Below are 56,197 nucleotides of genomic sequence, written 5' to 3'. Positions count from 1 at the left end.
CCAGCGCGTCCGCGAGTCCGCCGCCCGGACGTACGCCCGCTCCTTCCCGATCGTCCCGGTCCGGGCCAACGGCATGACCGTCGAGGGCGCCGACGGGCGGCGCTACCTCGACTGCCTCTCCGGCGCCGGCACGCTCGCCCTCGGTCACAACCACCCCGTGGTACTGGAGGCGATCCGCCGCACCCTCGACAGCGGCGCCCCGCTGCACCTGCTCGACCTCGCCACCGCCGAGAAGGACGACTTCACCAGCGCGCTGTTCGAGAGCCTGCCCACCGAGTTCACCGCCCGCGCCCGGGTCCACTTCTGCGGACCGGCCGGGACGGACGCCGTCGAGGCCGCGCTCAAACTGATGCAGACCGCCACCGGCCGCCCCGGCGCCCTCGCCTTCACCGGCGCCTACCACGGCATGACCGCCGGAGCCCTCGCGCTCACCGGCAACGTCGCCGTCAAGGAGCCGCTGCCGAGCGGCGGCGAAGTGGTCCGGCTGCCCTACCCGTACGGCTACCGCTGCCCGTTCGGGGTCGGCGGGGAGACGGGCACCGAGCTCGCCGCGACCTATGTGGAACGGTTGCTGGACGACCCCTCGGGCGGGGTCGTGCCGCCCGCCGCGATGATCCTGGAGGCCGTCCAGGGCGAGGGCGGGGTCGTCCCCGCGCCCGACGGCTGGCTGCGCGAGATGCGCCGGATCACCGCCGAACGCGGCATCCCGCTGATCGTCGACGAGGTGCAGACCGGCGTCGGGCGCACCGGCGCGATGTGGGCGGTCGAGCACAGCGGCATCGTCCCGGACGCCATGGTGCTCTCCAAGGCCATCGGGGGCAGCCTGCCGCTCGCCGTCGTCGTCTACCGCGAGGACTACGACGGCTGGCGGCCCGGCGCCCACACCGGCACCTTCCGCGGCAACACCCTCGCCATGGCCGCCGGGGCCGCCACCCTCCGGTACGTCGCCGCGCACGGGCTGGCCGAGCGGGCCGCCGTGGTCGGCGCGCGGATGGTCTCCCGGTTGCGGGAGCTCTCCGCCGAACTGCCGGTGATCGGCGATGTGCGCGGGCGCGGGCTGATGCTCGGGGTCGAGCTGGTCGACCCGGCGGCCGAGACCGACGCCTGCGGGGCGCATCCGGCGGATCCGGCGCTCGCCGCGCGGGTGCGGGAGGCGTGCCTGGCGCGGGGCCTGATCGTGGAACTCGGCGGACGGCACGACGCGGTGCTGCGGCTGCTGCCTCCGCTCACCATCACCGACGAGCAGGTGGCCGCGGTGCTCGACCGGCTGGCGGAGGCGATCGCGGCCGCCGCGTCCCCCCGAGGTGGCGCGTGACCGCCGAGCCCGGCGCGGTACCCGAACTCCCGGGCGAGGACGTCCCGTTGGACGCGCTCGCGGGCGGGGCCGGCGGGCCCGGCGCGCTCGGGCCGCTGCTGGCCACCGTCCTCGACGCGCTCGACACCGGCACCGCGCTGCGCTCCGGCCCGCTGCCCGCGGGCAGCCCCGCCGAGATCGCCGCCCTGGTCGCCGACGGTCTGGCCGGGGCCGGCGGGCGCGGCGCGCTGGCTCGGCTCACCGAACTGCTCGCCTACGGCGCCGCCGACCCGGCCGACCCCGCCTGCGCCGCCCACCTGCACTGCCCGCCGCTCGCCGTGGCCACCGCCGCCGACCTCGCCGTCAGTGCGCTCAACCCCTCGCAGGACTCCTGGGACCAGGCCCCCGCCGCGACGGCCCTTGAAACCGCGCTGCTCGCCGAACTCGCCGCGCTGGTCGGCTACGACCCGGCGCGCTCGGCGGGCGTCCTCACCTCGGGCGGCACCGAGTCCAACCTGATGGGGCTCATGCTGGCGCGCGACCAGAAGCTCGACGGCATCGTCGAGTTGGACGGCGTCCCGGCCGGCGTACGGCCCTGCATCCTCGCCTCCGAGGCCGCGCACTTCTCCGTCCAGCGCTCCGCCGCCCTGCTCGGGCTCGGTGAACGGGCCGTGGTCAGCGTCCCGGTCGACCGCCAACTCCGGATGCGGCCCCAGGGGTTGGAACGCGCCCTGGCCGAGGTCAGCCGGGCCGGACGGACCCCGATCGCCGTCGTCGCCACCGCGGGCACCACCGACACCGGCGCGATCGACCCGCTGGCCGCCGCCGCCGACCTGGCCGGCCGCTACGGCGCCTGGCTGCACGTCGACGCCGCGTACGGCGGCGGCGCGCTGCTCTCCGACCGGCTCGCCCCGCTGCTCGACGGCATCGCCCGCGCCGACTCGCTCTCCCTCGACTGGCACAAGCTCGGCTGGCAGCCGGCCGCCGCCGGGATCTTCCTGGTCCGTCGGGCGGAGACCTACGTGTCGCTCGCCCGGCGCGCCGAGTACCTCAACCCGATGGACGACGAGCAGGCCGGCTACCCCAGCCTGCTCGGCCGCTCGCTGCGCACCACCCGCCGGGCCGACGCCTTCAAACTGGCCGTCACCCTGCGCGCCCTCGGCCGCGAGGGGCTCGGCCGGCTGGTGGACGCCTGCCACGAACTGGCGCTCGCCGCCGCCTCGGCGGTCCGCGCCGAGCCCTCGCTCGAACTCCACGCCGAGCCGGTGCTCACCGTGCTGCTGTTCCGCTACCGGCCGCCGGGGATGACGGACGAGGCGGCCGTCGACGAGCTGAACGGGCAGCTGCGCCGGATGCTGCTGCGCACCGGGCGGGCGGTGATCGGGCGCACCGAGCTGCCGGGCGAGGGGCCGGGGCGGCTGCGGCTGAAGCTCACCCTGCTCAACCCGCACACGACGGCGGGGGAGGTGGGGGCGCTGCTGCGGGAGGTGGTCGGCGCGGGGCGCAAGGTCGCGGGGGAGCGGGCGGGGTAGGGGCTCGTCCAGGTGGGGTCAGTCGCTCAGCAGGATGCCGCGGGTGAGTTCCCAGGTGTGGGGGTCGGCGGCGACCAGGAGGCCGTCCTCGCAGCCGGGGGCCTCGGGGCGGTAGGGGCTGCCGTCCAGGCGGGCGGCGACGCCGCCGGCCTCGGTGAGCAGCAGGGAGCCGGGGGCGTGGTCCCAGGGGAGGGTGCGCCAGTAGAAGATGAAGTCGAACCGGCCCTCGGCGATGTCCGGGTACTCGACCCCGGCGGCGCTCCGGCCGGGGGAGATCTCGCCGAAGGCCGAGCAGTTGGCTTCCAGGTGGCGGCGCTGCTCCGAAGCGAGGAAGCGGCTCTTCAGGACACCGGTCAGCTCGGAGGCGTCGGCCGGTGCCGGTGTGCGGGTCAGGCGTTCGCCGTCGCGCCAGGCGCCGGCGCCGAGTTCGGCACGGTAGGCGGTGGCGGTGGCGGGTTGCCAGATCCAAGAGGCGACGGCCCGGCCGGAGCGGACGAGGGAGCACATCACGGCGTAGTCGGGGCGGCCGGCGACGAAGTTGGAGGTGCCGTCCACCGGGTCCACCAGCCAGACGGCGGGCTCGTCGTGGATGGCCTGGGCGAGCGAGGGGTCGGCGGCGACCGCCTCCTCGCCGACGACCGGGACGGGGAGCAGCTCGGTCAGGCGGCGGGCGATGATCGCCTCGGCCTCGCGGTCGGCGATCGTGACGACCTCGCCGGGCGCCTTCTCCATCACCTCGCCGGCGGCCAGTGCCCGGAAGCGCGGCTCCACCGCCTCGGCCGACGCCTCGGCGAGTATCTCCGCCACCTTGTCCATCAGCACGTTCGCGCTCCCTTCGCTGCCTACCACTGTCGCACGAGTGCGCGGAGGGGATTGCGGCGGACGGGGGTGAAGAACGGCTGACAGCTAACAGAGTTCAGATGACAGATTTCAACATCTGTCATCTGAACTCTGTCAGCTGTCAGCCGTCAGTTGTCGCTCTCGGCGGTCGGCGGCGGCCCGCGAGCCGTCACGCACCCAGGTAGTGGAACCCCGGGCGCGGGTGCATCAGGAACTCGTGGTGCGAGATGTTCCACGCGTACGCGCCCGCCATCGCGAACAGCACCCGGTCTGCCGCCCGCAGGCCGTCCGCGCCGCTCGCCGCCCGGGCGAGGACGTCCTTCGGAGTGCAGAGCTGCCCGGCCAGGGTCGCCCGCCCGGTGGTGACGGCGGGGCGCGGCCAGGGGTGCGGCCAACCGTCCACCGGGAGCACCTCGAAGGGCTGGGAGTGTCCGCGGGTGGCGGGGGTGCGCAGGTGGTGGGTGCCGCCGCGGACCACCGCGAAGTCCTCGCCGTGGCTCCGCTTCACGTCCAGCACCTCGGTCGCGTACCAGCCGCAGTAGGCGGTCAGCGCCCGGCCCGGCTCGATCCGCAGGGTCAGCCCGGGGTGGGTGTCGAGCAGCTTGGCCAGGCCCTCGCCGAAGGCCGTCCAGTCGAAGCGCTGGGTCGGGTCGTCGTAGTCCACCGCCATTCCGCCGCCGATGTTGACCTCGGCCAGCGGGAAGCCGTGCCGCTCGGCGAGTTCGGCCGACCAGATGACGATCTGCTCGGCGACCGACAGCTGCTCCGCCGCCGCCAGCCCGCTGGCCAGATGGGCGTGAACCCCGCGCAGACGCAGCCGACGTCCAAGCGGTCCGCCACCGGTGAGCAGCCGGACGCACTCCTCCGCCCGGTCCGGGTCGAGCCCGAACGGCGTCGGGCGTCCGCCCATCGCGAGCGGCACCGCGTCCAGGGCGTCGGTGACCACCGGCAGGTTGACCCGGAGCAGCACGTCCACGACCGTCTCCGGCCGGTCGGCGAGCACGGCGGCGAGCCGGTGCAGCTCCTGCTCGCTCTCGACGTGCCAGCGGTGCACCCCGGCGTCGACGGCGGCGGCGATCTCGGCCGGGGTCTTGCCGGGCCCGCCGAAAGCCAGCGGCGCGTCCGGCACGGCGGCCCGCACGTGCGCCAACTCCCCGCCACTGGAGACCTCGTAGCCGTCGACGGCGTCGCGCAGCGCGGTCAGCAGCGGCACCTCCGGATTGGCCTTGGCCGCGTAGTACATCTCGACCCGCTCGGGCAGCGCGGCCCGGACGGCGGCGGCGTGCGCGCGCAGCGCGGCCAGGTCGTAGACGTAGGCGGGCAGTCGGTCGGCCGAGAGGGAGACGACGTGGCCGTGGACGGTGCTGCTCATCGGAGGGTGCTCCCGGCGGGAAGGTGGGCGGTCATGCGGGCGGCCTCGGCGAGCACCGAGCCGGCCAGCGGGGAGGGCAGCCGGACGTACCCGGCCTCGCGGTCGGCCTTGCGCTCCCAGCGGGTCAGCAGGTTGGCCTTGGCGGGCAGCGGGACGCCGGCCAGCAGGGCCCGCAGCCTGGGCGGGCGGCCGTGCGCGGTGGCGTACTCCTCCAGGGTGTCCCGGACGGCCTGCCAGAGCGCGCCCTCCAGCTCGGGGTGCCGGTCGGCGAGGGCGGCGAGCAGTTCGGCGACGTGGTTGACCAGCAGGCAGTAGACCACCCGGTCCCAGCCGCGCTCGGCGTCGTACGTCATCGGGCCGGCCACCTCGGGCGGCAGGGCGGCCAGGATGTCGGCGTTGTGCTCGGGCACCAGCTTCGTCCCCTCCAGGTCGCGGAAGAGCACCTGGGCCGGGCGGCCGTCGGTGTCGACGCCGATCAGCACGTTCTGCAGGTGCGGCTCCAGCACCACGCCGTGGTCGAAGTAGGCGGCCAGCACCGGGGGGAGGAGCAGTCGCAGGTAGGCGCGCCACCAGTCGAGGGCGGCCGCGCCGTCCGAACCGTCGCCCAGCAGCCAGGAGATGTGCGCCGAGCTGGTCGGGTGCTCGTCCGCGACGGCGGCGGCGAGCATCGGGGTGACGCCGGGCCGCAGCAGGCCGCCGAAGCCCTCGCGCAGGATCAGGCCGAAGCCCTCGTACAGCGCCCGGTCGGGGCGGCTGTCGGCGCCCGGCAGGGCGAGGGTGCGGAAGGCGGGCTCGCGCAGCATCGCCGCGTCGGGGAAGCGCCGGGCGAGGTCGGTGAGCGCGGGGGCCAGCAGCCGCGTGAGCGCGACGGCGCCGGTGAGCTCGTAAGCGGCGTTCTTGCGCAGGCAGTTGGTGATGCGGACATTGAGGCTGAACTTGAGGAAGGCGTCCGCGCCGTGCAGGGTGCGCACCGAGGCGGTGGCGGCGAAGCGCTCGCCGCGCGGGCCGAGGTCCAGGACGTCACCGCGAGCCATGGCCGCGCGCAACAGCGGGTGGTCGCCGATGAGTTGGTACTGCCAGGGGTGGGCGGGCAGCAGCCGGTAGCCGTCCGGGACGTCACCGAGGCCGTCCAGCCGGGCGATCGCGTCCTCGTCCAGGGACTCCTCGGCGAGCAGCTCGGCGCGGACGGCGAGGTGGCGCAGCGGGAACGCCGCGCGGGACTCGGGCGCGTACCGGCTCCAGTCGCCCCGGGCGGCGGAGCGGGACTTGGGGGCCGGGTGGAACCGGTGGCCGAACAGCAGGGCCTGCTCGGACTCCAGGTAGCGATCGTCCCCGGCGGCCGGGCGCCCGTCCAGGCCCTGGCTCACGCCGTGGTGACTGGACGCCACCTGGTCGAGGAACTCCTCGTTCACCGTGCCGGTGCGCAGCTCGAGCTCGTCCTGGGCGTACTCGGCCAGCTCGCGCCAGCCCAACTCGCGCCAGCCGTCCGTGGATTCCTCGAAGACCGGCCCGGTGAAGCGGTGCGCGCCGAGCAGCGAGGTGCGGCGCAGGGCGACTCGCAGCAGGGTGCCGCGGCGGGGCAGGCGCAGCAGCAGGTGTCCCTCGTCGACGGCGGTCTGGTGCTCGGGCGCGGAGACCTCGCGCAGCAGGCAGTTGAGCAGGGTGTGGACCACCGCCTCGTCGGCGGTGGGGAGCGTGGTGGGGAGCGTGGTGGGGAGCACGATGGGAAGCGCGGTGGGCGGAGTGGCCGGTCGGGTGGTGGGGAGGCCGGTCGTGGCGGCGGCCGACTGCGGGTGGGCCGTACGGGCGGTCATCGGGGGCTCCTACGGGTCAGGAGGGCGAGCAGGGCGGCGGCCAGTGCGGCGGCGGTGCCGGTGACGACGGGGGCGGCCGGTCCGCCGCTGCCGTTGGCCAGCGCGGCGGCGAGTCCGGCGGCGACGGCACCGCACTTGGAGACGGTCTCGCGGGTGCCGAACATCCGGCCCGGTGCACGGCCCCGGGCGGCTTCGGCGGCGAGGACGGCGAGGCAGACCAGGCCGAAGGTCATGCCGAGCCCGAGCACCGCCCGGGTCAGGGCGAAGGTGAGCAGCGAGTGGGCCGGGGCGTGTCCGGCCAGCCCGAGGGCGACCAGGGCGAAGCCCACCGCCAGCCCGGTACGGGGCCGCGCCTCGACGGCGGCGTGCACCCGCCCGGCGGCGACCAGGTAGACCAGGTGCGGCAGTGCGAACAGGAAGCCCGCGACCGTGCCGTTGACGCCCGGCAGCCGCTGTTGCACCAGGGTGATCAGGTAGGGGAAGGAGATGATGGTGGCGAAGACGAAGGCGAACTCGAAGGTGTAGAGCAGCTTGAGGGAGCCCGGCGGGGTGGTCTGGGCCGCGTCCCCGCCCGCCCGGACGGCCCGGGGGTGGGCCGGCTCGGGCAGGAAGCCGAGCAGGACGGCGGCGGTCATCGGCAGCAGTGCCATCAGCAGGTACTGCCGGTGCGGGTCGATCCACGGCGACAGCGCGCCGACCAGGATCGGCGCCGCGACCAGGGCCGCCCGGGCGCTTCCCTGCATCAGGGTCAGCGCCTTGGACAGCTGCGAACCGTCCAGGGCCGAGGCGAGGTAGCCGTTGGTGGCGGAGAAGGTGCCGCCGAGGAAGCCCTGGAGCACCAGCGCGATGGTGAACGCGGTCAGGCTGTCGGCTGCCCCCGCGAGCAGGAAGGAGACGGTGAGGCCGAGTTGGGCGCGCAGCAGCAGCCGCTTCTGGCCGAAGCGGTCGGCCAGCCGGCCCCACAACGGCGCGCCGAGGGCGGTGAAGACGGTCGGCACGATGTAGAGCAGGCCCGCCCACCGGCCGTCCTGGTCGCCGAGGCCCGGGAGGATCTCGGCGAGGAAGGGCGGCAGGCCGAGGGCGGCGAAGGAGGCGACGAAGTAGCAGGCCGCGACGGCGTGAACCTGGCGCCGGTCCAGTCCGACCGCCCCGGCCGGCCGCGCCAGCGGTTCGACGGTCATCGTGAACCGTCCCTCGGCAGCAGGTAGTTGGGTCCGTCCGTGTAGTGCTTGTTGATGTCGGCGGCGCCGCTGCGCTCCTTGCTGAGCAGGGTGCCGGCGCTCACCATGGCCTTGACGGGCAGCCGCTCGGCGTCCAGCAGCTCGGTGCGCAGCGGGTGCCCGGCCGGGCCGAGGCGGTCGACCGCCTCGCCGAGGAGGTCGCGCAGGAGCCGCAGGCTCAGCTCCAGCGGTACCCGGTCGTGCGCGGCGAGGCCGAACGCGAGCGAGGCGGCGCACAGGTGGCCGGTGATCGTGGTGAACAGGTCGGTGAGCGCGCGGTCCTGCTCGCCGAGGATCCTCGGGTCGCGGAACTCGGCGGCCAGCGGGGCGAGTTCGCCGATCCTGGCGGTGTTGATCCGGGGCCCGTCGTTGTCCTTGTAGAGCAGTCGCAGGCCGGTGTCGTCCAGGACGAGCGAAGTGTTCTGCTGGTGCGACTCCAGGGCGATGCCATGGCCGAACAGGGCGGTCTGCCAGTCGACCAGCAGCCGCAGCAGTTCCTCGTACAGGGCGGGGACGGAGCCGCCGTGGAAGCGGTCGGCCAGGTGGTCGATGACCAGCCGTCCGTCGGGGGCCTCGGCGAGCAGGGCGGCCAGCGGCACGGTGACGGCGTCGTCGAGGCCGCCCGGGTAGCGGCGCAGCAGTACGGCCAGCAGTTCGTCGTCGGCGTGCGCGTAGCACTGCTCGTCGACGTGCAGCACCCGCCCGGCGAAGCGCGGCTCGTGGGCGATCACGGCCTCCACCAGGCGCTGTCCGACCGCCCCGTTGACCAGGGTGACCGGCTTGATGGTGCGCCGGTTGCGCAGGCCCAGGGTCGCCGTGGCCAGCGGGAGTTTGAGGTGGCAGGTCGGGTCCTGGGCGACGGCGACGGTACGCATGGACAGCGTCGGCAGCACGGTGAGGTACGGCTCCGGGGCGAGCACCGCGCCAGGCGCAATCCGCTCGAAGTCCTCGCCCGCGGTCAGCGGGTGGACCGGGACGGTGAGGAACGTGCCCGGGACGCCCAGCTGTTCGGCGCTCGGCCACCAGGCGGGCAGCGGCCCGTCACCGCGTACGGTCAGCCGCTCGGCCGGGACGGCGAGCCAGCGCAGTTCGAAGCTCGGGTGGAACTCCGGTGCGTAGGCGCGAAGTTGCGGCTCGGTCAGACCGGAGCGGCCACGGGCGGTCGGGTAGACCGGGTGGTCGAGGAAGGCGGCGAGGGCCTCGAAACCGAGCGAGGCGCGCGGGCCCGTCCAGTCGGCCGTGTCCTTGCCGTAGTGCTCGGCGAGCGCGGCGTGCACCTCGGGGCGGACCCGGTCGTGCAGCCGCATGGTGGCCAGGGTCTGGCGGCACTCCTCGGCGAAGGCCAGGTGGCCGGGCCGGTCCAGCGGATCGGCGCGGTCGGCCAGGTGGGCGAGGATGGCGGGCAGCTCGGTGAGTCGGACGCCGTCCGCCTCCAACTCCGGCAGCCGGGCCGCGTGGTCGCCCTGGAAGCCCTCGGGGGCGACCGGCAGGGCGAGCGTCGCGTTGCGCAGCCAGGGGCCGTCGGCCCGTTGCTCCAGGACGCCGTCCGCGCGCAGGCCGAGCACGTCCTCGCGCAGCAGGGCGGACAGCACGCGCAGGGTCAGCTGGTCGGCGGAGGTCCCGCCGAGGGGCGTGTTGGTGTCGGCGGGTGTGCGGCCGGCGGGCGCTGTGCGGGTGGGCGTCCTGTCGGTTGGAGTCATGAGGCGATCTCCCAGCGGCTGGCGGCGATGAACTCCGCCACGGCGGTGTCCACCGCGTCCTGGTCCGGGCCGACCGCCCAGACGATGCCCAGGTAGTCGCGGTTGGTGCGGTAGAGCTCGTGCCGGGCACCGAGCTCGCGCACCGGGCGGTAGGAGAGCGTGACCCCGTCGGCCCGCCGCTCGAACAGTGGCTCCGGGGCGACGGTCAGGGTGCCGGCCCGGTCCGCGCAGACGCGTTCGTGGCGGGCCCGCCGGCCGGTGCGCGCGCCGAGGTCGGCGGGCAGGTCCTCGCCGAGGTGGGCGCGCAGCACCAGCTCGAAGTACGGGAGGTCGAGGATCTCGGCGAGCATCAGGTCGCACTGGTCGCCGATGGCGCGGTAGTTGACCTCGATGAGGCGGGCGCGGCCGTCCGGCTGGAGGACGAACTCGGTGTGGCAGGCGCCGAGTCCGACGCCGAGCGCGTCGAGCTGGGCGAGCACCTGGTCGACCACGGCTCGGGGGTGCGCCGGGGTGAAGGTCAGCACTTCCTCGATGAAGTCCGGCGGCGGGGAGAGCCGGGTGCGGAAGCCGCCGAGGACGTGGCGGGTGCGGCCGTCGCCGAGGGTCTCCAGGGTGCGCAGCTCGCCGGCCAGGAACTCCTCGACCACCAGCGTGGCGCCCGGGCGGCGCTGCTGGATCTCCTTGACCCGCAGGGCGAGTTCGTCGGCGTCGGCGACCAGCGTGACGTCCTCGCTGGCGACGCCCTCGCGGGGCTTGAGGATGCAGGGGAACGGCGGGGTGAGCTCGGCCGGGTCCTGGCCGGGCGCGAGCTCGGCGGACCAGACCCGGTCCAGGCCGGTCTCGGCGAGGTGGCGGCGCAGCTCGCCCTTGTTCTTGGCCCGCAGCGCGGACTTCCAGTCCTTGGCGGGCAGGCCGAAGTAGTCGGCGACCAGGGCAGTCTGGGTCTGCAGGTGGTCGCTGTTGCTGAACACCACGTCGGGCGCGTGGTGTTGGGATATCGCCCCGATCACCTCGCGGAAGTCCTGGACGTCGCACTCCAGCAACTCGTACGGGAACCCGGCGTCGGCGTAGGCGCGTTGGTGGTCCTCGACGTGGTCGGTGAGGACGGTGACGTCGAGGCCGAGCCGGGCGGCGGCGGGCAGGAAGCCGTGGGTGACCGAGTCGGTGGGGTTGAGGGCGAGCAGGTAGAGCCGCATGGGGTTGTCCTTGGGGGCGTGGTGACGGGCGGAGGACGGAGGACGGCGAACGGAGGACGGCGAACAGATAACGGATGACAGATGTTGAAATCTGTTATCTGTTTGCCGTCATCTGTCATCTGTCATCAGTGATCTGTCGGCCGTTACTTGGGCGCGTCCACGCCCGCCGCCTTGGCGATGTCCACGAGCATCGCGTCCGCGGCCTGGACGCCGATGCCGGACATCCAGGTCTCGTCCGGGACGTTGAAGACCTTGCCGTTCTTGACGGCGTTCAGGCCCTGCCAGACCGGGGTCTGCTGGACCTCGCTCTCCTTGGTCTTGGTCGGGTCGTCCGCGGTGGTGACGAACACCAGGTCGGCGTCGGCCTGGCTGATCTGCTCGGCGCTGACCTCGATGATGTTCTTGTCCACGTCCTGCGAGGCCGGGCGGGCCAGGCCCACGTCCTTGAGCACCACACCGCTGTACGAGGCCTTGGCGTACAGGCGGGTCGGGCCGGCCACGAAGCGGACCACCGAGGCGGTCGGCATCGTTCCGTTGTACTTCGCCTTGATCGCCTCGCCCAGCTTGTGCGCCCGCTCCTCGTAGTCGGCCAGCGCCTTCTTCGCCTCGTCCTCCTTGCCGAGCGCCTGGGCGTACAGCGCCAGGTTTTCCTTCCACGGGAACCCGGTGGTCTCGGCCAGCACGGTCGGCGCGATCGCGTTCAGCTGGTCGTACACCTTGGCGTGGCGGACCTTGGAGGACAGGATCAGGTCGGGCTTGAGGGAGGCGATCAGTTCGAGGTTCGGCTCGTTCATCGGGCCGACGTCCTTGGTGTCCTTGATCTTGTCCTTGAGGTAGTTCGGGAACCCGCCCTCGGTCTTCATGTGCGGGGACACCGCGCCGACCGGCGTGATGCCGAGCAGCGTGACGTCGTCCAGTTCGCCACTGTCCAGCACCACGACGCGCTTGGGCTGCGACTTGATCTCGGCGGTCCCGGCGGCGTGCTTGACGCTGCGCGGGAACCCGGCGGAGGTGCCGGCCGAGGCGGAGGTCGCGGAGTCACCGGACTTGGTGGCGTCCCCGTTGCTGCCGCAGGCGGCGAGGAACGTGGCGGACAGCGTGACGGCGAGGACGGCGGCGGGGAGTCGGCGGTTCATCGGGGTTCCTTGGATCGGGGTCGAACAGGGGGACGGGGCTGGGGGTTCGGGGGGTGGGAAGTTCGGGGGTGGGAAGTTCGGGGGTGGGAAGTTCAGGCGGAGGCGGCGACGGCCCGCCTCCGGGCCCGTGGCACGACCAGCGGAGTGCCGGTCTCCGGGTCGGGCACGACCAGGCACGGCACCCCGAACACCGCCTCCACCAGCTCGGCCGTCAGCACCTCGGCGGGTGGACCGGCCGCGGCGAGCCGCCCGTCCTTGAGCACCACCAGGTGGTCGGCGTACCGGGCGGCCTGCCCGAGGTCGTGCAGCACCATGACCACGGTGCGCCCGGCCTCGGCGTGCAGGTCGGCGACCAGGTCGAGCACGTCGAGCTGGTGCCGCAGGTCGAGGAAGGTGGTCGGCTCGTCGAGCAGCAGCAGGTCGGTCTCCTGGGCGAGCGCCAGCGCGATCCACACCCGCTGGCGCTGCCCGCCGGAGAGCCGGTCGACCTGCTGGTCGCGCAGTTCGGCGGTGCCGGTGCGCTCCAGTGCGTCCTCGACCGCCGCCTGGTCGGCCTTGGACCACGGGCTGAGCATCCGCTGGTGCGGGTAGCGCCCGAGCCGCACCAGCGCCTCGACGGTGACCGCCTCGGGCGTGACCGGCTGCTGCGGCAGCAGGCCCATCCGCTTGGCGAGGGTCCGCGCGGGCATTCGGTGGATGTCGGCGCCGTCCAGGGTGACGGTGCCGGCGGCCGGGTCGAGCAGCCGGACCAGTCCGCGCAGCAGGGTGGACTTGCCGCAGGCGTTCGGTCCGACGATCGCGGTGACGGCGCCGCCGGGCAGTTCGAGGTCGAGCCCGTCGACGATGGTCCGATCGCCGTAGCGCAGCCCGAGGCCGTGGGCGGCGAGTCGGTCGGCGCTGACCCGGCTGGCGGTGGCGGCCTGGCGGGTATCGGCCGAGGTGACGGTGGCGGTCTGGTCGGTGGCCGAGCTGGTCATCAGCTGCTCCTCTGGGGAAGCCGGCTCTGGCGGATCATCAGCACCAGGAGCCAGGGCGCGCCGAGGGTGGCGGTGACGGCACCGACCGGCAGGCCGTGGACGGGGATCACGTGCAGCACGAGGAGGTCGGCCGAGAGCAGCAGCACGGCGCCGGTGAGCGCGGTGAGGCCGAGCGTGCCGAGGGTGGGCGGTCCGGCGAGCAGCCGCACCAGGTGCGGGACGGCGAGCGCGACGAAGGCGACCGGTCCGGTGAGGGCGGCGGCCAGCGAGGCGAGCGTGATGGTGAGCAGCAGCAGCCAGAGCCGGTCCCGGGCGGGGTTGAGGCCGAGGCCGCCGGCCGAGTCGTCGCCGAGGTCGAGGACGGAGACCCGCCGCTGGCAGAGCAGGACGGCCCCGGCGGTCAGCGCGATGGCGGTGCCGCCGATCCACACCTCGGTCCAGTTGCGTCCGTACAGCGAGCCAGTGGTCCACTGCATCGCGGAGGAGGCCAGCTCGGCCGGGAACCGTACGATCATCAGGTTCACGGCGGCGGCCAGGCCCTGCTGGACCGCCAGGCCGACCAGCACCAGCCGGGTGACGGCCATCTTCGAGCGCCAGGCGAAGCCGCCGAGCAGCAGCGCGGCGAGCAGTCCGCCGCCGACGGCGGCCAGCGGGATCAGCTGCTGCGAGGCGCCGGTGGCGAGCATCAGCACCGCGCCGAAGGAGGCGCCGCCGGTGATGCCGATGGTGTCGGGGGCGGCCAGCGGGTTGCGGAACAGCCGCTGCAGCATCGAGCCGGCCATCGCCAGGCCGGCGCCCGCGATCAGCGCGGAGACCACGCGCGGCGCCCGGAACTGCTGCACCACCAGGACGTTCCCGGGCTCGCCCTGCCCGACCAGGGCACGCAGCGCGTCCCAGACGGAGATGCTCACCTGACCGGTGCCGAGCGCGATGCCGGTGAGCAGCACCAGCAGGGCGACGGACACCAGTGACCAGGCGGCGGTACGGGCCCGGCGGCGCGCGATGGCGCCCATCGGAACGGCGAGCGTCGTCACTCGGCCACCTTCCGGGCCAGCACCGCGAGCAGTGGAGCGCCGAGGAAGGCGGTCACGATGCCGACCTCGATCTCGGAGGGCCGCACCACGAGCCGGCCGAGCACATCGGCGCCGAGCAGCAGCAGCGGACCGGCGATCAGGCAGCCGGGCAGCAGCCAGCGGTGGTCGTTGCCGAGGAGCGGGCGGACCAGGTGCGGCGCGGCCAGTCCGATGAACGCCACCGGTCCGGCGACGGCGACCGCGCTGCCCGCGAGCAGCACGACGGCCAGTCCGCCCACCACCCGGATCCGGGCCACCGGCACGCCCAGCGACTGCGCGGTCTCGTCGCCCAGGGCCAGCGCGTTGAGTGCGGGCGAGACGGCGAAGGCGCCCAGCAGTCCGAGTGCCAGGAACGGCAGCACGGGGGTGAGGGTGTCCAGGTGCCGCCCGGCGATCGAGCCGGCCAGCCAGAACCGGGCTTCGTCCAGGGTGCGGTGACTGGCCAGCATCAGCGCGGAGGTCCAGGAGGTGAGCACCACGGTGAGCACGGTGCCGCCGAGTGCGAGCCGAACCGGGTCGAGGTCCCCGCCGCGCCGGGACATCGTGTACGCGGCGACGGCGGCGACCGCCGCCCCCGCGAAGGCGAACCAGACGTACTCGACCGGGCGGGAGAGGTCCAGCGTGTAGATCGCGGCGACCACGGCGAGGCTCGCGCCGGCGTTGATGCCGAGGGTGATCGGCGAGGCCAGTGGGTTGCGGGTGACGCCCTGGGCGACCGCCCCGGCGACGCCGAGCGCGGCCCCCACGGCCAGCCCGATGAGCGTGCGCGGGACGCGAAGGCCCGTCACCACATCGGCGTCACCGCCGTGGGCGGCGCCGGTGAGGGCGTCGAGGACGGTCGACAGCGGGATGGATCGGGAGCCCAGCGCGAGGCTCAGGGCCGTGCACAGCACGAGCGCGCACACGCCGACGAGCAGCAGCAACGGTCGCTGTGCCGCCGAGGAACGTGGCGTCGCCGGGGCTGGGGTGGCCGACGGGTCGGTTCTCAACACGAGTCGACATCTTAGGTTAGGTTTACCTAACTTCGTCAAGGTCGAGTTGCCCGCCCAGGTGGACCGCTCGACCGTGGTGCGAGGTGGTCGGGCGGGCCCACTGAGGCATTGTAAGGTGAGGCTCACCTTAATCGATCTTTCGAAATCGATCTCGGGAGTGCCGATGGTCCCCGGAACACCCCTGCCCGTACTCGCCCAGGCGCGGCCGTCCGCCCTGGTCGGTGACTACGAGCGGCTGCGCGAGCTCTGCCCGGTGCTGGAGCTGCGCCTGCTCGACCCCGTCGAGCCCGATCCCTCGGCCGCCGACGGCTGGTACTCCGGGGCCCAACTCGCCACCGACGAACGGGCACTGGCCGCCGTCCTGGCCGGAGCGGAGGACCGCATCGCCGCCGAGCACGGCCGCGCCCCCCGCCCGCACGTCACCGCCTCCCGGCTGCTCCACCACTACGTCTGGTCGGCCTGCCTGCTCATCGCCGGCCCCTGGCACCTCGCCCGACGGGTCCCCGCCGTCGACCCCGCCGACCTCTGGCTGCACGCCCCCACCGGCCGGCTCGCGCTGCGCCCGGGCGGACATGTCGCCCTCGCCGGAGGCCTCGCCGGCGACCTCCGCGGCGACCTCCCCGGCGATGATGAACTGCGCGCCGAACTGCGGGCCGCCGTGGTCGCCCACCTCGAACCGGTGCTCGCCGCCTTCGCCGGACCGACCCGGCGCCGCGACCGCGCCCTCTGGGGCATGGTCACCGACGACCTCGTCTCGGCCGTCTGGTACCTCGGCCGGATGCTCGGCGCCCGCGACGCGACCGCCCGGGACGCCACCACCCGCGACGCCACCGCCCGCGACGCGACCACCCGCGACGCCACCGCCCGCGACGCGACCGCGGAGGACGACGCCGTCGTCGCCGCCGGGGCCCTGCTGCCCGGCGGCACCCTGCCGCTCCCGGGCGCCGCCGACTTCCGCAGGCTGCGCACCCCTGACGGCCGCGAACACCACACCCGCACCCGGCTCGGCTGCTGCCTCTACTACGCGGTCAAGCCCGAGGCCGTCGCCTGCCTGACCTGCCCGCGCACCAGCGACGAGGAGCGGCTGCGCCGGCTCTGACGGTACGTCCGCGGGCCCGCCGTCAGGTGTGCGGCCCTACCGCCCGTCCCCTTCGTCGCCCTTGGCGCGAGGCAGCACCGCCACACCCCGCTCCAGGTCCACCCCGAAGTGCGGCGGCGCCCCCGCCTCCGCGTCGTCCCGGAGTGCCAGCTGTTCCCGCCGCTGCTCGATCTGTATCCGCTTGCCCGGGCTGAACAGCGCGTGCAGCTCTTCCAGGCCACCGCCGCCGCCCACTCCCACCCCGGGCGCGCGCGGCCGACGGCGCCGCGAGGACTCGCCCCGCATCTGACAGGCCGAGAGCACCACCAGCCCGACTGCCACGGCCACCACGCACGCCACGCTCACGATCCACCCCATGCCCGCTCAACGCCGCACCGCCGTACGGGCGTTCCCGGGCAGCCGGCCGGGCGACGTCGGTCTCCCGAAGGGCGCACCGGATACGCTGCCCGCGAACCCCAAGGAGAGGCCTCACCATGACCGTGCGCGGAACCCTCGTGGACATCCCGACGGCGGACGGCACCGCCGACGCCTACCTCGCCCACCCGGACGACGACCGGCCCCACCCCGGAGTCCTGCTCTACATGGACGCCTTCGGGCTCCGCCCGCACCTGAAGGGCATGGCCGACCGGATCGCCACGGCCGGGTACACCGTCCTCGTCCCCAACGCCTTCTACCGCAACGGCCGCGCGCCACTGGTCGAGCTGCCGGAGCTGATCGACATCGAGCAGTGCGACGAGATCTTCGACCAGATCGTCCCGCTGTTGGCCACCCTCACCCCGGAGGCGACCGCCCGCGACGCCGACGCCTTCCTGCGCTGGTTCGCCGAGTCCCCGCTGGTCCAGGACGGCCCGATCGGCCTCACCGGCTACTGCCGGGGCGCCCTGCTGGCGCTGCGTACGGCCGCCAGCCACCCGGACCGGATCGCCGTCGCGGCCGGCTTCCACGGCGGCAACCTCGCCACCGAGCGCCCGGACAGCCCCCACCTGGGCGCCCACCGGATCACCGCCGAGCTGTACTTCGGCCACGCCGACCAGGACGAGTCGCTGCCGCCCGAGCAGATCTCCCGGCTCGACCAGGCCCTCACCGCGGCCGGGGTGCGCCACACGACGGAGGTCTACGCGGGCGCCTCGCACGGCTACACCCAGGCCGACACCACCCGCTACGACGCGGCCGCCGACGCCCGGCACTGGAAGGCGCTGCTCTCCCTGCTGAAGCGCACCCTGCCCGCCTGACGCCCGCCGGCTTGTTGGTCCTCCGTTCGCCCACCGTCCAGACGAGGTTTGAGCGCCGGTGCCATCGGGCAGCCAGCGTCGGGTTCCCGCCGTTCGAGGGCGGGAGCGACACCGACGGATCCAGGGGGGACCGAACGTGCGGACCAAGTGGCAAGCGCCCGCCGGGCCGGGGGGCCTGCGGGACGTCCAGGAAGCGATCGTCCGGGCCATGGCCGAGCGCACCCCGGTCGAGCTGCGGCCGGGCGAACTCGACCGCGACGGACGGGCGTTACGCTGGGTGGAGGCCGGAACGGGCAGCGGCGCGCCGGTGGTGCTGATCGCCGGCTGCGGCACCTCCTCGCTCACCTGGGCCCCGGTGCTGCCCGAACTCGCCGCGCACGTCCGGGTCGTGGCATACGACCGGCCCGGGCTCGGCGCCAGCGAGCCCGACCGCGCCCTCGGCCTGACCCTGGAGGCGCAGACCGGCGACCTGGCCGCCCTGGTGCGGCACCTGGACGCCGGGCCGGCCGTGCTGGTCGGGCACAGCTGGGGCGGTCAGCTGGCCCAACTCCTCGCCTGGCAGCGGCCGGAGCTGGTGGCCGGCCTGGTGCTGGTGGACCCGGCCCACGAGGAATTCCGGCCGCCGGCCATCTGCGCCGCCGAGGCGGTGCTGAACCGGCTCTGGCTGCTCCGGGCGGCGCTCACCCCCGCCGGGCCGGGCGGCGAGGACGCGCTCGCCCGGGCCGAGGCGGCCGTCGTCGCCCACCCGCACCAGCGGCGCACCGTCCTCGCCGAGAACCGGCTGACCGGCCTCGCCGTCCCCGAGCTGCGCCGACGGCGCTCCGCCGGACGGCTGCCCGAGGTGCCGGTGGCCGTGCTGAGCGCGACCGAGGGACTGCCGCGCGCCCTGCGCGCCCGCTGGACCGCCCTGCAGTCCCGGATCGCGGCCAATGCCGTCCGGGGCAGCCACATCGTGGTGCGCGGCGCCGGGCACGCCGTCCACGCCGACAAGCCGCGCGCCGTCACCGCGGCCGTCCTGGAGGTGTCCGACCACACCCGAAACGTCCGGTACGCCTGATGGAAGTGCCCAATCTTCGTACGTGCCACGCCTGCTGGGCCCGCGGCACGCTCTGGCACACTGTGTGCCGACGACCCGCCGGGGCGGGTCACGACACCTGGGGGGACAGGGCCGATGATTAGCGCGGGCACCGTGCTCGGCGGTCGGTACACGCTGGTCGAAAAGCTCGGTGGCGGGGGCATGGGCGCGGTCTGGCGGGCCGACGACCAGGTACTCGCACGGCAGGTCGCGATCAAGATCCTGCGCGCCGAGCTGTTCGAGGACGGCACCGCCGTCCAACGCTTCCGTCGGGAGGCCCAGCTGGTCGCCGCGATCGACCACCCGGGCATCGTGGACGTCCACGACTACGGGGAGAGCGACGGGGACGGCGACGAGCGCTGCGCCTACATCGTGATGGACCTGATCGAGGGCCGTCCGCTCAACCAGGCGCTCACGGAGAGCGGGCCGATGAGCGCCGAGCGCGCCCTCGGCCTGCTCGCCGACGCCCTGGACGCGCTGCACGCCGCCCACCGGCGGGGGATCGTGCACCGGGACATCAAGCCCTCCAACCTGATGTTGCGCGACGACGACCGGGTGGTGATCACCGACTTCGGCATCGCCCGCGCGATCGCCAGTACCAAGCTCACCGCCCCGTACGCGATCATCGGCACGGCGGCCTACATGTCCCCCGAACAGGCGGCGTCGGCCAGCACCGGGCCGGCCTCGGACCTCTACTCGATCGGCGTGGTCTGCTACGAGCTGCTGGTCGGTCAGGTGCCGTACCTGGGCGAGGGGCCGTTGCAGGTCGCGCTCAAGCACGTCAACCAGCCGGTGCCCGAGCTGCCGGAGACCTTCCCGCCGGCCGTGCGGGAGCTGGTCGCCACCGCGCTGGCCAAGAACCCCGAGGACCGGTACGCGAGCGCCGCCGAGATGGCGGCCGCGGCCCGGGCGGCGATCGGCGCACCCGCGGCGCCGTGGAAGGCGGCGGACAGCGGGACGATCGACCTGCGGGCGGCACGGGCCGGGGCTGCGGTGGCCGGGGCCGGGGCCGGGGCCGGGGCCGGGGCTGGGGTCGCCGGGGCGGACCAGGTGGTGAAGGTCGATCCGCAGGCGGAGACCGAACCGGGCAAGCGCCGCTCGCGGCGCACCCTGCTGGTGCCGATCATCATTCCGATCGTCATCTCGATGGGTACGGCGACCGCCCTGCTGATCGACCGCGGCCCCGGCGCCTCCGACACGGCCGTGCCGCCCGCCGCCCAGCCGACCGTGGTGGTGACCGTCCCGGCGGCCCAGACCACCACCACTCCCGCGGCCGCCACCACCGCGCCCGCCACCCCGCAGCCGACCGACACCCCGTCGGCCACCCCGGCCGCCGACCAGCCGCCGCCCGGCGGACAGCCGAACGTTCCCGTCCCGGCCGCGGCCCAGGGCGGGAACGGCGGCGCGGTGAGCGGGGGAGGGGGCGTCCAGCCGGGCCGGAGCGGTGGCGGGGGCGTCAACTCCGCTGCCGGCGCTTCCAACTCCGGTTCCAACTCCGGATCGGGCGGCGGTTCGGTGTCCGGCGGCTCCTCGGGCGGCCAGGCCAACCCGCCCGCCGGCTCCGGCAACGGGGGCGGCAACGGGGGAGGCCCGGCCAACCCGCCCGTCGATTCCAAGCCGCAACCACCGAGCCAGACCACCAGCGGCGGCAATCCGCCCGCTCCGCAGACCCCGCCCCGGCCCGCGTCCTGCGGCGGCAGCAGTTGGAGCACCATCGTCAGCGCCAAGGACGGCCGCCCGATAGGGCTGCGCAACGACAGCCTGAGCGGCGACAACCCGATCGTGCTCGGCGGCGCCGCGCAGTACGGCTGGGTGCGCTCCACCGACCCCGGCGCCTGGATCCTGTTCAACGCCTGCAACAACGGCGGTCCGATGCTCGTCCAGACCATGGACGGCAAGGTGGTGCTGAACAACGGGTTCAGCTTCCTCACCAGATGGACGGTCCGCAACGGCAGTTCAGCGGGCTCGTACACCCTGGGCGACTACCAGAACCAGTCCTGCATGACCAACAACGGCGCGGGCAACGAGATCACCATGGTCACCTGCACGCCCGGCAACCCGGCGCAGGAGTGGCGGTTCCAGCAGTGACGCAGGACCGCGCCGTCGTGCGCCAACTGCGGTATGCCGTACGGTAGTCGGGCGATTACTCGACTGTTGCCCGAGGGGCAGGGCCGGCGATGCCCGCGGTAGCAGACGCCCGCTCACCGGGGCAAGGGGAGCCGGTGGCGAGACCTCGCCACCCGGTGGTCAAGGATATGTATGGAAACATCTACACACTTGTAAAAGTCGACCGGTCGATGATTGAAAATGATCACTTGGCTCGCGTTTGACGATCGGTTGGCCTTCGGCGCAGGCGGTCGGCCGTTGTTCGGGTCGGAACCCATCATTCGGTGGGGTGAATTGCCCCGATTTGACTGCCACTTGACCTGCTTTACCAACTGGCGGGACCTGGCCAATAACTGAGGCAGACCTGTCATTTCACCTGCTGGATTGTCATGCTTCTGGTCATCCCCCAGCGGTAGCCCCCACCCCCACCCCTCGGTGGCGAGCCGCTCGACCGCACGGGGTTTCAGCACGTCAGCGCCCGTTCCGCCCCACAGGTGCCGACCCCGGCCCCCGGGACGCGGTGCGACCGCGCCCACACGCGGTTTCCCGGAAGGACTCGTACGTGAAGCGAAAGCTCGCAGCTGTCGCCGTTCTGTCGGCCACGGCCATGTTGACCGGTGTGATCCAGGTGAGCACCTCCGTCGCCCAGGCGTCGCCGGCTGCCCCGTCGCTCCAGGCCCAGGCTGCCCAGCAGCGCGCCACCGTCCTCGCGGTGGCGAACGGCCAGTCCGGCCCGATCGCCAAGGCGCTCGCGCTCGGAGAGCAGGAGAAGCTGGTCGCGAAGGACGCCATCGTCGACAAGGACGGCACCCGGCACCTGCGCTTCGAGCGCACCTACGCCGGCCTGCCGGTGATCGGCGGTGACCTGATCGTCCACCAGAAGGCGGACGGCGGCGTGAAGTCGGTCAACAAGGCGGTCTCCGCCCAGATCACGCTGCCGAGCCTGACCCCGCAGATCCCCGCGGACAAGGCCGCCGACCAGGCCACCGGCGCGGTCAAGGCCACCGTCGGCGTCACCGTCGACTCCGACGAGGCCCCGATCTCCGACGTCCACCAGACCGGCAAGCCCGAGCTGGTCGTCTGGGCCACCGACGGCAACCCGCGCCTGGCGTACCGGACCACGGTCGAGGGCATGCGATCCGACGGCACCCCGAGCAGCCAGATCCTGATCACCGACGCCGCCAGCGGTCAGGTCCTCTCCACGCACGAGAAGATCGAGACCGCGGCCGGCACCGGCAACGGCGTCTTCGTCGGCCAGGTCCAGCTCAACACCAACCAGAACGGCTCGCAGTTCGAGCTCAAGGACACCAGCCGCGGCGGCCAGTCCACCACCGACATGAGCAACGGGACCACGGGCAGCGGTTCGTTGTTCGCCAACACCAGCAACAGCTTCGGTGACGGCACCGCGTCCAACCGTGAATCCGCCGCTGTGGACGCCCAGTTCGGTGCCGCCACCACCTGGGACTTCTACAAGAGCACCTTCAACCGCAACGGCATCCGCAACGACGGCGTCGGCGCCCTCAGCCGGGTGCACTACGGCTCCAACTACGTGAACGCGTTCTGGAGCGACGACTGCTTCTGCATGTCCTACGGTGACGGCAACGGCGACGCCGCCCCGCTGACCGAGATCGACGTGGCCGGCCACGAGATGACCCACGGCGTCACCGCCGCGACGGCCGCGCTCAACTACTCGGGTGAGTCCGGCGGCCTCAACGAGGCCACCTCGGACATCATGGGCACCATGGTCGAGTGGTACGCCAACCTGCCTTCGAACCCGCCGAACTACTGGATCGGCGAGCTGATCAACCTGCGCGGCGACGGCAGCCCGCTGCGCTACATGGACCAGCCGAGCAAGGACGGCCAGTCCGCCGACAGCTGGGACCCGAACGTCGGCAACCTGGACGTGCACTACTCGTCCGGTGTGGCGAACCACTTCTTCTACCTGCTGTCCGAGGGCAGCGGCGCGAAGACGATCAACGGGTTCAACTACAACAGCCCGACGGCGGACGGTTCGACGCTCGCGGGCATCGGCCGGGACAAGGCCGCGCAGATCTGGTACCGCGCACTGACCACGTACTTCACGTCCACCACGGACTACGCGGGCGCGCGTGCGGCGACCCTCAGCGCGGCCTCGGACCTGTACGGCGCGAACAGCACGGAGTACAACGCGGTCGCGGCCACCTGGACCGCGGTCAACGTCAACTAGTTCGGGCCTGAGCCGGGTCGGGCCTGAGTTGGGCAGGACCGACCCGGGGCACGTCCGAGTGGCCCGGCCGCGGGTGGGTGCCCGCCGGCCGGGTTGACGGCAGGGGCGACGGTGCGCGGACCACCGTCGTCCCCGCCGTCGCGTCTTCAGGTGGTCCGTGTCCTGGTGCTCCGGTTCGCACGGCTCGGGCGAGGTCCTGGGCCACCTCCCACACATGGCCGGCCGGGTCGGCGAAGGCCGCCGTCCACCGGCCCCACGGCCGGTCCACCGGACCGTTCAGCAACGCGACGCCGAGCTCGGCCAGTTGGGCGCAGACCGCATCCACGTCCGGGACCCGGACGGTGAGCAGCGCCCGCACCCCCGTGGCGGGCGCCGCCACCGGCGCGGGCGTGACCAGCTCCGGCGCCTGCTCCGCCGCCAGCAGGTTCACCAGCAGGTTCCGCAGCCGGACGACCGCCGAGGCGTCGTCCTCGTAGACCACCGGGAGGCCGAAGACCTCCCGGTAGAAGGCCTTCGCGGCGGGGACGTCCGCCACGAAGAGCGTGATGACTTCCAGTTCGTCCAGTTCCGTGTCCATGGCCACCCTCCGGACTGTCATGTGCGTAGGTGTCATGCGTGACTGACAGTCAGTGCGCCAGTGCGCCAGTGCGCCAGTGCGCCAGTGCGCCAGTGCGCCAGTGCGCCAGTGCGTCAGCTCGTTGCGCCGGTGTGCCGCTCCTGGGCGGCGAGGACGGCGTCGCCGTGGTCGGCGGCCCAGGCGCCGAGGGCGCGGATCGGGCCGATCAGGGCGGCGCCCGCCTCGGTGAGCGAGTAGTCGACCCGGGGTGGGGCCTCCGCGTAACGGCGGTGCTCCACCAGCCCGTTGCACTCCAAGCGGCGCAGCGTCTCGTTGAGCACCTTGGGGCTGATCCCGCCGATCCGGTCGAGCAGGGCCCGGGGGCGCATCGGCCCACGCTCACCGAGGACGTACACCACCACGCTGTCCCAGCGATTGGCGATCACCTCGAAGGCCAGCCGGGCTCGGCAGTCCGCGGCGAACACGCCGCCGTCGAGGTCGTCGACCGTCCCGTCCCCGGTGTCCCCTTCGCTCCTCATGTGCTCATCCTGCCCGACCCGTTGCGTACCGGGCGGTGTGCATCGGCCCGGCTAGCGTCCGGGGCACGGCGGTACGCGGAGGGCGGCCGCCGGTGACGGGCAGGACGACGCGAGGAGTGGACCATGCGGATCGGCATTCTCGGTACGGGCGCCATGGCGACGGCGCTGGGCGGGGCCTGGGTTCGGGCCGGACACGAGGTTCTGGTGGGCGGGCGGGACGAGGCCGCGGCTCGGCAGGTCGCTGCATCGATCGGGGCGTCGGGCGGTGGCGGGCCGGCGGAGGCGGCTCGGTTCGGGCAGGCCGTGCTGGTCGCGGTGCCGGCGGAGGCGGCGCTGTCGTTGGTCGCGCCGCTGGCGGGCGAACTGGCCGGACGGACCCTGCTGGACTGCACGGTGCCGATGGCCCCCGGAGTGCACGGGCCGGCGCTGACCACGGCGGCCGGTGACTCGGTGGCCCGGCGGCTGGCCGCGGTGGCGCCGGACGCCCGGGTGGCCAAGGTGTTCGGGATCTGCCACGAGAGCATCTGGACGATGCCGCGGCCGGGCTTCGAGGGTGCGCCGCTCGGCGTTCCGTACTGCGCGGACGGTCCGGAGACCGGTGCGGTGGTGGCCGGGCTGGTGGCCTCGATGGGGTGTACGCCGGTGGACTGCGGCGGGTTGGACCGGGCCGGACTGCTGGAGGCGGCGGCCGTGTTCGCGGTCGGCGTCTGGTGGTCCGGCGGCGAGGCGCGGCACGTCTTCCCGTCGCCGGCCCTGGCACCGGGGGCGCAGGACGATGTCGAGTAGGGGCGGACTGGCGGGCAGGCGGACGGCAGCGCGCGGTTGGCGGCGAACAATCGACAGCTAACAGCTAACAGCTAACAGCTAACAGCTAACAGCTAACAGATGACAGCTGACAGCTAACAGCTAACAGCTAACAGATGACAGCGAACAGCTAACGGATAACAGATTTCAACATCTGTCATCCGTCCGCCGTCACGCCAGATCCCCCCGCATCTGGTCCAGGATCAGCCCCGCCCCCGTGTAACCGATTCCGAGCATCCACAGGTTGTCGTCCACCCGGAACACCCGGCCGTTGCGCACGGCGTCCAGGTTCTTCCACAGCGCACCCTCGGTGATCTTGGCCTGGTCGGACCTGGCCGCGTCCCCGTACACCGCGTAGAAGATGACGTCGGCCGCCGCCTGGTCCACCTGCTCGGGGCTGATCTCCAGCGAGAAGCCGGACTTGTCCTGGTTGGCCGGGCGGCCCAGCCCGAGATCCTTGAACAGCGAGCCGATGAAGGTGTCGTTGAGGTAGAGCCGGGTGGGCGCACCGGCCAGGAAGCGGGCCATCTCGACCCGGATGGCCGCCGCCTTGGCCGGTCCGCCGAGCGCGGTGACCAGGTCCCGCAGCCTGGTCCGGTAGGCGGCGTCCGCCGCCTCGGCCTCCGTTTGGCGGCCCGTCGCCTCGGCGTGCAGCCTGGCGTTCTCCTTCCAGGTCGGCCCGGTGGTCTTGGACAGCACGGTCGGCGCGATCTTGGACAGTTGCTCGTACCGCTTGTCGTCGCGGACCTGGTTGCTGAGGATGAGATCCGGCCGCAGTGCGGCGATCGCCTCCAGGTCGGGCTGGCCGATCGTGCCGACCGCCTTCGTACCGCCCAGCCGTTCGGTCGGCAGGTAGGCCGGGAAGGACGCGCCCTCGCTGACCGTGGTGGCGCCGACCGGGCTGAGCCCGAGAGTGACCAGCGAGTCCAGCGCGTCGGTGTCCAGCGCCACCACCCGGCTCGCCCGGGCCGGTACGGTGCTCTCCCCGCGCGCGTGCTTGACGGTCCGGGTGCCGCCCGAGGCGGACGAGCCGCCGCCCGGCGCGGGGGAGCCGGACCCGCAGGCGGCGAGCGCCAGGCCCGGGGCGAGTCCGACGGCGAGGCCGAGTGCGGCGCGGCGGCTGAGGGGGCGGGTCATCGGCGGCTCCTCCGGCGGGCGGGCTGCTCCACTGCGCCCCGTCCGACGGGCGGGCGAAGCGCGGGAATCCCTGCCCGCCCGGCAGGCCCGCTACGCCTCGGAGCCGTACTCCCGTCGCTGGCGCAGCAGTTCGGCGTACTCGGCCCGCACCCGGCGGTCCATCGCGAGCGTGAACTGCGCGTCGGCGACGGTGCGGGCGAGCGGCCGGACCCGCAGGATGCGCTCGGTGAGCCGGGCCGCCTCGCCGGGCGGCAGCGGCGTCTCGCCGGAGAGCGCGCTGAGCAGGTGGTCGCTGACCACCTCGATGAAGATCTCGGCGATGGCGTCGATGTGCTCCTGGGTGCGCCGGCTGGCGTCCAGTACCGCCGAGAGCGGCACGCCCTCGGCGACCAGTTCGGTGGTGGCGTCCATCAGTCGACGGCTGACGTGAGTGATCCCGTCCTCCTCGACCGTGATGTAGCCCTGGGCGATGGACTCGGCGGTGTTCTCCTCGGTGAGCTGGTCCCCGAAGGCGGTCTTCAGCTCGTCCCAGTCCAGTCGCACCGGGGTCTCGTCCGACCAGGGCGCGACGATCGCCGCCTCCAGCCCGATCAGCTCCGCGACGTCCTGCCCGCTCTCCCCGGCGCCGATCAGTTCGGCGATCCCGCCCAGGGTGTGGCCGCGGTCGAGCAGTTCGCCGATCATCCGCAGCCGGGCCAGGTGCTCCTCGCCGTACCAGGCGATCCGGCCCTCCTTGCGGGGCGGTTGGAGCAGTTTGCGCTCGCGGTAGAAGCGCAGGGTGCGGGTGGTGATCCCGGCCGCCTCGGCCAGTTCCTCCACCCGGTACTCGCGCTTTTTGTCGTCCGCAGCAGCTCTGACCTTGTCCACGGCGATCAGCATAGGTCCGTGGCGTCGGCTGGGGTGCCTTCGGGAACTTCCGGTGAATCGGGGCTGTCGGGCTTCTTCCATCCGGTGTCAGCAAGGACTACCCTGCCAACCATGCCAGTGATTACTGGCGTGATTTGCAGGGTCCCGGAGGCGAGCCCCCGGGAGGTTTCGGGGCGGACGGCCCCGGGAAAGCGCGACGATCACCGCCCCACCCCCAGGAGGTTGCCGCATGGCATCCAGCAGCAAGCGCCCCCGCACCGGCGCGTCCGCAGCGACCGACACCACTGCTGCGCGGGAGACCGTCCCGCACGTCCGGGTGGCGGTGATCGGCTCCGGATTCGGCGGCCTCGGCGCCGCGGTCCGGCTGCGCCGCGCCGGGATCACCGACTTCGTCGTCCTGGAGCGCGCGGACTCCGTCGGCGGCACCTGGCGCGACAACAGCTACCCCGGCTGCGCCTGCGACGTGCCCTCGCACCTCTACTCCTTCTCCTTCGCGCCCAACCCCGACTGGCCGCGCAGCTTCTCCGGCCAGCCGGACATCCGCGCCTACCTGGAGAAGGTCGCCACCGTCTTCGGTCTCCGCCCCCACCTGCGCTTCAACACCGAGGTGCTGGAGGCGCGTTGGGAGAGCGAGCAGACCCGCTGGCGGATCACCACCTCGGCCGGCCAGTGGACCGCCGACGCCGTCGTCTCCGCCGCCGGACCGCTCGCCGACCCGCAGATCCCCGACCTGCCCGGCCTCGGCGGCTTCCCCGGCGAGGTGTTCCACTCCTCCCGCTGGGACCACGGCTACGACCTGACCGGCAAGCGCGTCGCGATGGTCGGCACCGGCGCCTCGGCCGCCCAGATCATCCCGTCGATCCAGCCCGAGATCGGCAAGCTCACCGTCTTCCAGCGCACCCCGGCCTGGGTGCTGCCGCGCCGCGACCGGGAGATCAGCCAGCTGGAGAAGTGGCTGCACGGCCGCCTTCCGGTCACCGCCAAGATCCGCCGGGGCACGCTCTTCGCGCTGCGCGAGCTCCAGGTGGACGCCTTCGTGCGCCGCCCCGGACTGCTGCGCGTGGTCCAGCAACTCGCCGAACGCCACATCGCCCAGGGCGTCGCCGACCCGACACTGCGCGCCAAGCTCACCCCGGACTACCGGATCGGCTGCAAGCGCATCCTGCTGAGCAACACCTACTACCCGGCGCTCACCGCCGCCAACACCGAGGTCGTCTCCTCCGGCCTGCGCGAAGTGCGCGGCTCCACCCTGGTGGCCGCCGACGGCAGCGAGCACGAGGTGGACGCGATCGTCTTCGGTACCGGCTTCCATGTCACCGACATGCCCATCGGCTCCCGGGTGTTCGGCGTGAACGGGACCAGCCTCGCGGAGGAGTGGAAGGACGGCATGGAGGCGCTGCGCGGCTCCACCGTGCGCGGCTTCCCCAACCTGTTCTTCGTGATCGGCCCCAACACCGGTCTCGGCAACAGCTCGATGATCCTCATGATCGAGTCCCAACTGAACTACCTGATCGACGCGTTGACCACGCTCGAGTCGGTCGGCGCCACCGCGATGCAGCCCACCGTCCGGGCCCAGCGGCAGTGGAACCTCGAACTGCAGCACCGGATGGACCGCACGGTCTGGACCACCGGCGGCTGCCGCAGCTGGTACCTGGACCCGAGCGGCAAGAACACCGTGCTCTGGCCCGGCTCCACGACGTCCTTCCGTCGGGCCACCCGCAAGGTCGACCTCGGCGAGTACGAGCTGATCATGCGCGCCGCGCCCCCCAGCGCCCGTACCACCACCGCCCAGGAGGTTTCCGCATGAGCGAGCGAAGTGAGCGAATCATGAAGGGGTGCGCGTTGTGCGAAGCGACTGTAGAGCGAAGCGAGGTGGGCGCATGAGCTCCGTCGAGTTGCCCGTCGAGTACGTGCCGCTCGTGCCCGTCGAAGAGCTGAGCGTCCGCTCGGCCGACGGCATCCGGCTGCACGTCGAGGTGCACGGCCAGCCGGGCGCGCCCACCGTGGTGCTCTCCCACGGCTGGACCTGCTCGACCGCCTTCTGGGCCCCGGTGATCCGCGAACTCTCGGACCGCTACCGGGTGGTGGCCTACGACCAGCGTGGCCACGGACACAGCGAGATCCCGCCGAGCCGGGTCCGCTACTCGACCCGGGCGCTCGCCGAGGACCTCGCCGCCGTGCTCGCGCGGACCGTTCCGGCAGGGGAGCGGGCGGTGGTGGCAGGGCACAGCATGGGCGGGATGACCATCATGGCCGCCGGCGGGCGCCCCGACGTCGCCGAGCGGACCGCCGCCAACGTGCTGATCTCCACCGGCCCGGCCGAACTGGTCGCCGAACTCACCGTCCTGCCGGAAGCCGTACGTTCCCCGGGCCTGAGGCGCTTCCTGCACCGGAGGCTGCTGCTCTCCCGGATGCCGCTCGGGCCGGTCACGCCGGTCAGCCGCGCCGCGCTCAAGTACGCCACCATGGGGCCGGGTTCGCCGGCCGGGCAGGTCGAGGCGACGGCCCGGATCGTGCACGCCTGCCCGACTGCGGTCCGCGCCAACTGGGCCGGGGTGCTCGGCCGGCTGGACGTGCGCGCCGGGCTCGGCCGGATCGCCGCGCCCACCGCCGTGGTGGTCGGCACCGCGGACCGGCTGACCCCGCCGGTGCACGCCCACCGGATGGTCGCCGAACTCGCCGACCCGCAGGGGCTGTTGCTGCTTCCCGGGGTCGGACACATGTCGCCGCTGGAGCGGCCGGTGGAGGTCGCCGCGGAGATCCACCGGATGGCCGCCACACACCTGGCCGCCGAGGCCCCCGCTGCCGTTGCCGCCGCTGCTTTCGCCGCTTCGGCCGCTTCGGCCGCTTCCGCTGCCGAGAGGACCACCGTCGCATGAACGCCATCCCGCCGTTGTCCGCGCAGGTCGTGGTGGTCACCGGGGCCGCCCGCGGGGTCGGCGCCTCACTGGCCCGAAAGCTGGCCCGGCGCGGCGCCAAGGTCGCGCTGCTCGGGCTGGAGCCGGAGGAGCTGAAGGCCGTCGCGGCGCAGTGCGGTGCGGCCGCCACTTCGTGGGAGGTGGACGTCACCGATCTGGAGGCGCTCAACGACACCGCCCGCCGGATCAAGGAGCACTACGGGCGGATCGACACCGTGGTGGCCAACGCCGGCATCGCCATCGGCGGACCGCTGGCCGACAGCGACCACCGGGCCTTCAGCCGGGTCATCGAGGTCAACCTGCTCGGCAGCGTCGCCACCGCGCGGGCCTTCCTGCCGGCGCTGACCGAGAGCCGCGGGTACCTGCTGCAGATCGCCTCGCTCGCCGCGCTGACGCCCGCGCCGCTGATGAGCGCGTACTGCGCCAGCAAGTCCGGAGTGGAGGCCTTCGCCCACTCGCTCCGCGCCGAGGTCGCCTACCAGGGCGTCAAGGTCGGTGTGGGGTACCTGAGTTGGACCGACACCGACATGGTGCGCGGCGCCGACCAGGACGCCGTGCTGAAGCAGATGCGCGGCCAACTGCCGTGGCCGGCCAACAAGACGTACCCGCTGGAGCCCGCGGTGGACCGGATCGTCGCCGGGATCGCCCGCCGCTCCGCCCACGTCTACGCCCAGGCCTGGCTGCGCGGCATGCAGCCGGTGCGCTGGCTGCTGCCGAGCCTGATCGCGGTGGTCGGCTCCCGCGACGTGGCCAAGCTCGCCCCGCAGCTCGCCGCCACCGCCGCCTCCCGCCTGCGCGCCGTCGGGGCCGGCGGCGCCGCGGACACGGCGGCGCGAGGGAACCGGGCGGGGGCGGACGGCTGACCAGTGGCGGATGACGGATGACAGGCGACTGCTGACAGCTATCAGCTGACAGATTTCAAAATCTGTCAGCTGATAGCTGTTAGCTGTTACCAGTGACCTGTCAGCCGTCATCCGTCAGCCGCAATCCCCGCCAGCACCCCCAACGCCCGCGCCAGCACCCGCAGCGGCGGCGAAGCCAGCCCGACCCGGACCGCCGACGGCGTGCTCCGCGGGTCGACCGCGAACGCGGCCGCGGGCGTCACCGAGATCCCCGCCCGCGCCGCCGCCGCGACGAAGGTCTCCGCCCGCCAGGCCCCGGGCAGCTCCCACCACAGGTAGTACGAGCACGGGTCCGCCCGCAGCCGCTGCCCCGCGAGCACCTCCCGCGCCAGCTCCTGCCGCGCGGCCGCGTCCGCGCGCTTCGCCGCCTCGACCGCCGCCAGCGTCCCGTCCCCGATCCACCGCACCGCCGCCTCCAGTGCGAAGCCGCTCGGTGCCCAACCGCCCGCCCGCAACGCGCCCGCCACCCGCTCGCGCAGCCCGTCCGGGACGACCGCGAACCCGCTGGTCAGTCCCGGGGCGAGCCGCTTCGACAGGCTGTCGACCAGAACGGTCCGCTCCGGAGCCAGCGCGGCGAGCGGCGCCAGCTCGGGCCGCAGGAAGGACCAGATCGAGTCCTCCACCACCGGCAGGTCCAGCCGTCGCAGCTCCCCGGCCAGCGTGACCGCCCGCTCGTGCGGCAGGCTCGCCCCGGTCGGGTTCTGCAGCCGCGGCTGGACGTACACCGCGCGCAGCGGCGCCGTACGGTGGGCGGCTGCCACGGCGTCGGGCAGCAGCCCGTGCTCGTCCACCGCCAGCGGCACCAGCCGGATGCCCAGCCGCTCGGCCACCGCCTTGACCACCGGATAGGTCAGCGCCTCCACGCCCAGCCGCTGCCCCGGCGGCACCAGGGCGGACAGCGCCCCCGCCATGACCTGCCGCCCGTTGCCCGCGAACAGCAGGTGCGCCGGGTCGACCTCCCAGGCGCCCGACGACAGCAGCCCCGCGAAGGCCCGCCGCGCCGCGCCCGTCCCGGCCGCGCCGACCGGCCGCAGCGCCTCGCCCAGCGCGTCCACCCGCAGCAGCGGCGCCAGCCCCTCGGCCAGCAGCTCGGCCTGCCCGGGCGCGGTGGGGTAGTTGAGTTCCAGGTCGACGGGCGCGGCGGCGGGCTCGGCGAGCGCGACCCGTCCGTCGTCCGCACCCAGCCCGGCCCGTACGAAGGTGCCCCGGCCGACTTCCCCGACGGTCAGCCCGCGCCGGACCAGCTCGCGGTAGACCCGGGTCGCCGTCGAGTTGGCGATGCCGCGGGCGCGGGCGAAGGCGCGCTGGGTGGGCAGTTGCTGGCCGGGCCGCAGCCGTCCGTCCGCGATCTCGGCGGCGATCCCGTCCGCGATCAGGCGGTAGTCGTCCATCGGCGTCCAGCCCTTCGTCCCAGGTCACGGCACATTGCACCGAGCGCAAAGTCATCATTGCATCGAGCTCGCTCCGCACCCTAGCCTCCTCACATGAGCGAGTTGGACGCGTTGATATCCGCCGTGGACGGCCACGCCGTGCTCGGGATCGCCGCCGTGGCGCTGGGCATGGTGCTGTCGCCGGGGCCGAACATGATCTACCTGGTCTCGCGCTCGATCGCGCAGGGCCGCCGCGCCGGGCTGGTGTCGCTGGCCGGCGTCGCGACCGGCTTCCTGGTCTACCTGGTCGCGGTGACGGCCGGGGTGGCCGCCGTCTTCTCGGTGGTGCCCGCGCTGTACACCGCGATCAAGCTGGCCGGCGCCGGCTACCTGCTCTGGCTGGCGTGGAAGGCGGTCAAGCCGGGCGGCACGGCGGTCTTCGCCCCGCAGCAGCTGCCCCCGGACTCGCCGCGCCGGCTGTTCGCGATGGGTTTCCTGACCTGTCTGCTCAACCCCAAGATCGCCATCATCTACATCTCGCTGCTGCCCCAGTTCGTGGCGCCCGAGCGCGGCCACGTGGCGCTGCAGAGCCTGGTGCTGGGCCTGACCCAGATCGTGATCGCCATCACCGTCAACGGCCTGATCGCGATGAGCGCGGGCAGCATCGCCACCTTCCTCAACCGCCGTCCGATCTGGCTGCGGGTTCAGCGCTACGCCATGGGCACCGTCCTCGGCGGCCTCGCCGTCCACATCGCCGCCGACCGCGCCAAGGCCGTCGCGGCCTGACCCGCCTCCGCGGGGTGCAGCAGGGCGTCGACCCGCGCGGCCACGGCCAGCAGGTCCCGGTCGGCCATCCGCGCTCCGATGAGCTGGACGCCGACGGGCGCCGACCCGGTGACCGGGAGGGGGAGCGTCACCGACGGCAGGCCCGCGGTGGCGGCGGGGGACGTGTTGCGGATCAGGGTGAGGAACGTGGGGACGCCCCGACCGTTGAGAGGGAGGGCCTCCTCGTACCGGTGGAGCGGCCGGGCGCACACCGGGACGGTGGGACTCAGGACCGCGTCCAGGCCGTTCGCGGTGAACAGGTCGTCGTAGGCGGCCTGCATCGCCCGGCGCTCCGCGAGGGCTCCGCGCAGGGCGGCGGCCCCCGGGTACCCGGGGGCGGTGGGCAACGCGGTGGCCTTGAGCAACTCCGCGATGACCGGGTCGCCGACCGCGTCGAGGACGTCGGCGGGGGTGAGCCCGGTGCGGTGCTCGTCGAGGTAGCGTCCGAGGGCGGCGGCGAACTCGCCGAAGACGAGGGGGAATCCGATCCGGGAGTCGTACGCGACCAGGTGCGCCGTGTCCACCGGAGCCCACTGTGTCCGCGCCGCGGTGAGGCAGCCGAGGGCCGCCTCCCAGGCGGTTCGGACCGGGCCCTCCAGGTCCTCGGTGAACACGTGCCGCGGCAGGCCCAGCCGGAGCGGGCGTCCCGACTCCCGGGGGCTTGCGCTTCCAGCGCGGCTTCCAGTTCCGGCAGAGCCTCCGGTCTCCCCGGTCACGAGGGCGTCCAGCGCGATGAGGCGGTCCAGGGTGCGGGCCAGCGGTCCGGGGGTGTCCCGGGTGGTCGACAGCGGAGTGACACCTGCCGAGGGGTAGCGCCCGGCGCTGGGGCGCAGGCCGTAGATCCCGTTGAGCGCGGCGGGGATGGTGACGGAACCGCCGGTGTCGGTGCCGAGTCCGGCGTCGGTGATGCCGGCGGCCACCGCGGCAGCCGTACCGCCGCTGCTGCCACCCGCGAACAGGGCCGGGTCGGTGGCGTTGCCGACGGCGCCGAAGCTGTGGTTGCACGAGGTGGCTCCCAGGGAGAGCTCGTGCATGTTCGTCTTGCCCAGCACGATCGCCCCGGACGAACGCAGCGCCCTGACGACGGGCGCGTCGGCGCCGGGGGCGAAGCCGGCGAGCGCGGGGGTGCCCGCGGTGTTGGGCAGGCCCGCGACATGGATGTTGTCCTTGATGACGACGCACCAGGGTGTTTCGCCGCCCCGGGCGTCACGGCGGGCCGCCTCCGCGAGCGCCCTCTCGGCGTCCAGCGTGATGAACGCGTTGAGGTGCCCGACAGCGGCGGCCCGGTCGATTGCGGCCGACACGACCTCGTGCGCGAGGCCGCGTCCCGCGGTTTCCGGTCCGGCCATGGGGGTCGGCTCCTTCTCGGGCAGGTCCGTGGGCGGGTCGGACACGGCGGTCTCATCCTCCACCGTCAGGCTCGCGAGTGTCTCGGCCTCGGTGAGCGCCGGGCTGCGCGCCGCCGGAGCGCTCGGGCCGGAACCGAGTTGTCGTCAGATGCCTGTCCTCGCCCGGATCTCATCACCCGGCCGGGCTCTTCCCCTGTCCGACACCGCGGGTGCGACCGACCGCCTGCATCCGCGGCCCGTCGAGCAGGGCCGTTGCCCTGGGTGTGGGCTCGGCTGCGGCGAGTCGGTACGGTCGGGGGTATGACAACAGCCTTGATCACCGGCGCGACCGCCGGCATCGGAGCCGCCTTCGCCCGCCGGCTCGCCCGCAGCGGTTACCAGCTCGTCCTGGTGGCCCGGGACACCGAGCGCCTGGAGCGCGCGAGCGCCGACCTGCACGCCGAGTACGGCATCGAGGCGGAGGTGCTGCGCGCCGACCTCGCGACCGACGAGGGCATCGCCGCCGTCGAGGCCCGGCTCGGCGATGCCGAGCGTCCGGTGGACCTGCTGATCAACAACGCCGGATTCGGCAACAAGGGCGCCTTCGGCGCCGTCCCGCTCCAGGCCGAGCTGGACATGGTGAAGGTGCACATCGAGGCGATCCTGCGGCTGACCACGGCGGCCCTGCCGGGGATGCGCGAGCGCGGCCGGGGCGCGATCGTCAACGTCGCCTCGGTGGCGGCCTTCCTGCCGCGCGGCACGTACGGGGCGAGCAAGGCGTGGGTGGTGAGCTTCACCCAGGGCGTGCTGCGCGACCTCGGCGGTACGGGCGTGCGGATGATGGCGCTGTGCCCGGGCTTCACCCGGACGGAGTTCCACGAGCGGGCCGGCATGGGCACCGGCAACATCCCGTCCTGGTCCTGGCTCTCGGCCGAGCGGGTGGTGGCGGAGGCGATGCGCGACCTGGCGCGCGGCAAGTCGTTGTCCGTGCCGGGCAAGCGGTACAAGGCGGCGGTGGCCATCGCCCGGATGCTGCCCTCCGGCAAGCTCGGCGGCCTGTCCTCGAAGGCGGCGCGCACCTACCGGACGAACTGAGGCGCGCGGCGGTCGGGCGGGGTGCGGTGGCGGGCCGGCGGGCCAGGAATAGAGTTGCACTCACTATTAGCTTGCCTAACTATGAGCTACTCTCGCTATGCTGGCATCCACCCGACCGCCATGCCCGCAACCATGCTCGCCGCCATGCCCGCCGCCGCGCCCGTCGCGCGTCCGACCCAGGGAGGCCCGTCCTTGAGGCCCGCCGCCATCGACTGGACCCCGCCCGAGCGCGCCGAGGGCGAGTCCCGCCCGCCCGCCGAGTGGCGGCGGATCCTCGCGCTGTTCCGCCCGTACCGCGGCCGCCTCGCCACGGTCGGGCTGCTGGTGGCCGCCTCCGCCGTGGTCTCCGTCGTCTCGCCGTTCCTGCTCAGGGCCGTCCTGGACACCGCCATCCCGCAGGGCCGCACCGGGCTGCTCAGCCTGCTCGCGCTCGGGATGATCCTCACGGCCGTGGTGAACAGCATCTTCAACGTGCTGCAGACCCTGATCTCCACCACCGTCGGCCAACGCGTCATGCACGACCTGCGCACCTCCGTCTACGGCCACCTGCAGCGGCAGTCGCTCGCCTTCTTCACCCGCACCCGCACCGGCGAGGTGCAGTCCCGGATCGCCAACGACATCGGCGGCATGCAGTCCACGGTGACCTCCACCGCGACCAGCCTGGTCTCCAACCTCACCGCGGTGATCGCCTCGATCGTCGCCATGGTCGCCCTGGACTGGCGACTGACCGTCGTCTCGCTGCTCCTGCTCCCGGTGTTCGTCTGGATCAGCCGGCGGGTCGGCCAGGAACGCAAGAAGATCACCACCGAGCGGCAGAAGCAGCTGGCCGCGATGAGCTCGGCGGTCCAGGAGTCGCTGTCGGTCAGCGGCATCCTGCTCGGCCGCACCATGGGCCGTTCCGACTCGCTCGCGCGGGAGTTCACCGGGCAGTCCGACCAGCTCGCCGACCTGGAGGTGCGGGCCAGCATGGCCGGGCGCTGGCGGATGAACACCATCCAGATCGTGATGGCCGCGATGCCCGCGCTGATCTACTGGGCGGCCGGACTGACCTCCGCCGCCGGTGCGCCGATCGTCTCGGTCGGCACCCTGGTCGCCTTCGTCACGCTCCAGCAGGGCATGTTCCGCCCGACCGTCAGCCTGCTCTCCACCGGCGTGGACGTGCAGACCTCGCTCGCGCTCTTCCAGCGCATCTTCGAGTACCTCGACCTGCCGGTGGAGATCGACGAGCCGGCGCACCCGGTCACCCTGACCGACATCCGCGGCGAGGTCCGCTTCGAGGCCGTCGACTTCCGCTACGACCCCGGGCAGGAGCGCCCGACCCTGGCCGGCGTCGAGCTCAAGGTCCCGGCCGGAAGCTCACTGGCCGTGGTCGGTGAGACCGGCTCGGGCAAGACCACCCTCAGCTACCTGGTGCCGCGGCTGTACGACGTCACCGGCGGCCGGGTCACCCTGGACGGCGTGGACGTGCGCGAGCTGTCCTTCGACACCCTGGCGCGCGCGGTCGGCGTGGTCTCCCAGGAGACCTACCTCTTCCACGCCTCGGTCGCCGAGAACCTGCGCTTCGCCAAGCCCGGGGCCAGCGACGCCGAACTGGTCGAGGCCGCCCGGGCCGCGCAGATCCACGAGACCATCGCCGCCCTCCCGGACGGCTACGACACCCTGGTCGGCGAACGCGGCTACCGCTTCTCCGGCGGCGAGAAGCAGCGCCTCGCGCTCGCCCGCACCATCCTGCGCAACCCGCCGGTGCTGATCCTTGACGAGGCCACCAGCGCGCTCGACAACCGCACCGAACACGCCGTCCAGCAGGCCGTCGACACCCTGGCCGCCGGCCGCACCACCATCACCATCGCGCACCGGCTCTCCACCGTCCGCTCCGCCGACCAGATCGCCGTGCTCGACCACGGCGAGGTGGTCGAACTCGGCAGCCACGAGGAGCTGGTGGAGCTGGACGGCCGGTACGCGGCGCTGCTGCGCCGGGAGGCGCCGGAGGCAGCGGCCCTGTCGGACGCCGCCCTCGGGCACGCGTGAGGCGAGTGGGCGGCGGTCAGGCCGCCTTCGGCACCTCGTTGTAGCTCTCCACGACCTCCTGGCCGGACAGCCGCTGGATCGCCGCCATCACCTCGTCGGTCACCTGCCGACGGGCCTTCAGCGAGCGGGCCTGCCCGTGCAGCTGGTCGAAGTGCAGCGGCTCGCCGAAGCGGACCGTCACCTTCTTGATCCGCGGGACCCGCTTGCCCACCGGCAGGATCTGCTCCGGTCCCTCCAGGGCCACCGGCACGACCGGCACGCCCGCGGTCAGCGCGAGCCAGGCGACGCCCGTCTTGCCCCGGTAGAGCCGGCCGTCCAGCGACCGGGTGCCCTCGGGGTAGATGCCGAAGGCCTTGCCGTCCTCCAGGATCTCCAGCGCCGACTCCAGCGAGGCCTGAGCGGAGCGGTAGGTGCCGCGCTCGACCGGCACCGCGCCGATCGACTCGAAGAAGCCCTTGGAGATGCGGCCCTTGAGGCCCGGTGCGGTCCAGTACTCGGCCTTGGCGAGGAAGTGCACCCGGCGCGGGGCGGTCAGCGGGATCACCACGCTGTCGATGAAGGACAGGTGGTTGCTGGCCAGGATCACCCCGCCCTTGCGCGGCACGTTCTCGGCACCCTCGATGACCGGGCGCCAGATCCCCCGCGACACGGGTTTCAGCACCAGCCTGGTGACGAGATCGAGCATGTTCCCTCCCTGGACGAACGACCGCCCGGGAGGAGCCCGGGCCAGCAATCAGACCCGCAGACTACGACACCCACCCCCGCGCCCGTCCACTCCCGGCCACCGTGGCGCCCACCACGGCCGGGTAGTGTACGGCCGTCCGAACCGAGCACAACCCCGCAGTACCCAGGAGGGAACGATGGAGAGCATCGAGGCCATCAAGGAGATGTTCGACCGCATCGACCAGAACGGCGATGGCAAGATCACCCCGGCCGAGTACGCGCTGGCCGCCAACGAGATGGGCGACCACGGCGTCACGCTCTCGATGGCGGAGGCGCTGATCCACGCGATGGACACCCGTCACCAGGGCTACCTGGACTTCGAGGAGTTCCTGGCCGCCCGCCAGCGCTGAAGTCGCACCGACGGGGCCGGTCGTCGTACCGGCGGCACCGGCCCCGCCCGGAGCTCCGCCGGCCTTCCCGGGCCGGCTCCTCGGGGAGCAGCCCGGACCAGCCCCTGCCGGGCCCGCTCCCCGCGGGTCAGCCCTTGACCGGGAACACCCGGCGCACCACCCGCTCCGCCGCGCCGCCGTCGTCCCAGACGCAGAACGTGGCCCGGAACCGCGCCCGCGCCGCCGGCTCCGGATCGCCCGCCCGCAGCGCCCTCGCCAGCCCGTCCACGTCCACCGTGACCGCGCCCGGCGGCTCCTCGAACAGGTCGAAGTACACGCCGCGCTCGCGCCGGTACTCCTCCCAGTCCGGCGCGAAGACGACCACCGGCCGGTCCAGCACCGCGTAGTCGAACATCATCGACGAGTAGTCCGTCACCAGCGCGTCCGCCGCCAGGTAGAGGTCCTCCACCGTCGGGTGCGCCGAGACGTCCACGATCTCCGCCGCGTCCTCACCGGCCGTCAGATCGCCCGGGCCGCCGACGTGGAAGTAGTGGGTGCGCACCAGCAGCGTGAACCGCGGGCCCAGGCGCCGGGCCAGCTCCGCCACGTCCACCAGCGGCACGTAGCCGCCCTTGCCGCCGCGGTGGGTCGGCGCGTACAGCACGGCCGTGGTGCCGGGCCGCAGACCGAACCGCTCGCGCATCGCCCGGACTTCCTCCGGGGTGGTGTTGGCCAGCCGGTCGTTGCGCGGGTAGCCGGTGTCCAGCATCTCGTACCGGCCGGGGAAGGCCCGGGCGAAGTGCTCGCTGGTGTGCGGGTTGGAGGAGACCAGGAAGTCCCAGCGGTCGACGGCCTCCTGGAGCCGGTCGAAGTCCATCCCCTCGGCCGCCTCCGGGCGGTCGCGCAGGTCCATGCCCATCGCCTTGAGCGGGGTTCCGTGCTGGGTCTGGACGTGCACCGTCCCCGGCCGCTTCACCATCGTCCGCGGGAAGTTGACGTTGTTCACGAAGTACTTGGCGGTCGCCATCGCCTTGAGGTAGGCGGGGGTGTTGACGATCACGTACGGCACCCCGGGCGGCATGGTTGCGGCCTGCGTGCGGTTCTCCACCACCCACACGCCCCGGATCTGCGGGGCGAGTTCCTTCGCCTTCTCGTAGATCGCCGCCGGGCTGCAGGCGTAACCCCGGTGCCAGTACGCGGCGTAGACCGCCAGGTGCTCGTCCAGCGGGAGGCGGCGGAACGCGTTGTACGCGGTGAACCGGGCGCCGCTGCGCACGCCCTTCTTCACCGCGGGTGCCACCGCCCGTGCCCCGCGCTTGAGTCCGCGCGGCAGCCGGCCGGTGCGGCGCAGCTCCGCGTACGCGATCCGGGCGCCGCGGGCGGCCAGCCGGTACTGCACGCCGCGCACCCCGCCGGGGAAGCGGTAGCCGGCCGGGCGGTGGCGTTCGAAGTGGTCGGAGATCCGGTGGAAGAAGTCCTTGCGCCGGTCGGTGGGGACGAGCCCCGGGGTGTCGTAGACGTTCAGCGCCTGGCGCAGGGTCCGGTCGAAGACCAGGGTGCGCAGCGACTCCGGGACGGGCCGGCCGGGACGGTCCGGGCGGTCCAGGAAGGTGAAGATCGCGTCGTACTGGGCGAACACGTCGGCGTGCTTGGGGGAGGCGGTGGCGGTGATCGCGCCGTCCCGGCCGCGCCGGTAGAAGTAGCAGGGGCGGTCGAGGTAGCGCAGCCGCCCGGCGGCCAGCAGTGCGGGGTAGGTGACCGAGATGTCCTCGTAGTAGCCGCGGCCGAAGGCGACGTCCAGGCCCTCCAGGAAGGCGCGGCGGAAGACCTTGTTCCACACCGACATCACGGTTTGGAACAGCGCCGGGTGCTCGGCCACGGTGCAGCCCTCGACCAGCGGGGAACCGACCAGGACGTGCCGCCAGGGGTTGGGCTCGGTCTCGCCGTCCGGGTAGACGTGGGTGAAGTCGGTGAGCAGTACGTCGACGGGGGTCTCCCGGCGGAGCTCCTGCTCCAGCTCGTCCAGGATCACGCCGACGGTCTGCTCGGGCACCCAGTCGTCGCTGTCCACGAACCAGACGTACTCGCCGCGCACCAGCGGCAGCGCGGCGGTCCGGGCGCCGCCGAGGCCCTGGTTCTCGGTGAGGTGCAGGACCCGCAGCCGGGGGTCGCGGGCCGCGTAGGCGTCCAGGATCGCGCCGGAGCCGTCGGGGGAGAGGTCGTCGACCGCGATCACCTCGAAGCGGGTCTCCGCGGCGTGGGTCTCGCCGAGGATCGAGTCGAGGCAGCGCGGGAGGTACCGCTCCACGCCGTGGACCGGGAGCACGATGCTGAGGAGGAGGGACACGCTGGCCGAGTCTACCGATCCACCGGGCGCGACCTGCGGGGACGTCCGGTCGGCGGTGGGAGGCGGGGGCCGGGCCCGGAACCGCCGGTGCCGGGCCCCGAGCGGGGCGGCACCGGCAGTCTGGTGGCGGCCCGGCCGACCCTCTACGGCCGGCCGCCGGTCCGGGCACCCTGCGAGCCTGGCCACCGCAGCGTCGAGGTGACCGGGCAGTGGCTCGCGGGAACCGGAGCTGATCGAGTCATTTCATCACTCGAACACACGCTTGAGTGCGGTGCGGGCACTGGCGTGTGCATCAGATATTGCTTGGAGGATCGACGCGAGTCAATCCCTCGTATGTGTTCACTTCATGAACCTGGCCGCTGGCGCCGTTCCCGCCGCCGGTGATCGTTTTGTCGACCTGACGGCTGTCCCCTATATGCGGGCGACTCGTCGACATCCGGGGGCGATTCGTCGACACGGGTCGTGGCACCCGTCGGACGCCCCCGTGCGCCCGGCGCATACCGCGCGAACGGGCGCCGGGCCAGTGCCTCCTGGCCCTCCTGACGGACGGCGGGTCGTGCACCACCATTGATGCCTAGTCGTGACCGCACGGGTGGCCCCTGGTGCATCGTCAGTTGACGTCGCACGGTACGGTGGCACAACACCAAGGACGGTTGCGCGAAGGCCGTCTGTCACGGATAGTCTTCGCCTCACGGCCCTGGCGCCTCGTAGGGGTGGGAAAACTGATGGAACACATGCAAGTGCGGACTCGGCCCCGTGTGCCGGCGATCCAGTGCGGTGTCGGCGCGACCGGCCGCAGGATCGACCGACACCTGGCCGTGCTCGGCGCGCCCGCACTCTCGGCGGTGGACACCGCCGAGGCGCTCGGGCTGATAAGGGAGCTGACGCCGCGCGGCGCAGACGCCCCGGCGGCGGCCCGTCGTCGCCACACCCGGGTCTCGCTGCTGGCGCCGTTGCGGCGGCTGCGGCGGAGCCTCTTCGGCGGGCGCGGCTAGCGGCCTCCGGTCGCAGTCGGCTCGGCCCCGACTCGACCCGGCGGACCAATCGGTCCGTCGGGTCTTCGTCGTGTCCGGAGGTCCGTCGCAGGGCAGGTTTGTCGACGGGCAGGCCTGTTGCCGGGCAGATCCGTTGACGGGCGGATCCACCCGCTGCTTTGGTCTGAACCTCTCACCCTATGCGAGTTTGCCTCCTTGGCAAGGGCAGACGGCGAGGCAGTAGGTCCGGCCCGCTGACCTGGGTCAGGATGGCGCCATGGCCGACAACCACCACTCCACGTCCACCGGGTCAACCGGCTCCTTCCAGACCGCCACGCTGGAGATCACCACCGGCAACCGTGAGGTCGCGCTCGACATCACGGACCGCTGCGCCGTGTTCCTCAACGACCGGGCCGCCGGGCGTGACGGCCTGCTCAACGTCTTCGTCCCGCACGCCACCGCCGGGATCGCCGTCCTGGAGACCGGCTCCGGCAGTGACGAGGACTTCCTCGCCACCCTGCGCGACCTGCTCCCGGCCGACGACCGCTGGCGCCACCGGCACGGCAGCCCCGGCCACGGTCGCGACCACGTGGTCCCCGGCCTGGTCGCCCCGCACGCCACCCTGCCGGTGATCGGCGGGCAACTGGCGCTCGGCGTCTGGCAGTCCGTGGTGCTGATCGACACCAACGGGGACAACCCGCGCCGCACCGTCCGACTGTCCTTCCTCGGCTAGCGGGCCCGGGCGACGTGCTCGGCCACGGCGGCGAGGTAGCGCTCGATCGCCAGGTACTGGCAGAGCAGTGCGACCGGACGGCCCAGCCGGGCGTACCAGGCGGACAGTCGGGAGAACGCGGCGACCTCGAACCACACCTCGCCGTCGGCGTCCATCGACACCAGGAACGACTCCTCGCCGCACTCCGGATGCCCGGGCAGCGTCCCGTACGCGAAACCGATCCGGTCGGGCTCCGCCACCGTCCAGACCACCCGGCAGGGGATCACCAGCCGCGGCCACCGGCTGCCCGGCAGGCTCAGCCGCAGCAGCACGGTGTCCCCTTCCCGGGCCGGCTCGCCCGGCCACACGGCGAAGCCCGTTCCCAACTGGCTGCCCCAGCCGAGCACATACCGCCCGGCCCGCTCCAGCACCTCCGGCCCGTGGCCCAGGTGGACCCGCCGCCGTAGCTGCGCGTACCCGTCCGGCAGCCGCCCTCCCCGGGTGGCTCCCACCTCGGGGTACGTGGGCGCGGCGGCCCGGGCGGCCTGCAGGCGTTGCTGGAGATCGGCGACCATGGCGGCCACGGTAGCCGGAGGGCGGTGGAGTCCTGCGGGTGGGGCGGTTCGGGCGACGGCGAACAGATAACGGATGACAGATGTGGAAATCTGTCATCCGTTATCTGTCATCTGTTCGCGGTCATCTGTCAGTCGTCATCCGTCCAGCGTGATCGCGTTCTTCGCCCGCTCCACCGACTCCTCGGAAGCCGGCCCGCCCGGGTTGTCGGTGGCCAGCGCCTGATTGAGCCGGACGAACGGGCGCAGCCGCCGCTCGTACTCGGCGTAGGCGGCGTGGTGCTCCCCGCCGAACGGGTGAGCGCGTCGGCCAGCACGTACGCGCCGACCAGGGCGAGGCTGGTGCCCTGACCCGACAGTGGGGAGGCGCAGTAACCCGCGTCGCCGAGCAGGACGATCCGGCCCCGCGACCAGTGGTCCAGGTGGATCTGCGCCATGGAGTCGCAGTAGAGGTCCGGCGCCTCGGCCAGGGCCTTCAGCAGCCTCGGAGTCTCCCAGCGCAACGCGGTCATCCGTTCGGCGACGAAGGCCTTCTGAGCCTCCGGATCGCGCCGTCCGGCCGACAGCGGCTCGCCCGCGAAGCCGAAGCTGATCCGCAGCTCGGAGTTGCCGCGCACCGGGTAGACGCCGTAGCCCGCCTCGCCCTCGCGCAGCCAGAGCTGCCAGTCCTCCAAAGCGAGGAAGTTGTTCGCACGGAAGATCGCCAGGTGCATGTCGAGGTGGCGGGCGAAGCGCTCCTCGGGCCCGAAGGCCAGTCGGCGCACGGTCGAGTGCAGGCCGTCGGCCCCCACGACCAGGTCGAAGCGTCGAGGCTCGGCGCGCTCGAAGCGGATGAAGGCGCCGTCCTCGTCCTCGCCCCGGTCGAGCGCGGTGACGGTGTCCCCGAAGACCAGCTCGACGCCCTCCGCCGCCGCCCGGTCGTGCAGCACGCGGACGAGATCCTCGCGCAGCAGCTCGATGTCCTCGCTGTCGAGTCGCCCGCTGCTGAAGGTGCTCTCGGTGGAGCGGTGGATCTCCCGGCCGTCGCCGTCCAGTACGGACATGCCCCGCATCCGGGTGCGGTGGGCGCGGACCTCCTCCAGCATCCCGAGCCGATCGACCACGTCCAACGCGACCCCGCGAACGTCCACCGCCTGCCCGCCGCCGCGCAGCCCGTCGGCCCGCTCCACGACCGTGGGGGCGAAGCCTTGACGGTTCAGCGAGACGGCGAGCGCGAGGCCCGCGATGCCGCCGCCGGAGATGAGCACGGACTTCATTGACAGCTCCTTGCCGTTGGTGCGCCGATGGCGCTCGTACGGTGTACGCGACCTGAATGTACGGAGTACGTGCAGGGCTGCCAAGGCCGTTTTACGGCTACTGATCTAGTGCAGTCGGCGGATTCAAGGCAGCGTCGCTGGTAGGGTCTGAGCTAGTACAGAACCGGTCATCGCGGAAAGAGATCCGCATCACGTGAGGGAGCCGGCCGCATGGTCTCCACGCCCGAGCCCGTCCCGCCCTACCGGCGCATCGTCGACCAGATCGCCCGGCGGATCACGGACGGCACGCTTGCTCCGGGCGAGCGGGTGCCCTCGACGCGGCGGATCGCCCGGGAGTGGAACGTCGCCCTCGCCACGGCCACCAAGGCGCTCACCACCCTGCGGCTGGAAGGCCTGGTCGAGACCCTGCCCCGGGTGGGCACGGTGGTGGCGGCCCGTCAGGCACCTCGGCGTCGTCCGAGCGCTCCTCCAGCGGAGACTTCGCCGACCGCCGGTTCGGCGGCCTCGGGGGCGGCCGTCGAGCTGAGTCGGGACACGATCGTCCGGGCCGCCCTGGAGATCGCCGACCACGAAGGCCTCGCCGCGCTCTCCATGCGCAGCGTCGCCGCCCGACTGGGCGTGGCGGCGATGACCCCGTACCGGTACGTGCCGAGCAAGGACGACCTGGTGCTGCTGATGGCGGACGCGGCCTTCGGCGAGGGGACGTACCCGGTTGAGCCGACGGGGGACTGGCGGGCACGCCTGGAGCTCGGCGCGCACACCCTGTGGCGGATCTACCGCTGCCACCCGTGGCTCGCGCAGGTCGGCGCGCTCACCCGGCCGCTGGTGCTGCCCGCGCTGATGGACCACGCCGAGTGGGCGCTCGCCGCGCTGGACGGCCACGGTCTGGACGCCGCGACCATGCTCGACCTGCACGTCCTGCTCTACTGCTACGTCCAGGGCGTCGCCGTCCACCTGGAACGGGAGGCCCAGGCCGAGGCCGGTACCGGCCTGACCGAGGGCCAGTGGATGGACCACCAGGGCCCGGCACTGGCGGCGCTGGTCGCGGGGGAGCGGCACCCAGTGTTCGCACGGACCGTCGGGAGCGTCGAGGACGGCTACGACCTGGACCTGGACTCGCTGTTCGTGTTCGGGCTGGGGCCGATGCTCGACGGATTCGGGGCGATGATCGAGGCGGCCCGGGCCCGGGCCGGGGCCGTCTGCGGGGGCGTCTTGCCGCCGGGCGGGGGCGGGGAGTAAGAAGGCGGCATGAGTGACAGCGCGACGGACGGTGCGATGGTGACCGAGGGCGCGGTGGTGTGCGAGCCGGCGCCGGACGGCTCGGCGGAGGCCGCGCTGCGGCACGACCCGGAGGCGACCGGCCCGCGGGCGGACTGTGTGCTGTGCGGGGAGCCGACCGAATTGCCGGCCGACCAGCCGGGCAGCACCCTGTGCCCGGTGTGTGCCTGGCAGCAGGCACAGCGGGTGGCGTGTTCGGGCTGACCAGCCGTTCCTAGGCGTCCTCCCGGGTGGCCAGCGCGAGGGTGGAGCCGTGGCGGCCCTTGCGGACCATGAGCTGGGCGGGGATACGGCTGCGCAGATCGGCCACGTGGCTGACGATGCCGACCGCGCGGTCCCGCTCGCGCAGGCCGTCGAGGACGTCCATCACCTCCTCCAGGGACTGCTCGTCCAGGGTGCCGAAGCCCTCGTCGATGAACAGCGTGTCCAGCGGCATGCCGCCCGCCTCGTCGGTGACCACGTCGGCCAGGCCGAGGGCGAGCGAGAGCGAGGCGAAGAAGCTCTCGCCGCCGGAGAGGGTCGCGGTGTCCCGCTCGGTGCCCGTCCAGGCGTCGACCACCCGTAGGGCCAGGCCGGAGCGCTTGTTGCCGGCGCCCCGGTCGTCGCTGTGCACCAGGGTGTAGCGGCCGCCGGACATCCGGACCAGCCGGTCGCTGGCCGCCGCCGCGACCTGCTCCAGCCGGGCCGCCAGGACGTACGACTCCAGGCGCATCCGCAGCCGGTTCTCGGTGGAGGTGCCGGCGGCCAGTGCGGCGAGGCGGTTGATCCGCCCGTACCGCTCCAGCGTCGGGGCCAGGTCCCCGGTCAGTTCGGTCAGCTGCCGCCCGATCGCGGTCAGCGCCGCGCAGCGCTCCCGGGCCGCCGACCGGGCGGCGTGCGCCTGGCCGAGCCGGTCGGTGGCCGTGCCGAGCGTGGCCGCGGCGGTGGGCAGGTCGACCGGTGGACGGGCCGCGGCCTCGGCCAGTTCGGGCAGCGCCAGCTCGCGCTGCACGGCCGCCGACTCCGCGCGGTGCCGCTCCAGCCGGGCCGCCAGCCGCTCGCGCTCCTCGCGCGGCAGCAGTACCGCGAGCGCCGCCGTGGCGTCCGGGAAGCCCGCCGCGACGGCGGCCTTGCCGAGCTCCTCCTCGGCCTCGCCCAGCCGGGCCCGAGCCTCCGCGCAGGCCCGGGCGGCGGAAGCGGTGGCGGCCACCTCCTCGGTGAGCAGGGTCAGGGCAGCGGTCCGGTCGGCGACCGAGGCCGCCTCTCCCCGGGCGGCCGTCAGTTTGGCGGTCAGATCCCGTTGCTCGGCGTCCAGAGCCTGCAGCCGATCGGTGAGGACGGCGGCGCGCTCCTTGGCCTCGTGCAGCTCGTCCAGCCGACGGGTGCGGTCCTGTGCCAGCCGGCCGATCTCCCGCTCGACCCGGCCGAGCGCCTCCGCCTCGTGCAGCGCCTCGCGGTGCTCGCGCTCCAGTCCGGCCAGGGACTGCGCGAGCGCGTCCGTACCGTGCGGCCCGGCCGCCCCGGCGGCGGTCGCCTCACGCACCCGCAGCGCGGTCAGGGCCTGGTCGGCCGCCGTCCAAGCCTGCTCGGCGGCGGCCTGGGTCTGTCGGGCCCGTTCCTCGTCCTCGGCACTCACGCGGCTGCCCGCGGCGGCCTCGGCGGGCGCCGGGTGCTCGGGCGAGCCGCAGACCCGACAGGCCTCGCCCACCCGCAGCTGCTCGGCCAGCTCGGCGGCCATGCCCGCCAGCCGCCGATCCCGCAGGTCCAGGCTGTGTTCCCGGGCGTCCAACGCGGCGGTGCGCAGCTCGGCGACCCGCGGCTCGGCGCCCGCGATCTCGGCCCGCAGTCCGTCGCGCTCCCGAGCCGCACTCAGCCGGGCGGCCGACTCGGTGCGCTGCCCGTCCAGTTGCTCGACCCTGGCGCTCGCCGCCTGGGCCCGGGACTGCTGCTCCTCCAATCGGCCCAGCTCACCGTCGAATTCGGCCAGCCAGTCCTCGGCCTCCTCGGCCAGCCCCTCGGCGGCGCTCCGTTCCTGCGTCAAGGAGCGCTGCTCGCGGGCGAGTTCGGCGCAGCGCCGCTCCTCGGCCCAGGCCGCCTCCAGCCGGACCAGCTCGGCCCGCAGCCGCAGCTCGGCCGCGGCCAGCTCGGCGGCGCCGGTGTCGGTTCCGGCCTCGGTCCCGCTGCCGGCTTCGGCTCCGGGTTCGGTGCCGCTCCCGGCTCGGGCGAGCCTGCGGCCCTCGGGGCCGGAGCGGGCCAGCGCCTCCCGGCACCGCTGCTCCGCCTCCCGTGCGCGCCCGAGCGCCTCGGCCGCGCTCTCCCGCAGCCGCAGCGCGGACTCCACCCCGACGGCCTCCTGCGCGGCCGCCAGCCGCTGCCGGTCCCGAGCCGCGGCCGGCTCGAACCCGGCCAGCCGCTCGGCCTCGGCCACCGCCTCCCGGTGCCGGCGCTGCCGCCCGGCCAGCTCCTCGGCGGACTCCCGGCCCCGCTGGGCCTCCCGCTGCGCCGCCTCCGCGCCCGCGAGCGCGGCCTCGGCGACGGCGAGCTGTTCGGCGGCGCCGCTGCGCAGGACCGCTGCCCAGCCGAGCACCCCGGCGGTCAGGTCGGCGTCGCCGTCCTCGGCCGGCACCCAGCCGTCGGCTGGCTCGGCGTCGGGGCCGGCCGCCTGCTCGGCCTTGCTGGCGAGGTCGCGCAGGCGGCGCCGACCGGCCTGGACGGCGGCCTCCTGGGCGCGCCGCCGGTCGGCCAGCCAGGTCTCGACCAGCCCGTACCGCTCGGTGTCGAACAGCCGCCGCAGCAGCTTGCCGCGCTCCTCCGAGTCGCCCTTGAGGAAGCGGGCGAAGTCGCCCTGCGGCAGCAGCACCACCTGGCAGAACTGCTCCCGGCTCATGCCGATCAGCCGGTGGATCTCCTCCCCGGCCTCCTGGTGCGACTTGCTGAGCGGGCGCCAGCCGGGCGAGCCGTCGCCCCCCGCGTCGGGCGTCCACTCGCGCAGCAGGGTCTGCGGTCGCTCGACCGTGGTGCCGGTGCCGACCTTCTTCGGTCGGCGCTGCTCGGGCAGCCGGGTGATCTGCAGCCGCCGGCCGCCGAGCGTCAGCTCCAGCTGCACCTGGGTCAGCCGCTTCGGGTCGGCGTGGTCGCTGCGCAGCCGGTTCGCCCGGCGGGCGTTCGGCGTCTCGCCGTAGAGGGCGAAGCAGACCGCGTCCAGCACGCTGCTCTTGCCCGCACCCGTCGCGCCGCGCAGCAGGAACAGCCCGCCGGCGGCGAGCGCGTCGAAGTCCACCGTCTCGCTGCCCGCGAACGGGCCGAAGGCGGTGACGGTGAGCTTGTGCAGCCTCATCGGGGCAGGTCCGCCTTCCGGTCGGCGGTCTCCCGGACGCGCTCGAAGCCCTCGCGCAGCCAGCCGAGCTCGTCCGGCTCCGGCTCGGCGCCGGGGCGGACGTGCCGCAGGAAGCCCTCGGCGATCTCCAGGTCGTCCCGGCCGCTGACCCTGGCCGCGTACGACTCGGACGGCCCGGCCCCGCTCTCCTCGGGGTCGAACAGCAGCTGGAGGGTGTGCGGGAAGCGGCGGCGCAGTTTCTCCATCGGTTCGCTGGGGCGGGCCGTGTCGGTGAGCGTGGCCTGCACCCAGGACTGCTCGTGCTCGGCGTACTTCTCGTCGGTGAGCAGCGCGTCCAGCGTGTCGCGCAGGGTGGCGAGCGGGCGCGGTTGCGGGCAGTCGACCCGCTCGGCCGTCACCGTGCCGTCGGCCGCGAGGTCGACCAGCCACATGGTCTTGCGCTGGCGCACCTCGGAGAAGGAGTAGGCGAGCGGGGAGCCGCTGTAGCGCAGGTGCGGGGCGAGGGTCTGGCAGCCGTGCAGGTGGCCGAGCGCGGCGTAGTGCACCCCGTCGAAGACCGTGGCGGGCACGGAGGCGACCCCGCCGACCGCGATGTCCCGCTCGCTGTCGCTGGGCGCGCCGCCGGTGACGAAGGCGTGCGCCAGCACCACGGCCCTGGTCCCGTCGGGGCGAGCCGCCAGATCGGCCCGGACCTGGTCCATCGCCGCGCCGAGCACCGCCGCGTGCCCGCCCTTGGCCAGCCCGAACCGCTCGCGCACCAGCGTGGGCTCCAGGTACGGCAGCCCGTACACCGCGACCGGCCCGTGCTCGTCCGCCAGCAGCACCGGCTCGGCGCACTCGCCCGGGTCGGTCCGCAGGTGGATCCCGGCCCGCCCGATCAGCCCGGCTCCGACCCCGAGGCGGCGGGCCGAGTCGTGGTTCCCGCTGATGAAGACCGTCGGCACCCCGAGGTCCGCCAGCCGGTGCAGCACGTCGTCGAACAGCGCGACCGCCTCCAGGCCCGGCAGTGCCCGGTCGTACACGTCCCCGGCGACCAGCACGGCGTCCACGCCCTCGGAGCGGACCACCGTCACCAGGTGGTCCAGGAAGGCGCGCTGGGCGTCGTGCAGGCTCTCCCGGTGGAAGGAACGCCCGAGATGCCAGTCGGAGGTATGCAGGAGTCGCATGGTCCCCGACGATAGCGCCCGGCACTGACAATCCCGCGTGGATCAGTTGTCACGGGCGTCCCAGGGCCTCCGGGGGCGTCGCCCGCCACCACGTCGGCGACCCCGGCGCACCGGAGGACGGTCGCGTGCCGGGCGGTGGCCGAAATATGGATGGAAATCGCCGGGACTGATCGATGAGTGGCGGCGGAGCTGGGGCTGCCCGACCTTGTTCGATTACTTGGGGTGGATTGTCAGTGGCTCTGTGTATGTTCCGTGGCGTCGGCGACTCCGAGGGTCGGAGTGGTTGGTACTGCCCTGTGCCGGCCGGTGCCGAGTGAGCGAGCGGGAGGTAACCCATGGCTGTGCGCGATTCGGTGTACGAGGTGTCGGGCGCCGCGGTGGTGCGGTGCGGGCCGGTGCGGGGCCGGCGGGTGCTGGTGCTCGGCGGGCGCAGGCCCGGGGCCGAGGTCGGCGGGGTGCCCGCCGGTGGTCCCGGAGGGGCGCCGCCGCCGGGGGGCGGACGGCCGCCGGGCGGGCGGGCTGGGGGAGCCGGGGCCCGCGGGCGGCGCGGTGGCCGGGCCCGGGGCGCGCCGCCGCAGCCGGTGGCGGTCGCGCTCGCCGCGGAGGCGGCCGACTTCGCCGGGCTGGCGAAGTACGGGCTGTTCGGTGCCCTCGGGCACCAGGAGTACCTGCGGCGGGCGGAGGAGCAGCTGAGGGGCCTGCACGGACAGGGGCTGGAGGTGCACCTGCGGGTCCTCGAGGCGGGCGACTTCGAGGACTACTGCGCGGCGCTCGGGCTCGATCCCCGGTCGCCCGCCGCCCGGGTCGCCTACGCGGGCGATCCGGAGCTGGCCGGGGAGCCGTTCGTCTACGCGGGGGAGCGGTTGGTCGAGCTGCTCCCGGTGCTGCTGGACGACCACCGGGCCCGGGTGCGGATGTCCGTCGCCTGCGCGGCGCTGCTGGAGGCGGTCGGCGACGACCCGGCCGGGCAGAGACGGATGGCGGCGGTCATGCGGTACGTGACCTCGGTCTACGTGGCGCTGGCCGAGGGCGCGGGGGAGGGCTGCCACCTGCTGACGCTGCGTTGCCACGGCCCCGAGGACGGCGAGGAGCTCACCTCGGCGGTGGACGTCTGCGTGGCGGCGGGGCGCCTGCACCCCTCCGGGCGGGACACGGAGGCGTTCTGCGTCACGCTCGCGGCGGGCGTGGCCTCGGGCGGGGAGGGGGCGCTGCTGCTGCACGGCGACCCGTCGAGCGGGCCGCCGGACGGGGCTTCGAGCGGGCCGTCGGCCGACCGGCCGCCCGGGCCGCCGGTGCGCGGATGGGCGCTGGCCGACGGGCAGCTGCGGCCGATGACCGCCCACGAGGTGTTCGACGAACTGGCCGACGACGCGGCGCGCGGGCTGCCGTTCCCGCCCGGGGTGGTCCCGCGGCCGGGTTTCCCGCTGCCGGGCTTCCCGGGGGTCGGCTTCCCGGGGGCCGGGGAAGGGGGCGGGCCGCTGGGGTGATCGGGTCGTTCGCGGTCTCCGCATCCACCATGCGGCGCTGGGGACTGTTCATCGACCGCCTGTTCGGGGAAGATCGGAGAAGATCAACAGCAGGAGCGTGCGGTACCCCACGCCGCCGCTCCGGCCGCTCCGCTCCGAACCGTGCTCCGCAGGTCCGGCGAGCCCGACACCGAGAGGGGGGACGTACGGCATGGGCCGGATCGAGTTCACGGCGGAAGTCTCCGAGCTGCTCGGGAAGGTGCGGCGGCGTCCCACGGCGGGCTGGCCGTGGCGGCCGGGCGAGCAGGTGCCGGACGGGTTGCCGGTGAAGCAGTCCTGGGGCTGGCTGTTCGCCCCGGACGGGCGGGTGCTGACCCTGGTGAACCCTCGGGACGGGATCTGCTCGCTGCCCGGCGGCTCGCTGGAGCCGGAGGACGACGGGGACCCGGCCGCGGCCCTGGCCCGGGAGGCGGGCGAGGAGGCCCAGGCCGTGATCGGCCGTCCGCACTACCTCGGCTACCTCTACGACCGGGTCGGTTCGGCCAACGGCGGGCACGAGTGCGCGCGGGTCCGGATGGCGGCGGCGCTGCGAGCGGTCGGCCCGAGTGTGGCCGACCCGGCCTCGGGCCGGCACTACCGGCGGCTGCTGGTCGCGCCGGGGCTCGCGGTCGAGCTGCTGGGCTGGGGCGCGCCCGGGCTGCGCCAGGCCCGGGCGGCGGTCGCTACGGCCGTCCGCTGGCTCGGCGTGCCCGCCGCCGCGAACGAGACGATCGAGGAGCTGCCGGTCGAGGGCTGCACGGTCTTCCCGGGGGCGGTGTACGCGGGGGGCGACCGGATCGCGGGGAGCTGAGCCGCGCTCTTGGGGCGGGTGGGTCGGCGGGGTCGTGGCGTGTCTTCGAGTGGGCAGGGTTAGAGGGGGCCGGGGCGCGCCCTCGGGCGGCGTGCCGATGCTGTGGCGTACCCCCGGGCGGGCTGACGGGGCCTCGCCGCCGAACAGGCGCGGCGGTGCCGTGCGCTGACCAGCGGCTGACGCTGTGCTGACTTCCCCGGAATTTCTCATCTACACGCGATGACCGACGCGCATCGACGTATACCCGCACCCACCAGCGTGAACTCACGCTCTGTCCAGGGCAGTTCACTCCTGCGCTATCAGACGGACCGTCAATGTCCTTGGCATGAGCGCTTCCGCGTTTGGCTACTGCCTGGTATCCCTTCCTGTGACCCACGTCATACCAGGAGGTGCGATGCCCCGCCCTGCTCGTGCTCCGTCCGTGGCCGCGATAGCGGCTCTCCTCTCCATGACGACGCTCTTCGCGGCGACTTCCGCCAGTGCGGCCGGTGTCAACTACGTCGCCCTGGGGGACTCCTACTCAGCCGGTGTCGGTGCCGGCAGCTACCTGAGCGACAGTGGCAGTTGCAAGCGCAGCACCAACGCCTACGCCTACCTGTGGAAGAACGCGCACAAGCCGTCATCCTTCAGCTTCGTGGCCTGTTCGGGGGCGAGAACCGGCGACGTCCTCAACAGTCAGATCTCCTCGGTGAACTCCGGCACCACGCTGGTCAGCCTCACGATCGGCGGCAACGACGCGGGCTTCGCCGACACCATGAAGACCTGTGTGCTGGGCTCCGACAGCGACTGCCTGAGCGCCGTCAACACGGCCAAGAGCTACGCCCTCAACACCCTGCCCGCCCAGCTGGACCGGGTGTACTCCGCGATCCACGCCAAGGCGCCGCACGCCCACGTCGTGGTGATGGGCTACCCGCACCTGTACAAGGTGGGCGGCTCCTGCATCTTCGGCATCGGTGACACCAAGCGCGCCGCGATCAACGGCGCCGCCGACACGTTGGACGGCGTCATCGCCAAGCGGGTCGCCAACGCGGGCTTCACCTTCGGCGACGTCCGGAGCATCTTCACCGACCACGAGATCTGCGGCTCGCTGAGCACCTGGCTGCACAGCACCACGCTGCCGATCGACGAGAGCTACCACCCCAACTCGGCCGGCCAGTCCGGCGGTTACCTGCCGGTCTTCAGTCGCTCCTGAGCCGTACCGCCGTGACGTTCCGCCAGGCGATCCAGCGGGACACCGGCCCCGTCGTCCGGTGCTCGGCTGCCGCCCGGCAACCGATCGATGATCCACGCCATCACCAGGAGGTGCAATGCTCCGCCCTGTTCGTGCCCTGTCCGTCGCCGCGACAGCCGCTCTCCTCACGCTGACGACGCTCTTCACGGCGTCCTCCGCCAACGCGGCCGGTGTCAACTACGTGGCCCTCGGCGACTCCTACTCGGCCGGTGTCGGTGCCGGCAGCTACCTGAGCGACAGCGGTAGCTGCAAGCGCAGCACCAATGCCTACGCGTATTTGTGGACCAACGCGAACTCCCCGTCCTCCTTCTCCTTCGTGGCCTGTTCGGGGGCGAGAACCGGCGACGTCCTCAACAGCCAGATCTCCGCCGTGAGCTCCGGCACCACGCTGGTCAGCCTCACGATCGGCGGCAACGACGCCGGGTTCTCCAGCACCATGCAGACCTGTGTGCTGGGGAGCGACAGCGACTGCCTGAACGCCGTCAGCACGGCCGAGAACTACGCCGTCAACACCCTGCCCGGCCAGCTGGACCAGGTCTACTCCGCGATCCGGGCCAAGGCGCCGAACGCCCACGTCGTGGTGATGGGCTACCCGCACCTGTACCAGCTCGACGGCTCCTGCATCTTCGGCATCGGTGACACCAAGCGCGCCGCCATCAACGAGGCCGCCGACACGCTGGACGGTGTCATCGCCAAGCAGGTCGCCAATGCCGGTTTCGCCTTCGGTGACGTGCGCGACATCTTCTCCGGGCACGAGATCTGCGGGTCGCTGGACACCTGGCTGCACAGCACCACGCTGCCGATCGACGAGAGCTACCACCCGAACGCGGCCGGCCAGGCCGACGGCTACCTGCCGGTCTTCAGCCAGTCCTGAGGCCCGGCTCCAGCGCTCCGTCAGGTGCGCCGCGCAGCATCGGTGCCGCCGTCCCCTCTCACAGCTCGGGAGGGGACGGCGGCACCGCCGCGTCAGTCGCCGGCCGGGGCGGGCCGGACCGGTGGGAAGGGGATCCCGGCGAGGGTGGGCAGCAACTCGGCCTCCTCGTAGTCGAGGTGCGCCTCCAGCTCGGCCGACATCCGGTCCAGTTCGGCTCGGAGCAGCTCGGGCTCGGCGATCGCGATCCCGGCCAGCAGTGCCACCAGTTGCTCCTTGATCCGCTTGATCTCCCGGTGCTGCTGGCCGAGCCGCTCCAGCACCCCGGCGAGCTCCGGGTGGCTGCGGGCGAGAGTCGGGAAGATCGCGGCGTCCTCGCCGGTGTGGTGGTGCGTCAGTCCCTGGCAGAACGCCAGGCAGTGCTGCCGCAGTTGCAGGCCGAGCCCGACCGGGCGGCCGGGGGAGTGGGCCTGCGCCTCGTCCCGGATGTGACGTAGCTGCGCGCGCAGCCAGCTGTGCGCCTCCAGCAGCTTGTCGGCGAGGCTGTGCACCTCGCGGGGGGCATCGGTCGGTGCCTCGGGTCGCTCCAGGACGACCACCGGCAACTCGCGCTCGGTGTGGGCTTGGTAGTCGCCGTACCCGGGTGCCGACCGGACGACTGCGGCGAACAGCCCCTCCCTGTGGGCGCCTTCGGTGGGTACGGCGATCGTGTCGAAGCTGTCGGTGCCGAGCTCGACCCGGACAACCGGATGGGCCAGCAGATTGCGGTACCACTGCGGGTGTTCCGGCGCCCCGGCCGCCGAGGCGACGACCAGCAGCAGCCCCTCGGCCCGGACGTACCCGAGCGGGACGGTGTGCGGCCGCCCGGTGAGGGCCCCGGTGGTGGTCAGCAACAGCAGGTCGCCGCCCTCGAAGGGGCCGCCGACCCGGCCGCCGTTGGCGCGGAACTCGTTGATGACGCTCAGATTGAAGGAATTGGCGAGGGTGGAGAAATCAGGCTCTTGTGCTGGATCTGTGGGTCGGATCATGTGAGTTGGCGTCGGGGCAGGGTGGGGCGGTTGCCGCCGAGGCAGAGCATGACGAGGGCGATGACGGCCTCGGCGGAGTGAAAGCCGAAGCCTCTGCGGATGATGAGCCTGGTCTTCGTGTTCGTGGACTCGATGAGTCCGTTGCTCAACTCCTCGACGATCGCGTGCAGGATGGCGTCGTGGTGGCGTTGGACCTTGCGGGCGAGTTCGACGAAGACCGGAATCCGCGACCGCCTCGCCCAGGACAGCCAGTGGTCCAGCGCCTCGGCCGCGGCAGGGGCGCCCTCTGTTCTGGCGATTCGGTAGATCGTGCGCAGTCCCTCCTTGAGGAGGTAGGCGCGGTGCAGGCGCGGGTCGTTGGTAGCGATCCAGGCGAGTTTTGCCTGTTGGCGGGCGGTGAGGTCCTCGGGGTTCTTCCACAGCGCGTGACGGGAGTGCTTGAGACGGCGGGCGAGTTCGGGGTCTGCCGCCTGGCGCCTGGCGCGGTTCCAGGCGGCCCGGCGTTCCTCGTCCAGGGCCTCGGTGGCCCACTGCACGACGTGGAAGGGATCCATGGCGCGGACCGCGTTCGGGGCCCGCTCGGCGACGACATCGGCGATCCACTCGGCCCCGTCCGCGCTGATGTGCGTCAGCTGGTGTGCGCGGTCGGCGCCCAGGGCGTCGAAGAACGAGCGGAGCACGTCCTTGCCGTGGCCGTCGGCCATCCATACGACATGCCGGGACTCGTGGTCGACCACAACGGTCATGTATTTCTGTCCGCGCCGATAGGAGATCTCATCGACGCCGATGCGGCGCAGGCCGGCCAGGCGGTCGATTCCGGCGTCCGCCTCGGCCTGGTGGCGGGT

The 56,197-nt window shown here is 73.3% G+C and carries 48 protein-coding genes (1 of these 48 cut by a window edge); 23 read left to right on the top strand and 25 right to left on the bottom strand.

Annotated features, from left to right (window positions below):
• A protein-coding gene (locus ACFVWU_RS24310; protein ID WP_387624619.1) for a diaminobutyrate--2-oxoglutarate transaminase crosses the window boundary here: on the top strand, positions 1-1,315 show its 3' portion. It extends 86 nt beyond the left edge of the window; the window shows 1,315 of its 1,401 coding nt (coding positions 87-1,401); its start codon lies beyond the left edge, outside the window; the stop codon is at positions 1,313-1,315.
• Positions 1,312-2,826 (top strand): pyridoxal phosphate-dependent decarboxylase family protein, encoded by a 1,515-nt coding sequence (locus ACFVWU_RS24305; protein WP_387624617.1) that lies wholly within the window; start codon positions 1,312-1,314, stop codon positions 2,824-2,826. The genes ACFVWU_RS24310 and ACFVWU_RS24305 overlap by 4 nt, the downstream gene beginning before the upstream one ends.
• Before the next feature lie 18 nt (positions 2,827-2,844).
• Here the strand turns inward: ACFVWU_RS24305 and ACFVWU_RS24300 are convergent, their stop codons facing one another.
• The 10 genes from ACFVWU_RS24300 to ACFVWU_RS24255 all read right to left on the bottom strand — a co-directional run bounded on the left by ACFVWU_RS24300 (position 2,845) and on the right by ACFVWU_RS24255 (position 15,077).
• On the bottom strand, positions 2,845-3,642 hold the full coding sequence (locus tag ACFVWU_RS24300) for an inositol monophosphatase family protein (RefSeq protein ID WP_387624640.1): 798 nt from the start codon (positions 3,640-3,642) through the stop codon (positions 2,845-2,847).
• A gap of 193 nt (positions 3,643-3,835) precedes the next feature.
• Positions 3,836-5,038 carry a type III PLP-dependent enzyme gene (locus ACFVWU_RS24295; RefSeq protein ID WP_387624615.1) on the bottom strand — a complete coding sequence of 401 codons (1,203 nt, stop codon included), beginning with the start codon at positions 5,036-5,038 and terminating at the stop codon, positions 3,836-3,838.
• A complete protein-coding gene (locus tag ACFVWU_RS24290) occupies positions 5,035-6,852 on the bottom strand; it encodes an IucA/IucC family protein (RefSeq protein ID WP_387624612.1) in 1,818 nt (605 codons plus the stop codon). The genes ACFVWU_RS24295 and ACFVWU_RS24290 overlap by 4 nt, the downstream gene beginning before the upstream one ends.
• Positions 6,849-8,033: an MFS transporter gene (locus ACFVWU_RS24285; protein WP_387624609.1), complete on the bottom strand. Its 1,185-nt coding sequence runs from the start codon at positions 8,031-8,033 to the stop codon at positions 6,849-6,851. Before ACFVWU_RS24285 ends, ACFVWU_RS24290 begins: the two co-directional genes overlap by 4 nt.
• Positions 8,030-9,772, bottom strand: coding sequence for an IucA/IucC family protein (locus ACFVWU_RS24280; protein WP_387624606.1), 1,743 nt, complete (start codon positions 9,770-9,772; stop codon positions 8,030-8,032). The genes ACFVWU_RS24285 and ACFVWU_RS24280 overlap by 4 nt, the downstream gene beginning before the upstream one ends.
• Positions 9,769-10,968, bottom strand: a complete 1,200-nt coding sequence (locus ACFVWU_RS24275; RefSeq protein ID WP_387624603.1) for an acetyl-CoA carboxylase biotin carboxylase subunit family protein — start codon at positions 10,966-10,968, stop codon at positions 9,769-9,771. Before ACFVWU_RS24275 ends, ACFVWU_RS24280 begins: the two co-directional genes overlap by 4 nt.
• 143 nt (positions 10,969-11,111) lie before the next feature.
• A complete protein-coding gene (locus tag ACFVWU_RS24270; RefSeq protein ID WP_387624600.1) occupies positions 11,112-12,104 on the bottom strand; it encodes an ABC transporter substrate-binding protein in 993 nt (330 codons plus the stop codon).
• Positions 12,105-12,196: 92 nt separating this feature from the next.
• Positions 12,197-13,081 carry an ABC transporter ATP-binding protein gene (locus ACFVWU_RS24265; protein ID WP_387624598.1) on the bottom strand — a complete coding sequence of 295 codons (885 nt, stop codon included), beginning with the start codon at positions 13,079-13,081 and terminating at the stop codon, positions 12,197-12,199.
• Positions 13,081-14,094 carry a FecCD family ABC transporter permease gene (locus tag ACFVWU_RS24260; protein ID WP_387624637.1) on the bottom strand — a complete coding sequence of 338 codons (1,014 nt, stop codon included), beginning with the start codon at positions 14,092-14,094 and terminating at the stop codon, positions 13,081-13,083. Before ACFVWU_RS24260 ends, ACFVWU_RS24265 begins: the two co-directional genes overlap by 1 nt.
• 17 nt (positions 14,095-14,111) lie before the next feature.
• Entirely contained in the window at positions 14,112-15,077 is a 966-nt protein-coding gene (locus tag ACFVWU_RS24255; protein WP_387624634.1) for a FecCD family ABC transporter permease, read from the bottom strand.
• Between the two features lie 232 nt (positions 15,078-15,309).
• On the opposite strand from ACFVWU_RS24255, the gene ACFVWU_RS24250 reads away from it, so the two are divergent.
• Entirely contained in the window at positions 15,310-16,245 is a 936-nt protein-coding gene (locus tag ACFVWU_RS24250; protein WP_387624595.1) for a (2Fe-2S)-binding protein, read from the top strand.
• Between the two features lie 36 nt (positions 16,246-16,281).
• On the opposite strand, the gene ACFVWU_RS24245 is transcribed toward ACFVWU_RS24250, so the two are convergent.
• Positions 16,282-16,575 carry a DUF6191 domain-containing protein gene (locus ACFVWU_RS24245; protein WP_387624592.1) on the bottom strand — a complete coding sequence of 98 codons (294 nt, stop codon included), beginning with the start codon at positions 16,573-16,575 and terminating at the stop codon, positions 16,282-16,284.
• Between the two features lie 143 nt (positions 16,576-16,718).
• On the opposite strand from ACFVWU_RS24245, the gene ACFVWU_RS24240 reads away from it, so the two are divergent.
• From ACFVWU_RS24240 to ACFVWU_RS24225, 4 genes are all read left to right on the top strand, one after another.
• The gene (locus ACFVWU_RS24240) at positions 16,719-17,477 is read left to right on the top strand and encodes a dienelactone hydrolase family protein (RefSeq protein WP_387624589.1); all 759 of its coding nucleotides are present in this window, start codon (positions 16,719-16,721) and stop codon (positions 17,475-17,477) included.
• Positions 17,478-17,685: 208 nt separating this feature from the next.
• Positions 17,686-18,534: an alpha/beta fold hydrolase gene (locus ACFVWU_RS24235; protein WP_387624587.1), complete on the top strand. Its 849-nt coding sequence runs from the start codon at positions 17,686-17,688 to the stop codon at positions 18,532-18,534.
• Positions 18,535-18,648: 114 nt separating this feature from the next.
• The gene (locus ACFVWU_RS24230; RefSeq protein WP_387624585.1) at positions 18,649-20,640 is read left to right on the top strand and encodes a serine/threonine-protein kinase; all 1,992 of its coding nucleotides are present in this window, start codon (positions 18,649-18,651) and stop codon (positions 20,638-20,640) included.
• A gap of 625 nt (positions 20,641-21,265) precedes the next feature.
• Entirely contained in the window at positions 21,266-22,864 is a 1,599-nt protein-coding gene (locus ACFVWU_RS24225; protein ID WP_387624632.1) for a M4 family metallopeptidase, read from the top strand.
• On the opposite strand, the gene ACFVWU_RS24220 is transcribed toward ACFVWU_RS24225, so the two are convergent.
• The gene (locus ACFVWU_RS24220; protein WP_387624582.1) at positions 22,857-23,441 is read right to left on the bottom strand and encodes a VOC family protein; all 585 of its coding nucleotides are present in this window, start codon (positions 23,439-23,441) and stop codon (positions 22,857-22,859) included. The two genes, ACFVWU_RS24225 and ACFVWU_RS24220, sit on opposite strands and share 8 nt — an antisense overlap.
• A gap of 113 nt (positions 23,442-23,554) precedes the next feature.
• Positions 23,555-23,959 (bottom strand): winged helix-turn-helix transcriptional regulator, encoded by a 405-nt coding sequence (locus ACFVWU_RS24215; protein WP_387624579.1) that lies wholly within the window; start codon positions 23,957-23,959, stop codon positions 23,555-23,557.
• 123 nt (positions 23,960-24,082) lie between these two features.
• On the opposite strand from ACFVWU_RS24215, the gene ACFVWU_RS24210 reads away from it, so the two are divergent.
• Complete coding sequence (locus ACFVWU_RS24210; protein ID WP_387624576.1) at positions 24,083-24,745, top strand: NADPH-dependent F420 reductase; 663 nt, start codon at positions 24,083-24,085, stop codon at positions 24,743-24,745.
• 189 nt (positions 24,746-24,934) lie between these two features.
• On the opposite strand, the gene ACFVWU_RS24205 is transcribed toward ACFVWU_RS24210, so the two are convergent.
• Positions 24,935-25,900 (bottom strand): ABC transporter substrate-binding protein, encoded by a 966-nt coding sequence (locus ACFVWU_RS24205; protein ID WP_387624573.1) that lies wholly within the window; start codon positions 25,898-25,900, stop codon positions 24,935-24,937.
• A 90-nt stretch (positions 25,901-25,990) separates the two neighbouring features.
• On the bottom strand, positions 25,991-26,767 hold the full coding sequence (locus ACFVWU_RS24200) for a MerR family transcriptional regulator (protein ID WP_387624571.1): 777 nt from the start codon (positions 26,765-26,767) through the stop codon (positions 25,991-25,993).
• Between the two features lie 229 nt (positions 26,768-26,996).
• On the opposite strand from ACFVWU_RS24200, the gene ACFVWU_RS24195 reads away from it, so the two are divergent.
• From ACFVWU_RS24195 to ACFVWU_RS24185, 3 genes are all read left to right on the top strand, one after another.
• Positions 26,997-28,574, top strand: a complete 1,578-nt coding sequence (locus ACFVWU_RS24195) for a flavin-containing monooxygenase (RefSeq protein WP_387624568.1) — start codon at positions 26,997-26,999, stop codon at positions 28,572-28,574.
• Between the two features lie 73 nt (positions 28,575-28,647).
• A complete protein-coding gene (locus ACFVWU_RS24190) occupies positions 28,648-29,646 on the top strand; it encodes an alpha/beta fold hydrolase (RefSeq protein WP_387624566.1) in 999 nt (332 codons plus the stop codon).
• Positions 29,643-30,548 carry an SDR family oxidoreductase gene (locus tag ACFVWU_RS24185; protein ID WP_387624564.1) on the top strand — a complete coding sequence of 302 codons (906 nt, stop codon included), beginning with the start codon at positions 29,643-29,645 and terminating at the stop codon, positions 30,546-30,548. Before ACFVWU_RS24190 ends, ACFVWU_RS24185 begins: the two co-directional genes overlap by 4 nt.
• Positions 30,549-30,655: 107 nt before the next feature.
• On the opposite strand, the gene ACFVWU_RS24180 is transcribed toward ACFVWU_RS24185, so the two are convergent.
• The gene (locus tag ACFVWU_RS24180; RefSeq protein ID WP_387624561.1) at positions 30,656-31,978 is read right to left on the bottom strand and encodes a PLP-dependent aminotransferase family protein; all 1,323 of its coding nucleotides are present in this window, start codon (positions 31,976-31,978) and stop codon (positions 30,656-30,658) included.
• A gap of 93 nt (positions 31,979-32,071) precedes the next feature.
• Here ACFVWU_RS24180 and ACFVWU_RS24175 point away from each other — a divergent pair, with 93 nt between their 5' ends.
• A complete protein-coding gene (locus tag ACFVWU_RS24175) occupies positions 32,072-32,743 on the top strand; it encodes a LysE family translocator (RefSeq protein ID WP_387624559.1) in 672 nt (223 codons plus the stop codon).
• Here the strand turns inward: ACFVWU_RS24175 and ACFVWU_RS24170 are convergent.
• Positions 32,668-34,176 carry an amidase family protein gene (locus ACFVWU_RS24170; RefSeq protein WP_387624556.1) on the bottom strand — a complete coding sequence of 503 codons (1,509 nt, stop codon included), beginning with the start codon at positions 34,174-34,176 and terminating at the stop codon, positions 32,668-32,670. The two genes, ACFVWU_RS24175 and ACFVWU_RS24170, sit on opposite strands and share 76 nt — an antisense overlap.
• Before the next feature lie 255 nt (positions 34,177-34,431).
• Here ACFVWU_RS24170 and ACFVWU_RS24165 point away from each other — a divergent pair, with 255 nt between their 5' ends.
• Together ACFVWU_RS24165 and ACFVWU_RS24160 are read left to right on the top strand one after the other, a co-directional pair.
• Positions 34,432-35,205 (top strand): SDR family NAD(P)-dependent oxidoreductase, encoded by a 774-nt coding sequence (locus ACFVWU_RS24165; protein WP_387624554.1) that lies wholly within the window; start codon positions 34,432-34,434, stop codon positions 35,203-35,205.
• Positions 35,206-35,349: 144 nt separating this feature from the next.
• Positions 35,350-37,233, top strand: coding sequence for an ABC transporter ATP-binding protein (locus tag ACFVWU_RS24160; RefSeq protein ID WP_387624629.1), 1,884 nt, complete (start codon positions 35,350-35,352; stop codon positions 37,231-37,233).
• A 16-nt stretch (positions 37,234-37,249) separates the two neighbouring features.
• On the opposite strand, the gene ACFVWU_RS24155 is transcribed toward ACFVWU_RS24160, so the two are convergent.
• Positions 37,250-37,918 carry a lysophospholipid acyltransferase family protein gene (locus ACFVWU_RS24155; protein WP_387624551.1) on the bottom strand — a complete coding sequence of 223 codons (669 nt, stop codon included), beginning with the start codon at positions 37,916-37,918 and terminating at the stop codon, positions 37,250-37,252.
• Positions 37,919-38,093: 175 nt separating this feature from the next.
• Between ACFVWU_RS24155 and ACFVWU_RS24150 the strand changes: the two genes are divergently transcribed.
• Positions 38,094-38,306 (top strand): EF-hand domain-containing protein, encoded by a 213-nt coding sequence (locus tag ACFVWU_RS24150; protein WP_387624548.1) that lies wholly within the window; start codon positions 38,094-38,096, stop codon positions 38,304-38,306.
• 127 nt (positions 38,307-38,433) lie between these two features.
• On the opposite strand, the gene ACFVWU_RS24145 is transcribed toward ACFVWU_RS24150, so the two are convergent.
• Complete coding sequence (locus tag ACFVWU_RS24145) at positions 38,434-40,632, bottom strand: CDP-glycerol glycerophosphotransferase family protein (RefSeq protein WP_387624545.1); 2,199 nt, start codon at positions 40,630-40,632, stop codon at positions 38,434-38,436.
• A 725-nt stretch (positions 40,633-41,357) separates the two neighbouring features.
• Here ACFVWU_RS24145 and ACFVWU_RS24140 point away from each other — a divergent pair.
• Positions 41,358-41,627 (top strand): hypothetical protein, encoded by a 270-nt coding sequence (locus ACFVWU_RS24140; protein WP_380609447.1) that lies wholly within the window; start codon positions 41,358-41,360, stop codon positions 41,625-41,627.
• A 256-nt stretch (positions 41,628-41,883) separates the two neighbouring features.
• Positions 41,884-42,339 carry a YjbQ family protein gene (locus ACFVWU_RS24135; RefSeq protein WP_387624541.1) on the top strand — a complete coding sequence of 152 codons (456 nt, stop codon included), beginning with the start codon at positions 41,884-41,886 and terminating at the stop codon, positions 42,337-42,339.
• Here the strand turns inward: ACFVWU_RS24135 and ACFVWU_RS24130 are convergent.
• Both ACFVWU_RS24130 and ACFVWU_RS24125 read right to left on the bottom strand, forming a co-directional pair.
• On the bottom strand, positions 42,336-42,893 hold the full coding sequence (locus ACFVWU_RS24130; protein ID WP_387624539.1) for a DUF1990 family protein: 558 nt from the start codon (positions 42,891-42,893) through the stop codon (positions 42,336-42,338). The two genes, ACFVWU_RS24135 and ACFVWU_RS24130, sit on opposite strands and share 4 nt — an antisense overlap.
• A 128-nt stretch (positions 42,894-43,021) precedes the next feature.
• Complete coding sequence (locus tag ACFVWU_RS24125; RefSeq protein ID WP_387624536.1) at positions 43,022-44,146, bottom strand: FAD-dependent monooxygenase; 1,125 nt, start codon at positions 44,144-44,146, stop codon at positions 43,022-43,024.
• Between the two features lie 210 nt (positions 44,147-44,356).
• Here ACFVWU_RS24125 and ACFVWU_RS24120 point away from each other — a divergent pair, with 210 nt between their 5' ends.
• Together ACFVWU_RS24120 and ACFVWU_RS24115 are read left to right on the top strand one after the other, a co-directional pair.
• Complete coding sequence (locus ACFVWU_RS24120) at positions 44,357-45,385, top strand: TetR/AcrR family transcriptional regulator C-terminal domain-containing protein (protein WP_387624533.1); 1,029 nt, start codon at positions 44,357-44,359, stop codon at positions 45,383-45,385.
• A 9-nt stretch (positions 45,386-45,394) separates the two neighbouring features.
• Positions 45,395-45,628 carry a hypothetical protein gene (locus ACFVWU_RS24115; protein WP_387624530.1) on the top strand — a complete coding sequence of 78 codons (234 nt, stop codon included), beginning with the start codon at positions 45,395-45,397 and terminating at the stop codon, positions 45,626-45,628.
• Positions 45,629-45,638: 10 nt separating this feature from the next.
• Here ACFVWU_RS24115 and ACFVWU_RS24110 read toward each other — a convergent pair whose 3' ends face one another.
• Complete coding sequence (locus ACFVWU_RS24110) at positions 45,639-48,740, bottom strand: AAA family ATPase (protein ID WP_387624527.1); 3,102 nt, start codon at positions 48,738-48,740, stop codon at positions 45,639-45,641.
• Positions 48,737-49,906: an exonuclease SbcCD subunit D gene (locus tag ACFVWU_RS24105; protein WP_387624526.1), complete on the bottom strand. Its 1,170-nt coding sequence runs from the start codon at positions 49,904-49,906 to the stop codon at positions 48,737-48,739. The genes ACFVWU_RS24110 and ACFVWU_RS24105 overlap by 4 nt, the downstream gene beginning before the upstream one ends.
• 335 nt (positions 49,907-50,241) lie before the next feature.
• Between ACFVWU_RS24105 and ACFVWU_RS24100 the strand changes: the two genes are divergently transcribed.
• The 4 genes from ACFVWU_RS24100 to ACFVWU_RS24085 all read left to right on the top strand — a co-directional run bounded on the left by ACFVWU_RS24100 (position 50,242) and on the right by ACFVWU_RS24085 (position 54,327).
• Complete coding sequence (locus ACFVWU_RS24100; RefSeq protein ID WP_387624523.1) at positions 50,242-51,393, top strand: hypothetical protein; 1,152 nt, start codon at positions 50,242-50,244, stop codon at positions 51,391-51,393.
• A 190-nt stretch (positions 51,394-51,583) separates the two neighbouring features.
• Complete coding sequence (locus tag ACFVWU_RS24095; protein WP_387624520.1) at positions 51,584-52,222, top strand: NUDIX domain-containing protein; 639 nt, start codon at positions 51,584-51,586, stop codon at positions 52,220-52,222.
• 394 nt (positions 52,223-52,616) lie between these two features.
• Positions 52,617-53,414, top strand: coding sequence for an SGNH/GDSL hydrolase family protein (locus tag ACFVWU_RS24090; RefSeq protein WP_387624517.1), 798 nt, complete (start codon positions 52,617-52,619; stop codon positions 53,412-53,414).
• 115 nt (positions 53,415-53,529) lie between these two features.
• On the top strand, positions 53,530-54,327 hold the full coding sequence (locus ACFVWU_RS24085; protein ID WP_387624515.1) for an SGNH/GDSL hydrolase family protein: 798 nt from the start codon (positions 53,530-53,532) through the stop codon (positions 54,325-54,327).
• Positions 54,328-54,419: 92 nt separating this feature from the next.
• Here ACFVWU_RS24085 and ACFVWU_RS24080 read toward each other — a convergent pair whose 3' ends face one another.
• Entirely contained in the window at positions 54,420-55,352 is a 933-nt protein-coding gene (locus ACFVWU_RS24080) for a nitroreductase/quinone reductase family protein (protein WP_387624512.1), read from the bottom strand.
• On the bottom strand, positions 55,349-56,197 hold an 849-nt coding region (locus ACFVWU_RS24075), incomplete at its 5' end, for an ISL3 family transposase (RefSeq protein WP_387624510.1). The genes ACFVWU_RS24080 and ACFVWU_RS24075, both read right to left, overlap by 4 nt.

This window comes from Kitasatospora sp. NPDC058190 (genome assembly GCF_042883685.1).
Classification (GTDB): Bacteria; Actinomycetota; Actinomycetes; order Streptomycetales; family Streptomycetaceae; genus Kitasatospora.
Note: the sequence above shows the minus strand (reverse complement) of the source record. Positions and strands in the feature narration are given on the sequence as shown.

Coding starts and splice junctions, on each gene's coding strand:
- ACFVWU_RS24180 (WP_387624561.1), bottom strand. CDS start 31,978: ATGGACGACTACCGCCTGATCGCGGACGGGATCGCCGCCGAGATCGCG.
- ACFVWU_RS24135 (WP_387624541.1), top strand. CDS start 41,884: ATGGCCGACAACCACCACTCCACGTCCACCGGGTCAACCGGCTCCTTC.
- ACFVWU_RS24115 (WP_387624530.1), top strand. CDS start 45,395: ATGAGTGACAGCGCGACGGACGGTGCGATGGTGACCGAGGGCGCGGTG.
- ACFVWU_RS24185 (WP_387624564.1), top strand. CDS start 29,643: ATGAACGCCATCCCGCCGTTGTCCGCGCAGGTCGTGGTGGTCACCGGG.
- ACFVWU_RS24175 (WP_387624559.1), top strand. CDS start 32,072: ATGAGCGAGTTGGACGCGTTGATATCCGCCGTGGACGGCCACGCCGTG.
- ACFVWU_RS24285 (WP_387624609.1), bottom strand. CDS start 8,033: ATGACCGTCGAACCGCTGGCGCGGCCGGCCGGGGCGGTCGGACTGGAC.
- ACFVWU_RS24080 (WP_387624512.1), bottom strand. CDS start 55,352: ATGATCCGACCCACAGATCCAGCACAAGAGCCTGATTTCTCCACCCTC.
- ACFVWU_RS24095 (WP_387624520.1), top strand. CDS start 51,584: ATGGGCCGGATCGAGTTCACGGCGGAAGTCTCCGAGCTGCTCGGGAAG.
- ACFVWU_RS24130 (WP_387624539.1), bottom strand. CDS start 42,893: ATGGTCGCCGATCTCCAGCAACGCCTGCAGGCCGCCCGGGCCGCCGCG.
- ACFVWU_RS24235 (WP_387624587.1), top strand. CDS start 17,686: ATGGCCGAGCGCACCCCGGTCGAGCTGCGGCCGGGCGAACTCGACCGC.
- ACFVWU_RS24110 (WP_387624527.1), bottom strand. CDS start 48,740: ATGAGGCTGCACAAGCTCACCGTCACCGCCTTCGGCCCGTTCGCGGGC.
- ACFVWU_RS24120 (WP_387624533.1), top strand. CDS start 44,357: ATGGTCTCCACGCCCGAGCCCGTCCCGCCCTACCGGCGCATCGTCGAC.
- ACFVWU_RS24205 (WP_387624573.1), bottom strand. CDS start 25,900: ATGACCCGCCCCCTCAGCCGCCGCGCCGCACTCGGCCTCGCCGTCGGA.
- ACFVWU_RS24165 (WP_387624554.1), top strand. CDS start 34,432: ATGACAACAGCCTTGATCACCGGCGCGACCGCCGGCATCGGAGCCGCC.
- ACFVWU_RS24190 (WP_387624566.1), top strand. CDS start 28,648: ATGAGCTCCGTCGAGTTGCCCGTCGAGTACGTGCCGCTCGTGCCCGTC.
- ACFVWU_RS24270 (WP_387624600.1), bottom strand. CDS start 12,104: ATGAACCGCCGACTCCCCGCCGCCGTCCTCGCCGTCACGCTGTCCGCC.
- ACFVWU_RS24160 (WP_387624629.1), top strand. CDS start 35,350: ATGCCCGCCGCCGCGCCCGTCGCGCGTCCGACCCAGGGAGGCCCGTCC.
- ACFVWU_RS24250 (WP_387624595.1), top strand. CDS start 15,310: ATGGTCCCCGGAACACCCCTGCCCGTACTCGCCCAGGCGCGGCCGTCC.
- ACFVWU_RS24140 (WP_380609447.1), top strand. CDS start 41,358: ATGGAACACATGCAAGTGCGGACTCGGCCCCGTGTGCCGGCGATCCAG.
- ACFVWU_RS24210 (WP_387624576.1), top strand. CDS start 24,083: ATGCGGATCGGCATTCTCGGTACGGGCGCCATGGCGACGGCGCTGGGC.
- ACFVWU_RS24125 (WP_387624536.1), bottom strand. CDS start 44,146: ATGAAGTCCGTGCTCATCTCCGGCGGCGGCATCGCGGGCCTCGCGCTC.
- ACFVWU_RS24085 (WP_387624515.1), top strand. CDS start 53,530: ATGCTCCGCCCTGTTCGTGCCCTGTCCGTCGCCGCGACAGCCGCTCTC.
- ACFVWU_RS24230 (WP_387624585.1), top strand. CDS start 18,649: ATGATTAGCGCGGGCACCGTGCTCGGCGGTCGGTACACGCTGGTCGAA.
- ACFVWU_RS24150 (WP_387624548.1), top strand. CDS start 38,094: ATGGAGAGCATCGAGGCCATCAAGGAGATGTTCGACCGCATCGACCAG.
- ACFVWU_RS24295 (WP_387624615.1), bottom strand. CDS start 5,038: ATGAGCAGCACCGTCCACGGCCACGTCGTCTCCCTCTCGGCCGACCGA.
- ACFVWU_RS24265 (WP_387624598.1), bottom strand. CDS start 13,081: ATGACCAGCTCGGCCACCGACCAGACCGCCACCGTCACCTCGGCCGAT.
- ACFVWU_RS24280 (WP_387624606.1), bottom strand. CDS start 9,772: ATGACTCCAACCGACAGGACGCCCACCCGCACAGCGCCCGCCGGCCGC.
- ACFVWU_RS24300 (WP_387624640.1), bottom strand. CDS start 3,642: ATGGACAAGGTGGCGGAGATACTCGCCGAGGCGTCGGCCGAGGCGGTG.
- ACFVWU_RS24105 (WP_387624526.1), bottom strand. CDS start 49,906: ATGCGACTCCTGCATACCTCCGACTGGCATCTCGGGCGTTCCTTCCAC.
- ACFVWU_RS24215 (WP_387624579.1), bottom strand. CDS start 23,959: ATGAGGAGCGAAGGGGACACCGGGGACGGGACGGTCGACGACCTCGAC.
- ACFVWU_RS24240 (WP_387624589.1), top strand. CDS start 16,719: ATGACCGTGCGCGGAACCCTCGTGGACATCCCGACGGCGGACGGCACC.
- ACFVWU_RS24220 (WP_387624582.1), bottom strand. CDS start 23,441: ATGGACACGGAACTGGACGAACTGGAAGTCATCACGCTCTTCGTGGCG.
- ACFVWU_RS24260 (WP_387624637.1), bottom strand. CDS start 14,094: ATGGGCGCCATCGCGCGCCGCCGGGCCCGTACCGCCGCCTGGTCACTG.
- ACFVWU_RS24155 (WP_387624551.1), bottom strand. CDS start 37,918: ATGCTCGATCTCGTCACCAGGCTGGTGCTGAAACCCGTGTCGCGGGGG.
- ACFVWU_RS24100 (WP_387624523.1), top strand. CDS start 50,242: ATGGCTGTGCGCGATTCGGTGTACGAGGTGTCGGGCGCCGCGGTGGTG.
- ACFVWU_RS24195 (WP_387624568.1), top strand. CDS start 26,997: ATGGCATCCAGCAGCAAGCGCCCCCGCACCGGCGCGTCCGCAGCGACC.
- ACFVWU_RS24290 (WP_387624612.1), bottom strand. CDS start 6,852: ATGACCGCCCGTACGGCCCACCCGCAGTCGGCCGCCGCCACGACCGGC.
- ACFVWU_RS24275 (WP_387624603.1), bottom strand. CDS start 10,968: ATGCGGCTCTACCTGCTCGCCCTCAACCCCACCGACTCGGTCACCCAC.
- ACFVWU_RS24090 (WP_387624517.1), top strand. CDS start 52,617: ATGCCCCGCCCTGCTCGTGCTCCGTCCGTGGCCGCGATAGCGGCTCTC.
- ACFVWU_RS24225 (WP_387624632.1), top strand. CDS start 21,266: ATGTTGACCGGTGTGATCCAGGTGAGCACCTCCGTCGCCCAGGCGTCG.